The sequence below is a fragment of the Cupriavidus sp. 21MJTG02-4 genome (assembly GCF_057798975.1).
Genome location: NZ_JBYOJP010000031.1, coordinates 1 through 42,810 on the forward strand (window position 1 = coordinate 1; position 42,810 = coordinate 42,810).

Genomic DNA, 42,810 nt, shown 5'->3' on the forward strand with positions numbered 1-42,810 from the left:
CGTTCCAGTCCCAGCCCTTGAGCACGGCCAGCACCTGGCAGGCAAAGGCTTCGTTCAGCTCCACCAGGTCCATCTGGTCGAGCGTCAGGTTCAGGCGCTTGAGCAGCTTCTTCACCGCGGGCACCGGGCCGATGCCCATGTGGGACGGCTCGCAGCCTGCCGCGGCCCAGCCGACCAGCGACGCCATCGGGGTCAGGCCCAGTTCGGCCAGCTTGTCCTCGGCCACGATCAGGCAGGCGGCCGAGGCATCGTTCTGCTGGCTGGCGTTGCCGGCGGTGACGGTGCCGTTCGGCATCAGCGCGCGCAGCTTGCCCAGGCTTTCCATCGTGGTGCCGGGACGGTAGCCTTCGTCGCGCGCGAACATCACCGGATCGCCCTTGTGCTGCGGCACCTGCACTGGAACGATTTCGGCATCGAAGCGGCCGGATTCCCATGCGGCCGCAGCGCGTTCGTGGCTGCGCACGGAGAAGGCGTCGGCCTGCTCGCGGGTAATACCGTAGTCGCGGGCCAGGTTCTCGGCGGTCTCGATCATCCCGGAGATCTTGCCGAAGCGCTCGACCGGCTGCGAGCGCTCGCGGCCGCGGTCGAGGCGGTCGTAGAACTTCACGTTGCCCGAGCGCGAGCCCCAGCGCATGTCGGTAGTGTAGTACTCGATATTGCTCATGCTCTCGACGCCGCCCGCGATCACCACGTCGGCGGCGCCGCTTTGCACCATCATCGAGGCCGTGACGATGGCCTGCAGGCCGCCGCCGCAACGGCGGTCCAGCTGCATGCCCGGCACCTCTACCGGCAGGCCGGCCTGCAGCGCGGCCCAGCGGCCCACGCACGGCACTTCGCTGCTGGCGTAGGACTGGGCAAACACTACGTCGTCGATACGCGTGGGGTCGATGCCGCTGCGTTCCACGATGGCACGCACGGTGGTGGCGGCCAGTTCCTCGACGGACACGGGGCGCAGGCTGCCGCCGAAGGTCCCGACGGGGGTACGGAGGGGGGTAACGATAGCGGCTCGGCGCATGGAGTCTCCTTGGAATGTCTCTTGGGTAGGCGAAGAAGGGGGAGTAGGTCAGGCTGTGCCAGAAAGACCTGAGAGGCCGACGAAAACGGCACCGCACTGGCGCAGCAGGGTGTGGGCCTGGCGTTCCAGGTCCGCGCGGTGTTCAGGGGCGGCGATGTCCAACATGCGACGCACGCGCTGCGACAGGGTCTGGCCGCGCAGGTCAGCCACGCCGTGCTCGGTGACGATCAGGCCGGCATCGGAGCGGGGCGTGCTCACCGGGCCGGACAGCTGCGCCACGATGCGGCTTGCGCCCTTGGCGGTCGCGGGGAGGGCCACGATGGGCAAGCCGCCGCGGCTGCGTGCCGCGCCGCGCAGGAAGTCCACGGCACCGCCGACGGCACCAACATAGACGCCCGCGGCGACCTCGGCGTTCACCTGGCCGGTCAGATCGACCTCGATGGCAGAGTTGATGGCGGTCAGCTTGTCGATGCTGGCGAGCACCTCGGGGTGATGGGTATAGCTGGTCTCGCGCAGTTGCAGCTGAGGATTCCGGTGCGCCCAGCGCCGTACGCGCTCGCTGCCCATCAGGATGCCGCCGATGCCAACGCCCGTATCGATGGTCTTGCGCGCATTGGTCAACACGCCCGTTTCGGCCAGCGCCGCAATGCCGTCGCCGACTGCGCCGCTGTGCAGGCCCAGGTCACGGCGGTCGTGCAGCGCCGCGACCACGGCCTCGGGCAGGTTGCCGATGCCCATCTGCAGGGTCGCGCCATCCTCGACCCAGCCGGCGATGTGGCCGGCGATCGCCAGGTCAGCGGGGCCGGGGGCGCTGCGCTCCAGGCTGATCGGCGCATGCGCGGCATCGACCAGCAGGTCGATCTCGTCCACGGTCAGATGGCGGCTGCCATAGGTCCACGGCACCTCCGGGTTGACCTCGGCGATGATCACGCGGGCCCGGTCCAGCGCGGCGGGAATGTACTCATGCACCAGGCCCATGCTGTAGCGGCCTTCCGCGTCGGGCGGCGATACCTGCACCAGCACCACGTCCGCGCGCAGCGCGCCCTGCCGGATCAGGCCGGGCAGGTGCGAGTAGTGGCTGGGCACGATGTCGAGCACGCCGGCCCTGGCCAGCGCGCGGTGCGGGCCGCTGGCGGCGTAGCCGAAGAAATCGATCACGTCGGCCTGGGCCGGCTGCAGCGTGTCGGACTGGCCAATGCCGACAAAGACGCTGAGCCGGCCGCGCTGCGCCAGCGCGTGGCGGTGCTCGACCAGCGCGCGCGTCAGGGTCAGCGGCTCGGCGGTGGCCTGGCCCCACCAGATATGGTCGCCGGGGCGCAGCAGCGCCTGTAGCCCGGCGGCGAGGGAGTTCGGGTCCACGGTAGTGGGATTCATTTGCGGATTGGGCGAGCGCCGGTTCAGGCGATCTCGGCCCAGCCGTGGCTGAGCACGACCTTGTCGCGCTCGGCCACGCGGGCGCGCACCTGGTAGTGATTGGGGCTCTCCGGCGTGCGCCAGATCTCGGTGACCAGGGTCTCGCCGGGAAACACCGGCGCGGTGAAGCGGATATCGAGCGCGTGCAGGCGGGTGGGATCGCCCTCCGCGCACTGGCGCACCAGCGCATGCGCCACCAGGCCGTAGCTGGCGAGGCCGTGCAGGATCGGGCGCTCGAAGCCAGCGGCCCTGGCCACCGCCGGGTCGGCGTGCAGCGGGTTGAAGTCGCCCATCAGGCGATACAGGAGCGCGGTCTCGGGGCGGATCGCCTGCGTGTCGGTGAAGTCCGGCGCGCGGTCTTCCGGCGTCGGGCGCAGCGCCGGCAGCGGCTCGTCGCTGGGCTGGCCGCCGCCGAGCTGGCTGTCGCCACCGTCGCCGCGCAGGAAGCTGACCTGCTGCACCGTCGCCAGTAATTCGCCCCCGGCCGTTTCCAGGCGGCGTTCGGTGACCATGATGGCGCCTTTGCCTTCACCCTTGTCGGTCAGGTGCGTGATGCGGTTATGGCCGACGATATCTGCGTTGGCCGGCAGCGGGCGGTGTAGGCGCATGCGCTGTTCGCCATGCAGCAGCTTGACCCAGTCGATGCCGGTGTCGGCCTCGCGCGCCCAGAAGCCGGGATAGCCCAGCACTACCGCCTGCGACGGCAGCGTGCGCAGCCCGCCGGGGGCGCCTTCGAACACAAAGGGCAGGGCTGCCTCGTCCAGCGGATCGCTGCCCAGTCCAAGGCTGAGTGCATACAGCATGGTGTCGCGCTCGGTGTAGGTCTGGCGGACGGAGGCGAATGGACGCTGCTTGAGATGGTGGTAGCTGACTGCCATGTCCTTGTTCCTATGTGATCGTCAGGAAATTGCGCAAAGCATGTCGTCAAAGCAGGTTTTGCGCTATTTGACAATTCCAATGGTGGACTTTGGCGATTGCGAAAACGCGGGCTTAAGCGCGCTTGAAGGCGCGCTTTGGCAAAGGCTGATTGTCCGAATGGCGGATAGCCGCGACTATTGCTGCATCACGCTGGGATGGCCCGTGGTGTTCCCGGCAAGAGCAACCACGTTGACCGCCAAAGACTCGCCATGATCGAACAGACCCAATCCAATAACTTCCAGGAAATCCGCGATGCCGTCCGCGCACTTTGCGCAGAGTTTCCCGACGAGTACTTCCGCAAGGTAGACGAGCAGCGCGCCTATCCGGAGGCGTTCGTCAACGCGCTCACCGATGCCGGCTGGCTGGCAGCGCTGATTCCGCAAGAGTACGGCGGCTCCGGCCTGGGCCTGACCGAAGCGTCGGTCATCATGGAAGAGATCAACCGCTGCGGCGGCAACTCCGGCGCCTGCCACGGCCAGATGTACAACATGGGAACGCTGCTGCGGCACGGTTCGAAGGCGCAGAAGGAAAAGTACCTGCCGAAGATCGCCTCGGGCGAATGGCGCCTGCAGTCGATGGGCGTGACCGAGCCCACCACGGGCACCGACACCACCAAGATCAAGACTTCCGCGGTCAAGAAAGACGGCCGCTACGTGGTCAACGGCCAGAAGGTGTGGATCAGCCGCGTCCAGCACAGCGACTTCATGATCCTGCTGGCGCGCACCACGCCGCTGGCCGATGTGACGAAGAAGAGCGAAGGCATGTCGATCTTCATGGTGGACCTGCACGAGGCCCAGAAGAAGGGCCTGACCGTGCGGCCCATCCCCAACATGGTCAACCACGAGACCAACGAACTGTTCTTCGAGGATCTGGAGATTCCGGAGGAAAACCTGATCGGTGAAGAGGGAAAGGGCTTCAAGTACATCCTCGATGGCCTGAACGCCGAGCGCACGCTGATCGCGGCCGAGTGCATCGGCGACGGCTACTGGTTCATGGATCGCGTGACCAAGTACGTGAAGGAACGTGAGGTCTTCGGCCGCCCCATCGGCCAGAACCAGGGCGTGCAGTTCCCGATCGCCGAGTCATTTATCGAGATCGAGGCCGCGAACCTCATGCGCTGGAAAGCCTGCGAACTGTTCGACGCGCACAAGCCCATGGGCACTCAGGCCAACATGGCCAAGTACCTGGCCGCCAAGGCCAGTTGGGAGGCCGGCAACGCCTGCCTGCAGTACCACGGCGGCTTCGGCTTTGCCTGCGAATACGACGTCGAGCGCAAGTTCCGCGAGACGCGCCTGTACCAGGTGGCGCCAATCTCGACCAACCTGATCTACTCCTTCGTCGCGGAGCACGTGCTGGGGCTGCCGCGGTCGTTCTGAGAAGCGGTCCTCGCGCCGTGCGCGGCGGATGCTTCCGCACCGGCCCGCGCCGCACGGCGGTGGCCATGATCATGGCCACCGTCCGTCCGGTATCCGTGCGGGCCCTCCCCATCACCGGAACAGCATCATGCCGATCATCCGGCGGCCGATCTCCCAATACCTGCTTCAAGGGTGATCGGCGCCGCGGGGGCGCTTCGACACATTGACGGACTGGTGAAGCGAGAAACCGGCAACGAGTTCGTGGCCCGGACTGATCAAAATGCGCTGGCCGACGCGGAGCGCGCCGAGTTGACGAGGCCTTTTCTTTCGACGCTGACCAGCGTGAGGTTGGCGCATCGAGCACGCATCGTGCTGCTTGCCGCTGAGGGGATGCAGAGCAAAGACATTCCCGTGCAATTTGGCGTGGGCCGGGTGCTGGTCTCGCGCTGGCGCGAGCGCTATACCCAATCGCGGCCTGCGGCATTGAGCGTGACCTTCCGCGTGGTGCGCCGCCGGTCAACGTGGACATCGCTCGCCTGGTAGCGCTGACCGCCCGGAGCCAGCCTCAAGCGGCCACGTATTGGAGCACGCGCAAGATGGCCGCCGAGTTGGATGTTAGCGCGGCCAGCGTCTCGCGGCACTGGTGCGCCCACGGCCTGAAGCCCCAAGCCGTGCGTGAATTCAAGGTCTCGCGCGATCCGAAGTTCGCCCAGAAGCTTGAAGACATCGTGGGCCTGTACATGTCGCCACCCGAGCACTCACTTGTGCTGCAGATGAGAAGAGCTCGGTGCAGGCGCTCGGATAGCGCCACAGCGCGACCGCCAGTCGGCGGGCCAGCGCGACAATGCCGGTGCGTCGCGAGCGCTATCCGGAGCGGCAAATCGTTGACTAAACCGGGTGAGGCGAATCGGGGTTTACTCTCATTGAAATGCCTCGTCACCGACGCCAAACTTCATGAATGAACAGTCATTCAGTTTGGGGCGCGTGAAGTGTGACTTAGTCTGTACCCACGTGCAAGCGCCCGGGGGGTGCGCAGATTCGGGCAGCAATGAAACCGCTGAAGCAGCGTCAGACAGCCGGCTACGAAATACCTCTCAACGCATTCGCTTAACGAGCCAGAAGGAAACGCCATCCATGCCATACGTCCAACTCGAAGCCACGCCAACACAGCCCCCACTGTGCATACGGTACGAAGCGACGGGAGAACCCAGCGCGCCGCATACGCTTGTGTGCATTCACGAACTCGGGGGGGCGCTCGACACCTACCGAGAACTTGCGCAGCGCTTGGCGCCCACGTGCAGGGTGATCGCTTTCGATCAGCGAGGTGCCGGACTGTCCGAGCATCCGATCGCTGCCTTCACGCTCGGAGACTTGGTGGCGGATATCGAACGTCTGGTGCGGAAACTGGAGATAACAACGCCGTTTCACCTGATGGGGCTGGCGATGGGGGCCGTCACGGCCGTCACCTATGCCACATTACACAGCGACCGCTTGAGATCGCTCATCCTGTGCGACGGAACCGGTGAGATCGTGCCTGCTGCGTCGCGCTATATCGAGGACCGTGCGAATATGGTACGGCAGATGGGCATGCGGGCAGTTGTCGATGAGTCGTTCATGAACTCATTCAAAGGCATCCCGGACGCGAACACTGATCCGAGATGGCAGGCATACCGCTGCCGCTTCCTGTCCAATTCGCCGATGTCCTACGCGATGCACTCTGACGCCCTGGCCGGAGCGCATCTTGACGACGCAAGCCTACAGTCGATTGCATGCCCGACGCTTGTGATGACGGGCGTTGACGACTTCATCTGGCCGCCGAAGATCGGACGCCGGCTGGCGGAGAGAATCCCGGGGGCAACTTTTCGGATTCTGGAGGGCGCAGCGCATTTCCCGCCGGTTCAGGCGCCCGACGCTGTTGTTCAGGAGGTCGAGGCGCTTTTGGCCAGCATCGACCGCGGCTCAGAATCAGGGACTAGCGCGGTACGGGATCAGTTAGCGTAACGCCTCCCTCCACGTGCCATGGACATCAAGAGCATTCTCGAGGATCCACAGCTAGTCGCAATGCGACGTGGACAACTCGCGCGGGCTGCGATCAAGCTGTTCTCGCCTTAGATCGCGCAAGCGATGAAGTTGCGGGTTTAAGTCCAACTGAAAAATGAATGAATATTCATTCACTAATATCATGACACCTCTTCGTTTCGGGTTTCCAGAAGGCGGCATCGTTGACCCATCGGCCGATACCCTGCCGCTGCAAGACCGCGTTGCCGCCAAGTTGCTCGCACGGCAGGCGCAGGTGGTGCCTGACCGTCCTTTCGTATTCTTCAAGGGACAGTGGCTGACCTACGGCGAGGCAGATGCGCGTGCGAATCAAGTTGCCAACGCCCTCGCGGCGCAGGGCATACGGAAGGGCATGCGGGTAGGGGTTCTACTGCGCAACAGACTCGAGTTTCTCGACTTGTGGTTCGGCGTATCGCGGTTGGGTGCGATCCAGGTGCCGCTCAATCCGGAGTACCGAGCACCACAGTTGGAACACGTACTCCAACGTGCGCCCATTGAGATGGTGATTGCCGAGCACGATCTCATTCCGGAACTTCAGGTCGCTCTGTCAATGATTGACCGTCGGCCGAAGCTGATGACACTCGGCGCACACCCGGCATCTCGGGTAGGGCTGAGCTACGAAAGCGAAGTCGGATCGGCCTCGGCGCAGCCGCCTGTTGGAACGGTTGAGATCTCAGGAGCTGACGCGGGCGCCGTGATGAACACATCAGGCACGACCGGCCCTTCGAAGGGCGTGCTCCTATCGCATGCGCAGCAGTATGTGCTCGCCCGGACGATCGCCGCCGATATGGATCTGGGACCAGGCGACGTCTTCTACAACTTCTTTCCGCTTTTCCATAACACCGCACAGGCCATGATTACCATCCCGGTGCTTATGGTCGGGGCGCGGATGGTGCTGACGGAGCGCTTCTCGGCATCGCGCTTCTGGCCCGAGGTCGTCGAGTACGGGTGTACGGCTTTCTATTACATCGGCGAGATCATGCACATTCTGCTGAAGTCGACGACGCAGCGGGATGCAACAGGTTCCCGGCTTCGCATTGGCTGGGGAATCGGGGCACAGCCCAATGATTTTCTCGAGTTTCAAAAGCGCTTCCAGATTCCGCTGCGTACGGGCTACGGCTCCACAGAGGCGAATGTTCCTTGCGTACTGCCTCATGGCTCGAAGAAGGCAGACAGCGCGGGACGTGCTGTGCCGGGATTCGAGATCCGTATCGCCAACGAGTTGGGAGAGGCGGTGCCGGCGGGCGTTCAGGGCGAGATCCTCGTCCGTGCCAATGAGCCATTCGCCCTGATGCTTGGCTACGACGGGGATCCGCCTGCGACTATGGCCGCCTGGCAGCATCTGTGGCTGCATACCGGCGACGCCGCGACGATGAACGAGGACGGCGACATCGACTTCAAAGGACGTGTCAAGGATGCTATTCGCGTCAGAGGTGAAAACATCTCCGCTTTCGAGGTAGAGCAGGCCATCTGCGAGTTGCCGGAAGTGGCCGAGGTTGCCGCGATTGCCGTACCGGGCGAACTCGGCGGGGATGATCTGAAGATCGTCGTCGTCAAGAGGGAAGGTGCGGAACTCACTCCGGAGGACTTGATCGCGCATGCACAGTCGTGCCTGCCTCGCTACTCGATTCCGCGCTACGTGGAGTTTGTCAATGCATTGCCGAAGACGGCGACCAACAAGGTGCAGAAGCACGTACTCAGGTCGACGCCCTTCACGCCATCCACATGGGACCGCACCCGCGGCTAACAACCAATGACCAATTCGACAAGAAATGCCATGTTCAATCTAAAGGGAAAGACCGCAGTCGTCACTGGAGCGAGCCGCGGTATCGGTCGCAACGTTGCCTTGCGCCTCGCGGAGGCGGGTGCGGACATGATTCTATGGGGCCGTGACATCGAGGGCCTGCGTGAGACTGCCGCAGAGATCGAGGGCTTGGGGGCCAATGCTGCAACCCACGCGTTCGATGTCACTGACCGCGAAGCGGTCGAGTGTGCAACTGAGACGGCCATCAGGACCATGGGGAAGATTGACACCGTTGTCGTCAACGCTGGCCTGAACGAGCTAAAGCCGTTCCTTGAGCAGGAGCCGAGCGACTGGAATCGCATGATCGGCACCAACTTGTACGGTGCCATCCACACACTGCAAGCGGTTGGCCGGCACATGACGGAGCGAAAGTCCGGCAGCGTCATCACGATGGCCTCGATCTACAGTTTTGTGGGCGCACCGAGCAACAGCATCTATTGCCTCACCAAGGGCGGACTGCTGCAGCTTTCCAAGGCCCTGGCCGTGGAGTGGTCCCGCTTCAACGTGCGCGTCAACGCTATCTGCCCAGGATGGATCGAGACAGCGCTCACGGAACCGTACATGCGTGATGAAAGATCCGTCAATGCCGGACTGCGGCAGATCCCACTGCGCCGGTTCGGGCGTCCGTCGGATATTGGCCCGATGGCGGTTTATCTCGCGTCGGAAGAGTCGCAGTGGGTGACAGGCCAGAGCTTCGTCATCGACGGGGGGCAGATCGCCCGCTAGTTCTCTACGAAAACGACAATTGGCAGGAGACACCATGAACGACGAAAGAAAACAGGAAACCGACGCTCTCAAAGCAAGCGCTTCTCGCAGCACGCTGAGGCGTCGCGAGTTCATGCTCGGGGCCGCCTCAGCTGCCGCCTCGCTGGCGATGCCTTCGATCGTCAAGGCGCAGCCAAAGACCATCCCCATCGGTGTGGTCGTCGGTCTAACCGGCCGAGCCGGTCCGTGGGGAATCCCCGTGAGCGACGCCGTGCGGTTGGCGGTCGAGCAGATCAACGCATCCGGCGGCATCAAGAGCAAGGGCGGCGCCAAGATCGAGCTGATCGTGGCGGACCATCAGAGCAATCCACAGATGGCCGGCACGCAGACCGAACGCGTGATCCAGGTGAACAATGTGCTGGCGGTCATTGGCAACGCCACCTCCGGGGCGACCGTGGTCGGTAGCGCCGCGGCGGAGAAGAACAAGACGGCGATGCTGTCCACCGACCTGGCGGACGCGCTGACTGAACGGGGTCTAAAGTATTTCTTCCGCATCGGACCTCGTGCAAGCCTGTTGGCGGCCACGGCGGTGGAGTTCGTGCAGGCCACGGCCAAGTCGACCGGTGTCGTGCCAAAGCGAGTCGCGACGATTGCGGACGACACGACATTCTCGCAGTCTGCGATCAATGGCGTTCACGCGAAGCTGCCGGGTACCGGTTGGGCGGTCCAGGAAAAGATCTCTTTCCCAGCGGGGCAGGTGAGCGACTTTGCGCCCATCCTGCAGCGACTGCGGCTGGCCGGTGTGGACCTCATCTTCCATGCCACGTTCGCTCCGGACGGCATTCAATTGATGCGCACGATGAAGGCGCTCAACTATGACCTGATCGCATCGGTTCACGTAGCCGGTGCGCCCTATACGCCAGAGTACACCGCGAACCTGAAACAGGACTCGAACTTCGTGACCGACGCAGTTGGGTTCGTCCCTGAGCTCGTCGCCAAAAACGCCTTGCTTGACAAGTATGCACAAGCGTACAAGGCGAAGTTCAACCGAGATATCGACGACCAAGCTTCCCTGGCAGTCACCGCAGTAGGTGTGTTGTACGACGCGCTCGAACGGTGCTCAGACCTGAGCCGCGAGGCGCTGGTTTCTGCACTGCGCTCCACCGACCTCAACCAGGGCGCGAATCCATACGTGGTGCGCGATGGCGTGAAGTTCGACGCGAAAGGCGACAACGTCAAGGCTCGGGGTCTTGTTATGCAACTGCAAAACCAGCAGCAACGCATTGTGTATCCCGCGGAAATGGGGACATCCAAGGTGCTTTGGCCCATGCCAAAGTGGTCGGGGCGTCCGAGCTTACGTCGGGAGGACGCGCGATGATCTTCGATCTGCTGCTTGTCGGCGTGGCCAGCGGGGTGCTGGTCGGACTGGTGCTCGCATTGGTATCGACTGGCTTCAACCTAAGTCTGGGCGTCTCCCGTGTCGTGAACTTCCAGCACGGCGGCATGGTGTTGTGGTCGATGTACGGGGCCTATTTCCTGTGGGCCTGGAGCGGTAGCTCATTGAATCCATACATCACCGCACTTGTCCTGGTGCCGCTCGCGTTCGCCTTCGGCTATGCGCTGCACCGCTTGTTGGTCATCCGGTCCCTGTCAACCCTTGAGGACAGCCAGATTCTGTTCTCGATCGGCTTGCTGATCGCGATGCAGTACCTGGCTCAGTTCATGTTCTCGACTGACGCGCTTTCGTTGCCGGCCGACCAACTGCAAGGTTCGCTTATCGCCGGGCCCGTGATTCTGCAGTACTCGCAGTTGGCCGCAGGGGGCGCGGCCCTGGTCGTGATGATGGCGTTGCACTGGATGCTGGCCCATACCGATCTGGGACGATACCTCCATGCCTGTGCGCAGAACCCTACAGGTGCACGGGTCAGCGGGCTCAATGTCGAGCATCTCTCAGGCATGGCGATGGGCATCGCAGCGGCGTGCGCTGCGATCTCCGGGATCGCCCTGGTAACGCTGGCGCCGGTGTTTCCTGAACGCGCGTTCGAGTACGCGATCCTCTCGGTCGTCGTCTCGGTGCTCGGCGGGATGGGCAGCATGACTGGCAGCATTCTCGGCGGCTTGTTGGTCGGCGTGATTCTCTCGGTCTGTCAGGCGTTCGGTTACGGCGCCATAGCGCAGGCCATTGTGTACGGCCTTGTGTTCGTTGTGTTCCTCGTCCGACCGACGGGACTCGTCGGCTCGAAGGCATAGGAGATTGCTGATGCTTCCTATCACCTCTGTGGCTCAAGTGAGTCCCATGCAAGTTCGAAAGCTCAGATGGCTGGTGCCCATCCTGCTGATTGCTGTTCTGGTTGCGGTGGCTCCTTCTCTGAACCCGTATCACCTGCGGGCGCTGACGATGGGCCTGCTGTTCGGCTATCTCGCCGCGAGCTGGAATATCGTCGGTGGTTACGCTGGCCAGATGTCCCTGGGACATGCCATGTTCTTCGGTCTCGGCTCGTACTCGGTGGCGGTCCTGGCTAAGACCGATGCGCCACTGTTACTGGCATTGCCGGTGGCTCTGGCGCTGGCAGGACTACTCGCATGGGTCGTCGCGGCGATCTGCTTTCGGTATTCCCTGCGAGGCATCTACTTCGCGGTAGGCAGCTTGCTGCTGGCCGAGATCGCACGAATCGTCGTGGTGAACAGCGACGCGCTCGGACGGTCGCAGGGACTGGAGATACCGCTGCGCCCCGGTGTCCTCAATCTCGGGTTCGAGTCGAACCTGCCGTTCTTCTACCTCTATCTCGCCATGGTGCTGGCCATGGTCGTCGGCTGCCGATTGCTTGAGCGATCTCGCTTCGGCTACTCGATGATCGCATTGCGCGAGCAGGAGGAGGCTGCGAAAGCGCTGGCGATCGATGCCAATCAGGTGAAGCGGCGTGCTTTCGTGATCAGCGCGATGCTCACAACGGTCGGCGGCGTAGCCTATGCGTGTATGGTTCGCTTCGTCGAACCCGCCTACGACCTGTCTCTCGCTATCACGCTGGTGATGGTAATGGGAGCGGTGCTTGGAGGCAGAGGCACGGTGCTAGGACCATTGGTTGGCGGATTGGTCGTCGTCCTCGTGCAGGAGATCCTGACCACCATAGGAAGCGCAGTCGGAACCACCTCGGTCTCCGCATTGGCTCAGTTGATCTATGGGCTGTTCTTCGTTGTGATCTTACTGGCGTTCCCGCGCGGCATCGTAGGTGAGATCTTGAGTCGCAGGGCCGTCCGGCGGGCGGTTGCAGGGGCGGCCATCGTGGAGTCGACGCAATGACCATTCATGTCGAAAACGTCGGGATGCGATTCGGTGGGCTCACCGCCCTCGAGGGCGTGTCATTTAAAGCACCCCGCGATCGCATCGTGTGCATCATCGGCCCGAACGGCGCTGGCAAGACCACCTTGTTCTCGGTCTTGTCCGGCTTTCTCGTTCCGACTACTGGTGCGGTCAGGCTCGATAGCCGGGTACTCAGCGGCCTTGCGCCCTACGATGTGGCCCGCTTGGGCATTGCCCGCACGTTCCAGATCGTGCGCCCTTTCCTGGACCTAACCGTTCGGGACAACGTCATGGTAGGCGCCTTCGCTAAGGTTTCCCGTCACGGGGAAGCGACGGAGATTGCCGAGCGCGTGCTCGAAAAGGTAGGGCTTTACCACAAGCGCGACTTCCGGGCGTCCTACCTCACGCTGCCGGATCTCAAGCGACTCGAGGTAGCCAAAGCGCTCGCTATGGCACCAAGCTATCTACTTCTCGACGAGGTGATGGCCGGCCTGAATTTGAGAGAGCAGCATGACGTGGCGACCATGCTGGAAGGCGTGCATGACGCCGGCGTTGGCATCTTGCTGGTCGAGCATTCCCTCGCAATCGTACAGCGAATGGCCGATCACGTCGTGTGCCTGGATGGCGGTCGCAAGATCGCCGAAGGAAGTGCCAAGGAAGTCATGCAAAACGAAACAGTACGGGTGGCGTACATGGGAGTTGGCCAATGACTCGCTTGCTCGAAGTGAATAACTTACGCGCCGGCTATGGCCTGTTTACGGTGCTACGGGACATGTCCTTTCATGTGGATGAAGGGGAAATCGTGGCGCTCGTGGGCTCTAACGGCGCCGGCAAGACGACGTGCTTGCGCTGCATCGCCGGATTGATTCCGTCGAAGTCCGGCGCGATCTCTTTTGCCGGCCTGCCTCATCCTGGTGCCCGTCCTCATGCACTGGTTGAAGCGGGGCTGGTGTCGGTACCGGAAGGCCGTCAGCTCTTTCCCGCGATGACTGTCGAAGACACGCTGCTGGTTGGCGGCGCGACGCCGCGAGCGCGTGACAAGCGCACCGAGTCATTGAAGCGAGTGTATTCGCTCTTCCCGAAGCTGAAGGAGCGGGAGCACCAGCTGTGCGGCACGTTGTCCGGCGGTGAACAGCAGATGGTGGCAATCGGCCGAGGCCTCATGGCCCTGCCCAAGCTGTTAGTACTGGACGAACCGTCGCTGGGTCTGGCCCCGACGATCGTCAAGCAACTGTTCCAGACAATCGAGAAGATTCGCGACCACGGTGTGACCGTATTGCTGGTGGAGCAGAACGTCCGCACGGTGCTGCGGATCGCGGACCGTGCCTATGTTATCGAGAACGGCGGGATTGAACTGTCCGGAAAGGCGCAGGATCTTGCGAGCGACCAGCGGGTTGTGGACGCCTACTTCGGTGTCGGGTCGAAGGAAAGCATCTGAAATGCGAGAGCCGGATTGGCCGGCACGGAGACAATGGAGAGAATCAACTATGACGCTTGAATCAGACAAGTTGCTGTTTACCACGCCTGAGCACGAACTGCTGCGACGTCAGGTTCGGAGGTTCGTTCAGAGCGAGGTCGTTCCCGAGGCGACTGCTTGGGAGGAACGCGGCGAGACGCCGCGCTCGGTCATTCGCCGCATGGGCCAGCTCGGCATGCTGGGCATGCGTTTTCCCGAGGCCTATGACGGTGCCGGCGCCGACACGATCGCGTCGGTCGTGTTTGCCGAAGAGTTGGGCCGCAGCACGTTCGGCGGCTTTGCGATCACGATCCTTACACAAACCGACACTGCTTCGCCGGTAATCGCTGCCGTCGGAACGGAGGAACAGAAGAGGCGGTACTTGCCAGCCATCGTTAGCGGTGAATGCCTCGTCGCCATTGCCATGACGGAACCCGATGCCGGCTCCGACATCGCGACGCTGCGCACCCGAGCCGTCCGGGACGGCGACCACTGGGTGCTCGATGGAGCCAAGACGTTCATCACGAATGGCGTCAATGCGGATCTTTACGTCGTGGCAGCCCGGACGGATCCGGGCGCCAGGCCGTCGCATGGTGTGTCCCTGTTCCTGGTGGAGAAGGGGACCCCGGGGTTCCAGGTCGCGAGGCGGCTGGACAAGATGGGCTGGCGCAGTTCCGACACCGCGGAACTTGTTCTTGAAGGGTGCCGGGTACCGGCCGCGGCATTGCTCGGCGAGCAGAACCATGGCTTCAAGGCGCTGATGCGCAACGTCCAGAACGAGCGTCTGGTGCTGGGGGCGCAGGCGCTCGGCGAGGCGCAGGCGGCGCTCGAATTGACCATCGACTATGTTCGGCAGCGCAAGGCCTTCGGCGCCACCCTGTGGGACAAGCAGGCCCTCCGCCAGCGCCTGGCGCAGCTGTCCGCGCGCGTTGAATCGGCCCGCCACTTCGTGTACAGCGTGGCGGCAATGGATGCCGCAGGTGTTGATTGCGTGAAGCAGGTTTCCATGGTCAAGGCGTTGTGCGGCGAATTGGTGAACGACGTGGTGGACGACTGCCTCCAGTTCCATGGTGGCACCGGGTATATGAAGGGAACGGTCATTGAGCGCATGTATCGGGACGCCCGGGTGCATGCGATTGGTGGCGGCGCCACCGAAGTGATGCTCGAGGAAGTCGCCAAGCGGCTCTAACAGTTTAAGTTCATGAAAGGAGTAGAGGAAATGTCAGGGAATTTTTCGCAGCGCGTCGTGCTGGTAGCCGGCGCTTCAGGTGGTATCGGTTTGGAAGTCTCAAGGTTGCTTCTGGAACGGGGCGCGAAGGTCGCGTTGCACTACCGTACCAGCCCACGCGGGCTAAGCGAGCTGGCGGACCGCTTCGGGCCCGACCGGGTCCTGCTCGTTCGTGGTGACCTGACTAAGGGCGCCGACGTCGAAGCCATCGTCGCCCAGACCGTCGAATGCTTTGGAAAGCTGGACGTATTCCTGAGCACGGTCGGCACGGCGCTCAGGATCAAGCCGTTCCTCGAAACACCTGAGGAGTTGATGGACATGACCATCGACATCGAGCTGCGCAGCGTCATGACGAGCATCCGTGCCGTGCTGCCGCACCTGATCAACAACGGGGGAGGGCAGATCGTCCTGGTCGGCTCCGATTCAGGGAAGGTGGGCACGAGTGGCGAGGCCGTTTCCGCGGCCTGCCGAGGCGGCATCATCGCGTTCGCCAAATCGATCGCCCGGGAGTATGCCCGGCACAAGGTGCTCGTCAATGTCGTATGCCCGGGGCCCACGGAAACCGAGCTGTGGAACGACCTGGTGCGCAACGACGAGTTCGGCGGCAAGATCGGCAACGCGATGGTCCGCGCGACGGCGCTGCGTCGTCTCGCCCGGCCAGAAGAAGTCGCCGCCACCGCCGTGTTCTTGGCTTCGACCGAAGCGTCGTTCATCACCGGCCAGGCGGTCAGCGTAAGCGGCGGCCTGACGATGTGCTGACGGAGCATGACCGCCATGCCCGCTGCCACCATCCCAGGCTACGACGCGGCATTGTCTCGTTCGGGACAACGGCAGCCGGCACCGCCCGCCCGGGTGCGTCTCGCGGTGATCGTCCCGAGCGTCAACACCGTCGTGGAGCCCTGGCTCGGGCGTGTGTTGCCCGACTCAACGGCACTCCACGCGACACGGATGCTATTGGCCGACAACGTGACGCCCGAATCGCTGAAGCGCATGGATCGCGAGGAGGGCATGGCCGCTGCGCGTCGCATCGCGAGCTGCCGTCCTCACGCAGTGGCCTACTGCTGTACGGCATCGAGCATCGTGCAAGGGCCGACCTACGACAAGAAGCTGCAGATGGAGCTCGAGGGCATCACCGGCTGCCCCAGCTTCACCGCGGTCGGTGCGATCACCGAAGCGCTACACCAACTCGGCGTGCGGCGGTTGTCCATCGCGTCCCCCTACACCGAGGCAATCGATCTGGCAGAGCAACGCTTCTTTGCGGAGCTGGGATTTCGGGTAGATGGCGCCGCGCATCTCGGCATCGGCGACGGCTTTTCACTGGCGTGCCCGACCCCCGAGGAGATCTACGAGCTGGGACGCAGGGCATGGCGTCCAAGCTCTGACGCCTTGCTGATCAGCTGTCTCAACATGAACTCGCAGGACGTCGTCAGTCTGCTTGAGAAGGAGCTGGGCCGGCCAGTCATTACCTCGACGACGGCCACATTGTGGAAGCTTATGCGGGCAAGCGGATTGGAGGGCAGCGTCGAAGGCTACGGAGCGTTGCTGGCATGCGGCGCCGCGCGGTGAGCGTCGACGTCATTGAATTCACAGGAGATTCATCTTGAAAGTTGGAATCGTGGGTGTGGGACTTATCCCTTGGAAGGTGCGCTACGCGGACAAGACTTACTACGAGCTGGCGCTCGACGTCACGAAGGCCGCCCTGCAGGATGCAGGCATCACGTCACGCGACGTGGACCACGTCGTGTGGGGTCTGTCGGACCTGATGGTGGCTTGGGTCAGGCAGTGCTGTCCGAGCACCACCATGCAGGACTATATCGGTATGGCCGGAAAATCCTCCGTCCATGTGAGCGCCGGCGCGGTCACCGGGGCAATGGCCGTGCGCCAGGGCATGATCGAAATCCTCTCTGGCATGTCGGAGGTCACTCTCGTGGTGGGCTCGGGCAAAGGCATGGATCTTTGGGACCCGGTGCAGCAGAAGCGCTCCTCGGCATTCCTCAAAGCCATCATGCTGGATCTGGATACCAACTGGGAAGTTCCGGTTGAACCGCTAGCGGCGGCAAATTTCGGCTTTGCGGTGCAGGCGCACATGGACCGCTTCGGTTCACCGACCGAAGAGCAGATGGCAAAGGTGTCGATCAAGAATCATCGCAATGCCTTGTCCAATCCACTCGCGCAGAGCGGCATCGCACTCACAATGGAGGACGTGATGCAGTCGCGGCGCGTCGCGGGGCCCTTGAAGCTGTACGACTGCTGCCTGTACAGCGAGGGCGCGGCCGCCCTGATACTGGCATCCGAGGATCGGGCCCGCGAAATCTGTCGAAACCCCATCTGGATCGATGGAGTAGGGGCGGCCAACGAGCGCAGCTACATGCCCGACTTCGATAACCTCGGAAGGATCATGTGCCAGCAGAAGTCAGCCGAACGCGCCTATGCAATGGCCGGTATCAAGGATCCCCTGAAGGAACTCGACTTCATCGAGACACATGATCTTCTGACGGGGGTCGAGCTGATGAGCTACGCAGAGCTTGGCTTGTGCAAGCCTGGCGAAGGAGGCCGCCTGATCGACGAAGGCTTCACGGAGATGGCGGGTCCGATGCCCGTCAATCCCTCAGGCGGCATGATCGGCTGTGGGCACGTTGCGGGATGCTCCGGAATCTCGCGCATTGGGGAAGTCACCCGGCAGTTGCGAGGTCAGGCAGGGGGCACACAGGTGCCGATCAACAAAGGACGGGCCATATTCTCCGCGATCGGGGGGCCTGGCATTTCTCAAAGTTGCACCATCGTTCTGGGGGCATCATGAGCAACGGGGAACACTTCGAAGTCGAGCTGACCGATGTCTATCACTACCGCCTCAGCTACGGCGGTCAGTCCCCCTTCTTCCGCGGTCTCGAACAGGGGCAGTTGATCGCGAGCCGATGCGTGCAGTGCGGATTTGTCTGGCTGCCATTGCGTCCGATCTGCTCGAAGTGTTATGAGGAGGCGACCCCGCTCGAATTGAGCGGGGGAGGAGAGATCCTGACGAGCATCGTGCTGCCTGAAGCCCCGGCCCATTTGAAAGCGCTCGATGCGCAGGTGGCGTCCGCGCTCGTGAAGCCGGATGGCTCTGACACCTGCATGAAGGCATTCGTCGTTTCGAAGTCTGGGCACTTCGCGCGCGGGACTAGGGTCTCCGCCCGCTTCCTCGCGGAAATCCGGACGATTGCCGATTTCTATTTCATACCCGAGAAAGATGCCTGATTTCGCAGGAGGGAGCTTGGGGCCGCCGTTCCGGCCCGCACCTCGCTACTGCTATGTCAGGGATTGGCTCCCTTCGCATCACATCATCAGATTACCCAAGAGGCTTACATGGAATTCAACGACATCCTCTATTCGAAGCACACTGGCATTGCCCGCATCACGATCAATCGCGAGAAAGTGATGAATGCCTTCCGTGCTGAAACCGTTGAGGAGATGATCCTTGCACTTAGAGACGCAGACAGTGATCCGGAGGTCGGCGTGGTCGTGCTCGCCGGCGCCGGCGAGCGAGCGTTCTGCACCGGGGGAGACCAGAGTTCTCATGAGGGAAAATATACTGGCCGCGGTCTCGTTGGACTCCCCATCGAGGAGTTGCATGCGGCGATCCGTGACTGCCGTGTGCCTGTGATCGCGCGGGTGCAGGGATACGCCATCGGAGGCGGTAACGTCCTGTGCACGCTCTGCGATATCACTATTGCGTCCGAGAAGGCGATCTTTGGACAGGTGGGGCCAAAAGTTGGCTCGGTGGATCCCGGTTGGGGAACGGCATACCTTGCGCGGATCGTGGGCGAGAAGAAGGCGCGCGAACTTTGGTACTTCTGCCGCCGCTACACGGCTGCGCAAGCGGAAGAAATGGGCCTGGTAAACATAGTCGTGCGCCATGAGGAGTTGGACGCCACAGTGGACGCTTGGTGCGCGGAACTGCTCGAGAAGAGCCCAACGGCCGTGGCCATCGCGAAGCGCTCGTTCAATGCTGACAGCGACAACATCCGCGGCATCAGCAACGCAGGCATTGAGGCGCTTGCGTTGTTCTACCAGACCGAGGAGTCGAAGGAAGGCGCGCGCGCGTTCCGCGAGAAGCGAAAGCCCGATTTTCGGGGCGCGCGCGACCGAAGCCGGTGAATTCGTCTGACGTCGTCCATAGCAAGTCCGCAGCATCAGTCTTCTAGTGGGCTTGCATCGGCATCTTGGGGCATCACCGCGATTGCCGAGTTGCGAAGTCAATACCACGAATCGTCACGGACCTGCGTATCCCGTTTCGGCTGCAAGGTGTTTTTCTCGCGACGGGAAGCACCCGTTCGTCCAAGGCCCGGTCGCCAGCGGTGCCGAGGGCAGGCTGGCGCTACGTGTCGGCGCCAGAGGGCGGTAGTGCGCTCGCTTCGGTCAAGGCTTCCGGGCCGCGGAACAGGGCGACCAGAAAGCCGACGAAGACACGTACGTTGGAAGGCCCCCGGCTGCAGGGGCTATACCGCGTATAGCTCAGCGCCACCCGCCGTGGGGCTCACGGTGATCGCCGAACACCCTCACACCAGCGCACCCGGCGCAACGGGTAAGCGTACGATCCATTCGGGTACCACGATCAGTCTGGGCCCGGACATGGTCGCGGAAAGCGGCACCAGACCTTTGCTCGAACGGACAGTCCCTTGGACTTCGATCTCCGAGGGCTGGCCATCCCCACACGGTCTCGTAAGAATGCGCAGTGAACAGCATGCGATTGTGCCGACGCTACTCCCATGGGCTCCCGGGACGCCATGCCGCTGGAAGTAGGCAGGGGAGGGCGCCGCATACGATTCACTGGCTGGGACACGACATTCTTTGCGAATTTTGGGAAGGACCTTGCTGACCCGGTGCATTGCGGGCCAGATGCCGCGCTTCTATTGTCATGCATCAAGTTCTGCTTATCACGCAGGCAATTAGAGGAGACAGCGATGCATATTGCGGCCAATGGAGGTCTTGGGGCGAAGCTGGCTTTCGCTGCCTTTTCCCTAACGCTTCTCGGAGCCACCCACCCGGTGGTGGCACAGGAGTGGCCCAAGCAACCGGTCCGCCTCGTTGTCCCCTACCCGGCTGGTTCGGGCGCCGGGGATATCGTGGCCAGGAAGCTTGCGGAGAAGCTTGCGGCGAAGTGGAAGCAGCCGGTTATCGTCGACAATCAGCCCGGCGCAGCGGAAATCATCGGCGCGACGCGCGTAGCGCAATCGAGGCCAGACGGCTACACCCTCTTGCTCGCTACCGAGGGCGCCCTGCAAACCAATCCGTTCCTGTTCTCCAAGCTTCCATACGATCCCACGAAGGATTTCACGCCGATTACGCGTATTGCCGAGGGCGGCTTCTTGTATGTCGTCAGAAAAGACAGCGCCTTTCAGACTATGCGGCAGCTAGTGGCTGCAGCGAAGGCGCAACCAGGCAAGATCTCCTACGGATCCGGTGGCGCCGGTGCGCCCGCACATCTCGCGGTGCAGTGGTTCGCGACCATGGCAGGCAATCTGCAGTTCTTGCACGTTCCCTACAAGGGAGCCGCGGCGAGGCTGCAGGACTTGCTGGCCGGCAACGTGGATTTCACCGTCGCGCCGGTATCGGCGGTTTCCGCGTTCGTCAAGGATGGCCGCATGCGCGCCTTAGCCACTTCCGGAGCCACGCGGTTGCGTGCTCTGCCAGACGTACCCACGCTCGCAGAACTAGGCTACAAGGACCCCGTCGTTACCTTCATGTTTGCTCTGGTCGGTCCCGCCAAGATGCCGCCCGATGTTGCCAACATGATTGCGCACGACGTCGCTGCATTGCTGAAGGACCCGGACTTCGTCGCGCGTAATATGGATCCGTTCGGGTTCGTGGGGATCGGGGATACCCCCTCGGAGTTCGCGCGGTTTCTGGCGGCGGACCGAGACAAGCAGAGGGCGCGGGTCGCAGCGGCCAATGTGCAACTTGATTGAAGCGAAATGGTCCGCTGGCTAGCGGACTGAGGAGACTTTCACCATGTCCGACGATTCCATACGTGCGGCTATCAAGGCGCACTTGGGCGTCAATCCGGAATGGCTGGCCACGCGGAAGGAGGAGATCGTTGAGCCCGAGCTGAAAATCGTCGATCCGCACCACCATGTCTGGGACATGCCGGGGAACCGCTACCTCTTCGACGAGGTGCTGGCGGATTTCCAGTCCGGCCACCGGATCGTCGCCAGCGTCCACGTGCAGTGCCATTCGATGTACCGTGCGGATGGGCCCGAGGAGATGCGGCCGGTTGGCGAGACCGAGTTCATCAGCGGCGTTGCCGCGCAGAGCGCCAGTGGAGCCTATGGCCCGACGAATGTGTGCGCCGGAATCATCGGAACAACCGACCTCATGCTGGGGAGCCAGGTGGAGCCAGTGCTCGAGGCGCACCTCCGCGCCGGAGGAGGCAGGTTCCGGGGGATCCGGCCGACCGCGGCCTGGCACGAAAGTCCCGAGGTAAGGGCCCTCGACATCAAGCCGCACCTCCTGATGCAGAAGCAAGCACGCGAGGCAATCGCCTGCATTGACAAACTGAGCCTATCCCTGGACCTGTGGGTCTTCTTCACTCAGCTTGACGAAGCATTGGATGTCTGCCGCTCGTTCCCCGGCCTGAAAGTGGTTATCAACCACGCGGGCGGTCCGGTGGGTATCGGACCTTATGCCGGCCAGCGGGACGCCGTCTTCGGCGTCTGGCGCAAGAAGATCGAGGCGCTGGGGCAGTGCCCAAATGCAGTCATCAAACTGGGAGGCCTTGCGATGCGCTACGGCGGGTTCCACTTCAACAAGCTGCCCACGCCACCGTCATCCGACCTCCTGGTCGAGAAATGGAAGCCCTACGTGGAGGCTTGCATCGACAGCTTCGGTCCCACCCGCTGCATGTTCGAAAGCAACTTCCCCGTCGACCGCGGAATGTGCAATTACCACGTCCTGTGGAACGCCTTCAAGAAGATGACGCAGCATTACTCTCCCGAAGAAAGGGAGAGCCTATTCAGCCAGACGGCGGCACACACCTACAGGTTGGCCATCTAGAACCGAACGGAGGAATTTCGTGTCCAGAACAGCTGTTGTGACTGGAGGAGCGTCGGGCATCGGCCGACGCACGGTGGAACGCCTGCTCGCCGAAGACTGGACGGTCTGGTCAATCGACGTTTCGGAAGAAGCTCTCGCCGAGCACGCCCGGACTCTCGCTGCGGGTAGCCGGTTTCGCTATCAGAAGTGCGATGTTTCCAGACCGGACAGCGTGAAAACCGCGTTCGAGAGCATCCGCCAGGCGAGCGACAAGCTCGACGCCCTGATCTGTTCTGCCGGTGTCATCCGCATCGGATCGCTGGAGGAACAGGCGCTCGAGGAAGTGGACCTCATGATCGGGGTGAACATGAAAGGGCCGTGGCTTTGCGTGCGCGAGGCGCTCCCCCTTCTGCGCAAGGACGCGAGCGTCGCCGCACCATCGCGCGTTGTGATCGTTGGGTCGGTTGGGGGCATCCGGCCGAAAGCGGGGTCCGGTTTCTATTCTGCGACCAAGGCTGCGGTTCATGTCCTCACAGGGATCCTTGCTGTGGAACTGGGTCCCACCGGCGTTATCGTGAACGCGGTCGCTCCGGGAACGGTGGCCACTCCCATGGTGGAAGGGTTGGCGAACCGGAGTGTCACGTCAAGCTACAAACCTTCAGGCGACTCGCCTCTGGGCCGCGTCGCCCAGCCCGACGATGTGGCCGACGTAGTGCTGTTCTACTTGAGCGATGCAGCCAAGTACGTGAACGGCACCGTGTTGCCCGTCGACGGTGGCACCAGGGCTGCTTTCGTCAAGAAGTAGGTTTTTCCAAAGCAATCTACGATGCAATCCACCAGAGAAAGCCAATGAGCCCGAAGAGAAGACAGTTGATTGCGGCATGCGGCCTGATGCCGCGGGCCACAAGCAGCCCTGCGTTTGCACAGACCAAGCTGAAATCCAGCTCATCCGGCGCCAGGCAGTTTGGCTGCGCGCCATCACATCACATCACCCTGGAGGAGCGATCATGACCGTAGCGGGCGAGCTCGCGCAATTTCTTACTCGTACGCGCTACGAGGAGATCCCCGTCAAAGCCATCGACTACGCCGCCATGCTGATTTCCAGCACCGTGGCAAGTGCAGCTATGGGGTCCACACTGGAGTCCTCCCGGATCGTGCGCAGCATGCTGGTCCAGCGCGGCGGTGCGGGGGAGGCTTGCGCGTGGTTTGGTGGCGCCCCGCGGCTGCCGGTGGCGTCGGCAGCTCGTATCAACGCCCTCATGAGCGATGCGGCCGCCTCCGACGACAGCGATCTGCGCAACATCACCCATCCAGGCACCACGCTCGCAGCGGCTGCAATCGCCGTGGCCGAGAAGACGGGCGCCAACGGAAGGGATGTGCTGACCGCCATTGCTCTCGGCTATGAGGCCGCCGGGCGCATCAACACCGGTGTGGTGCCCGGCCTCATTTGGGAGAAGGGCTTCCACGGTTGCATGATCACCATCTTCGGCGGGGCGGTGGCGGCAGGGCTGCTGCTCAAGCTCGATGCAGAGCAGATGACGCACGCGCTGGCGCTGGCGGCGACTTCCAACGCCGGCCTGCTGGCGGCGGCCAATACCAGCACGGCGCGCGAGCATCACGCAGGGCTGGCGGCGATGCTGGGCGTCGAGGCCGCCCAGCTGGCCGGCCTCGGATACAAGGCGGAGGAAGCTGTCCTGGAGCATCCGAGGGGCTTCTTCTTCGCGTATGGGCAGGACGCCCACGTCTCGGGCCGAGTGGCCGAAGTCACGCACGGGCTGGGAGACGATTGGAAGATTCTTACCGACATGGCAATCAAACTGGTCCCGGGCGGCCATCCCTACCATGCCATCGGGGAAGCCGCTGCGAACGCGGCACGCATGGCAGATGTGCCGGCCAGCGAAATCGCGGCCATCATCTGTTCGCGGCCAAATGCTCGCCAAATCAAAGGCCCACGCCACCCCACCGACCTAATCGGCGTGGCGCACAGCCCTTACTATTTCGCTGCTGCGGGCGCAGCCGACCGAGAATTCACCTGGGCGCACGCCTCGCCGGAAAGGATCATGGACCCGGCGATCCGCGGGCTGCTCGACTTGGTGGAGGTGGGTGAGCCGCCGACGGAAAACGTCGAGCGCTACAAGCAAGGTGCCACGGTGACCTTGAAAACGCGTGACGGCCGCAACTTTACGAGCACGGTCTATGCCCCGCGCGGTTCTGCAGTCAATGGAATCGAATGGGCCGATGTGGAAGGGAAGTTCAAGACCTTGTGTCCTCTCGCCGGCATCTCGCCGTCAAACATCGAGAGCTGCACCCAGGTGCTACGCCATTTCCGCGACGTCAAGCACGTGCGGGAACTGGTTGAACTGATTGGCTGAACGCATTGGCACCCGGCACCATTGCTTGGACTTAGGTGCCGGTCCGTGCCGATCATGTTCGGCATGCATTGGAGTGTGCTTGCCGGGTGCCCGTTTCAGAATGAAGCCTCCCCGCGCTGCGGCTTGGGCCACCAGAGGGGTAGCAAGCAAGTTTGAGGAAAACATTCTCGAATGTCGGCGCGACGCTCGAAGAGGACGCGCAGGCGTCCGAGTGAGTGAAGCCAGGAATAGGTTCGCTATACAGCCCGGCGGGCTTTACCAAGTCCGCTGCCGTGGGGCTGGCCACACTGAGCGAGCGAAGCCGGGATGCCGGCGGCAGGAGGCGGGCGACGATGACTGCCATAGTCACGGGCGGCTGAGTTGCGCAGGGGCGGCCTCGACATCCACGGACAGAGAGCAGCGCTTCGATCGGGGGTAGGAATTGGATGATGTCATTGCGTTCGCGCCAGTCGCGGTGTCTGCGAATCGGCGTGCTGCTGGCATCGATGGCTGCGTGGCGTTTGATCTCCGGTCGGGCCGGGAAGGTATCGGCCCACCAGTGGCACCAACGCTTGAGCGTGATACCCAACTGACTTCCGGCAGTCCTCTCCTTCATTGCTGGACACAATAAAGGCGACATCTTCTCTCGGGGGCGTGCCTGCACGGTCCCTGAGGGGAGCTCTCCGGCTTTCCCCATCGTTCTTGATCAAATCTCAAAGATTCGGCTTCAAGAATATTGCGCATGCTCAGAATGCTTCGCCAGACGGATACAAGCAGATGCTGAATGCCTCCAGCCCGCCGCTGCGAATGACGCTACGCCAGCTGCGGTACTTTGTCGAGATCGCGAGTCGCCGCAGCTTCTCGCGTGCAGCCGAGCGCCTCGCCGTCGCCCAACCGGCCCTGAGCCAGAACATCGCGGCCCTGGAAGCCGAGTTCGGCGTCAAGCTGTTAGAGCGCCACGCCAAGGGGGTCGATCTCTCGCCCGCCGGACATCGTCTATACGAGCGCGCGATGGAACTCCTCAGTGGCCTCGACGCCTTAAAGGATCAAGTCGCGGGACGCGATGCGCGTCCTTCAGGGCGCGTGCGCCTGTGCCTCGCACCATCCATGACCAGTGTGCTGATCGCGCCGATACTGCGCAAGATCTCGACGCAGTACCCCGATATCGAGCTGAGCGTCACCTATGGCCCTTCTTTCGAAGCGCAGATGAAGGTCCATTCTGGCCGCGCAGACCTGGCACTGATGCCGGGTGCGGTGGAACTCGAGGGGATAGAGTCGCTTCCGTTGTTCGAGGAGTGCTTCATGCTCTTCGGTGCCTACGACGCAATGACCGACGAACCGGAGCAGATCACCTTTGCCGAGGTTGCCCGCTATCCACTGGTTGCACCCGGCCGGGCACATGACCTGCGCAAGGTCATAGAACGTACGGCCAGCGCCGCGAAGCTGGAACTCGATGTGCGCTACGAGATGAACAGCGCGGCGCTGATCATCGCCGTGGTTAAGGAGGGACTGGCATACGCGATCATGCCCGACAGCGGCTGTGTGGACGCCGCAGCGGCCAAGGCAGTGGCCGGGCGTCCCATCGTGGCGCCCGAGTTGAGCCGCGTCCACGCCCTAGTCTGGCAGGGGGGGCGCTCGTTGACGCCGGCGGTCGCGGCGGTACGCGATGCGATCGTCGACGTGGTCGGCGTTCTGGTCGGGAATGGTCGCCTACGCTGCCGCCTGATCGACGCGGGCCATTAGTAATTCTGATAGCCATCTAGTCCAAGACAGTATTGGATTGCCCCAAGGGTTTGCGTCACAGTCTCTATGTCGAGGCGTCTCAGCGTCATGAGCGGGGAGATAGCCGATTTCCGCCTTTGGCGTTTCGGCTGCTTCTCCCCTGAGGGTGACCCATTTTTAGAAGGATTGGTTATGAAACTGGAATTCCACAACCCGGCCGGAAAAACGGAAATCACGTTTTGCCATGCTGCCCGGCTATCTTCCTTGTCGAACAAGCGCATCGGCTTCTTATCGAACGGGGATTGGCAGTCGTTTCGGTCATTTCCTCTGTTGAAGGCACATCTCGAGGCAGACATTCCTGGTATTGAGGTTCTTCCGCTCGACGCATTTCCTGAGGGAACGGACTTCATTGCCCAGGACGCCACGATAGAAGCGATCAAGAACAGCGGAGTGGATGCCGTCATCGTCGGCAACGCAGCGTGTGGCGCCTGCTCTACCGCCTGCGGCGTCGCCGCTGGTCGGCTGGAGGCGAGCGGCATTCCGACGGTGACCATCATACGCGAGGAATTTGTGAATGTTGTCCGGAATGCCGTGTCGGGGCTGGGACTTCCCGCCGATCTTTCGATGGTGACTTTCCCGCTCGAGCTCTTCACGCCGGATTCCGACCTGACACCCATCTCGGCTCGCCGTCACGAAATCTACGCGGGGCTGACCTCGTGGACCCGGCAGGCGCTCGATGACGCAGAGGGCGGGATGGTTGCGGTTGACGGTCGCGACTATGAGGACGCGGTCGCCAAGGCCAACCATCTGTTTCTCATCAACCGCTGGGGCGACGGATTGCCACTTTGGCCGGCGACGCGCGGGCGTGTCGACTGGATCCTACGCGGAACCGATCTGCCGCGGGATCACCTGCTCGGCAAGTTCCCACCGCGCGGCGGGCTTGCCACTGTGGAGGCGTGCGCCGTTGCATTGGCCATGGCGGGTGGCAGACCGGAGTATCTGTCTGTGCTCATTTCTGCAGTCGAAGCAATCCTTGATTCCAGATCGAACGGTGAGCAGATGCAGGCAACTTCTACTGGGACCTTCCCGGTAGTCATCGTCAACGGGCCAATCGCAAAGCAGATTCGTCTGAATTCCGGATTCGGCTGCCTGGGGCCGGACTCCCAGCACCCCGCTGGCGCGGCCATCGGGCGCGCTTTGCGCCAGCTGCAACAGAATCTTGGGGGTGCCCAACCCGGATCGGGCGCTATGGCGCCATGGGGGGCCATGCGATACACCAACGCGGTGTTTGCGGAGGATGAGGATGGCCTGCCGGAAGGATGGCTTCCCCATGGCACAGAGCGTCATGGGTTCACTCCCGGTACCAACTCGATCTCCTTCTTCTGGGCTAGCGGCGCGACCAACATCGTGCGGCGCGGTGCAAAGGAGGAGACGCTTGAGGAGGATGTGGTGCAGGGGCTGCACCGCATGGCGGGATTTCTCGCAGCGCCCAGCGTTCACTACGCAATCGGCTATGGAGACGGCACCCCGGGCGCCGTCCTGTTGACTAAGGTGGTTGCCGGCTATCTGGCAAAGGCCGGGTGGACCAAGGAGAAAACCCGCCAGTTTCTCTGGGAGCACTCGAAGATTCCTCAAGAGGTCCTTCGTCGCAACGGCAGCATTCCGTGGTTCGAAATTAGCGGGGATCGCCTGGGTCGCGAAAGCGTAGCGCTTGATCCCTGGCCGATCGCGGCCAAGCCCGAGAACATCATTCTGACCGTTGCGGGCGGGGGCCATCCAACGCATGCGTTCTGGCTTCAGGCGATCGCACGACATGTCATCGGTCGAGAAATCGTGGTGCCGCGCGCACTGGACGATTTGCTGTATGAGGCCAACAAGGAGCTGGGATGCGGCGCTGATGCCTGCATGATCTAGCCGCAGCCGGGGTTCGTCCACGACTCCGGTGGCACGACTTCAACCGGTCCCATCGCATTACTCCCGATATCAACGTTAACCCAATTGGTCATTCATGTCTTCGAATCCCACATTTCACGCGACCGTGTTGATCCTAGGATCCGGTCCCGCCGGGTACAGCGCTGCCATTTATGCTGCCCGCGCCAATTTGCAGCCCATGGTCGTGGCAGGCCTTGCGCAAGGCGGCCAACTGATGACCACGACTGACGTGGACAACTGGCCGGCCGATGTCGACGGTGTCATGGGGCCCGAGCTGATGCAGCGGTTTCAACGGCACGCTGAGCGCTTCAACACGCGTATCGTGGCCGACCACATTAACGAGGTCGATCTGTGGTCTCAACCGTTCAAGCTAAAGGGAGATGTCGGGCACTACACGTGCGACGCGCTCATTGTAGCGACCGGCGCAAGTGCTAAGTACCTTGGTCTGCCGTCGGAGGAGAGGTTCCTGGGGCGCGGCGTAAGCGGCTGCGCGACGTGCGACGGCTTCTTCTACCGGGGGCAGACCGTGTGTGTGGTCGGCGGGGGAAACACGGCGGTAGAGGAAGCGTTGTATCTGTCGAATATCGCCTCACGGGTCCACCTGATCCACCGCCGCGACAGCTTCCGTGCGGAGCCAATTCTGGTCGACAAGCTGATGGAGAAGGTCGAAAAAGGCAACATCGAACTGCATCTGTGGTACTCGCTAGAAGAGGTGCTGGGCGACGAGTCCGGTGTGACTGGCGTTCGATTGAAGGGCGCCAAAGACGGCGCCACCAAGGAAATCGCGTTGCAGGGCTGCTTCATCGCCATCGGGCACAGCCCCAATACCGACATCTTCAAGGGGCAACTCGAGATGCGCGACGGCTACATACTGACTGGCGGCGGGCGCGACCCCTTCGCGACCATGACCAGCGTTCCGGGAGTGTTTGCGGCCGGGGATGTTCAGGACCGTGTCTACCGTCAAGCGATCACGAGTGCAGGAACCGGTTGCATGGCGGCGCTCGACGCGCAGCGATACCTCGGTCAGTAGATTTCCTGAGTTAGTGGCAAGCGCGGCGCAGGAAGCGTGAGCAAGAGCGGATACGCTCAGGCATGTCGCTACCTCCGAAGAAATTGCCGGCGCAGCTGCTCTCCTGATTTCCCTCGACGCCGGACACATTACCGGCCGGTCGTTCAATGTCGATGCCGGGGAGTGTTTCTACTGATGAGGCCGAACGCTGGTTGGTTTGGAGGCTTTCGCGGAATTGGGCGATAACCATTGAGGACTTCCATAAGTTCCCGCAGAAAGCGCGCAGGCTGATGCAGGGCTGAAGCTCAAGGTCTCGAATGAGACCAGGTGCATTTACTTGAAAGGAGACTGTCTATGATCCGCGTCTTTCTCTTGGCATGCCTGCTGTTGCTATGCCGGTCGCCCGCATGGGCGCAGGAATGTTCCGGCCCGATGCGGTTGCTAGTGGGGTTGGCCGCGGGGGGAGGGTTTGATGCCGTAGCGCGCATTTTGGCGCAGCGGGTCACCGAGCGTTTCGGGCATCCGATCGTGGTGTTGAATAAGGCGGGCGCCAGCGGCAACATTGCTGCTGCATACGTGGCCAAGGCACCGCATGACGGCTGCACCATTATCATTCGCGGCAACGAGCATAACGTAAACCCGTTGATCTACACGCGGGCAGGCTACGAGCCCAAGGACTTCGTGTCGATCGTGCGCGTACTCAGAGGCCCAGGCCTCCTCGTTGCGAGCGCCAGCCAGCCGTTCAAGACGCTGCGCGAGATGGTCGAATATGCCAAGGCGAACCCCGGTAAGCTCTCCTATGGAAGCTCCGGAGTTGGCGCTCCCAACCACGTGTTCGTCGAGATGTTTCTCCGGAGCGCTAGTATCAACCTGGTTCACGTCCCTTATAAGGGTGCCGCCCCTGCCATGGCCGATACCGTCGGCGGCGTGGTGCAGTTGTCACTAAGCTCTGTAGTAGCAGCGCAGCCCTTTATCAGCTCCGGTAAGGTGATTCCTCTGGCGATTACTGGGCCGAAGCGCTGGCCAACTTTGCCCACGGTGCCGACTCTGAGTGAGGCGGGCTACCCGGACGCTACGATGGAGTACTGGATGGGCTTGTTTGCCCCGGCAGGCACGCCGATGCCGGTGATCGAAAAATTGAATCAGGAGTTCCGTGCCGTGCTCAATGACGAATCAGTTAAGGAATGGATGCTGGCGCAGGGTTATGATCCAGTCGGCGGCAGCGTGCAGGACTTCGACAAGTTCCTGGAGAAGGACAGGCGCGTTAGCGGTACGCTAATGCGAGAACTGAAGGTGAGGGTGGACTGAGGCAGGTGCATGACATACGGCGGACTGCGATTGATTGACCTGTATTGCCGCACCGGTCATGAATATTGCCATCTCGCGGTCCACCAACCTGGCTTGGTTTCCATTGTCAATACGGCTCATCAAAGCGATGAATGCCAGAAGAAGGGTCATCGCGTTGCTGCCCGAATTGCTGCAGTGACGGTCGGCCAAGGAGGCAGAATCGACACATCGACAGGATCGTAGCAACCTTACGCAAAGGAAGCATCTACTTCACGGCAGCCGGTCGCAATCAGGCCGCAGGAAACATAGAAGTCGGTTGGGATCTGCGCTCCGCGGCAGGGCCTCACAGGCGCCAACATCACAGACAGCCGTTCGCAACTGACACTGCGCATCGCGCGAGTGTGCCCAGTCGCGTGCGTATCCGACCTACCGCAGGTGGAACCTTCTCCGGGGCTACGGGCAGTGGTCGGGCTGATGCTGCTTATCACGCTCTAGCCAGCCGCGACATCCATGCCCTGTGGGTGCTGACGGAACTGCGGCCGTCGCGCCAGGCGATCCGCCAATGAACCGGCATCCTCGTTCGCGCCAGCTTGACGTCATCCCTTGGAGTTCCATTACCGCGGCGAGCTGAACGCACATTCGCCATGCCTTGCAGCTCCGCCTGAGACGAGAGCCCGGAGGTTGGATCGTGTGATCAGCATCGTACTTGTGCGGTAGTTGCCGTTTTCCGGCAAGGACCTTCTCAGGCGGGTGCGATTGTTGTCCGGGGGGCTGTCCTTATAAACTCAAGCAAGAGTAAAAGATTGCAAGTCAAACAAGTCAGTTGGAGACACCGATATGGCTATTCATGTGCGTCCCTCAGACAAGCGGCAGAGGCGGGTGGTGGTTTCGTCCACTCTCATCGGTGCGACCATCGAGTGGTATGACTTCTTCATCTTCGGCGTCATTTCCGCGCTCTTCCTGAACAAGCTGTTTTTTCCAACCTTCGATCCAACGACCGGAACGATTCTCGGATTCATGACCTTTGCCACTGCCTGGCTGGCGCGTCCGATCGGAGGCATCGTCGCTGGGCATCTCGGCGACAGAATCGGTCGGAAGACAACCCTGCTATGGAGCTTCATTATCATGGGGGCAGCTACCATGATGATTGGGCTTCTCCCCACATACGAAACTGCCGGTGCCACCGGGGCGGTCTTATTGGTGATCTTGCGCGTCGTACAAGGGCTGTCCGTGGGTGCCGAGTATGGTGGTGCCGTAGTAACCGTTGTCGAACATGCGGAAGAATCGAAACGCGGCCTCTATGGAAGCTTGCCTCAGGTTGGCTCTATGTTAGGCCTTCTTCTCGGCAACGGGACGTTCTTTCTCATAACCCGTCTAGATCAGAGTGCGCTGATGGGGTGGGGATGGCGTGTTCCCTTCCTGCTCAGCGCAGTCATGCTGGGAGTAGGAATATACATTCGCGGGCGAATGGCGGAATCGCCAGATTTCGTCAAAGCAGTGGAGGAGGGCACGACCGAGAGACAGCCACTTCTGACGGTCATTCGAGACTATCCCAGGCAACTGATCTCAGTCATGCTTGCCCAAGCGGCTCCCAACACGTTCTTCTGGATGTGCGCAGTCTTCATGGTGTCCTATTCGGTGAAGACACTTGGAATCAGTCAGGCGGAAATGCTGGGAGCGGTCTGCGTGGGTGCGGCTGTCGAAATTTGTACACTTCCTCTCTTTGGTATGCTGGCGGATCGTATTGGACGGCGGAAGGTGTTCGTTGGTGGGTTGGTTTTTCTAGTCTTTTCCGCTTTTCCCTTCTTCGTGGCCGTTCAGTCGAAGTCCTATGTTTGGATTGTGATGGGGTATGCTGTCCTACTCGGCGTTGGTCACTCGGCAACGTTCGCATCGCAAGCCTCTCTTTTTGCGGAGATGTTTCCAACCTCTGTTCGGTACACGGGCTTGTCCGCAGCGTACCAGGCATCGGGTGCAATCTTTGCTGGTCCGTTGCCGATCGTTGCCACGCTCCTCATCGCTTCCCAGGGCGGTGCGCTTTGGCTCTTCATTGGCTACATGATGCTTATTGCAGTCATCAGTTTGGTTGCCATAATGGCAGGTGCACCGCACTACACGCTGCTACCAGCAGGCCGCGTTCGGGAGCAAAGCCGACCGCGCAGCGCTCAGGCATCGGTCTAATAGAGGAACTTGCTTCTGCCGCGCTGATCATCCGCTCGATCGCTGGATGTCGTGCCATCCAGCCCTGTCTTGCGACAGGAACCGGTAAGCCGGCGCGTTCTACGTCTCACAAGCGTTCGGGTTTTGTCGGATTAGGTGAGAGTATGCGACCGAAGTTGGCAACGGCTGTATTGCTTAGCCGACCAGTGAGAAAAATTGCTGCGTCAACGGACGCATTGCTCCCAACGGAGCAGTGCGTCTGATTCTTGGCGAGCATGTGCTTTTACAATTTCCGTCGTCAACCGGCCGCCTTCAATTTGCTGTCACAGCGCAAAGTCTGCTGGACACATGTTGCGGAAGAACCCAGTAAAAGAAACGTGTGAAGTTCCATTTTGTGTCGGCAGATTCCAGAAAGATCTGGGCCTCAGGCTTTGGGGCGTGCGACGGTTCGCTCTTCGGACTTCATTTTGCAAGATTGCAAGTGAAAGCGGGCTCAGTGCAAAAATTAGCTTCGGCGACCATCTGCAGGCGCCTTGGACCGGAACGGATGATCACCGTCACCGAGACTGCACCATGAGTCCGTTCCAAGAGATGGACTATTCCGTTTGCCAGTTCTCCCCCCGAAATCGCACCCGCTCGATAAACAATGCGAACGCAGCCGAATTCTGTCTACGGCTGGGATAGTAAAGATGGAACCCGGGGAAGGGTTCACTCCAATCTTCCAGCACGCGTAGCAGGGAGCCGTCGTTGACATATGCCGCAGCGCTGCTTTCAAGCACGAAGGCAACGCCGTGTCCGTTAAGAGCTGCGGCAATCAACAACTCAGAATCGTTGAATATGAGCTGGCCATGAGGACGCGCCTTCACCTTTTGCCCGTTCTTGCTGAACTCCCAAGCGTAGACCAAGCTCGACTCCGATCGCCGATAAGCGATGCAAGCATGCGATGCCAAATCGTGCGGGGTCTTCGGGATGCCACGTTCTTCTAAGTAACTTGGTGAAGCCACTGCCGCCATGCGGAGCATAGGGCCGATCGGAAGCGCGATCATGTCCTTTACGAGTTCTTCCCCAATTCTGACCCCGGCGTCGCAACGTTCGCCAACGATGTCAGTCAGACGGCCCGACAAGATCAGTTCAATATTGATGTCAGGGAACTCCGTCACGATCGCACTGATCGTTGGCCATAACACTGTCCGCGCCGCTCGTTCCGGTGTGAGGATTCTGATCGTGCCCCCGATTGTCTCGCGCATAGAGGTCACAGCGGCAAGCTTCTCGGACACCTCATCGAGGGCGGGGCGCAGTGTTTCAATCAGTCTTTCTCCCGCTTCAGTTGGCGCGACGCTTCGCGTGGTTCGATTCAGTAGGCGAATGCCCAACCTCCCTTCAAGGCGCCGCATTGCCTGGCTGAGGGCCGATTGTGATATGCCCAGTCTCGTTGCCGCCCGCGTGAAGCTGCCTTCCTCGGCTATCACAAGCAGATTCATCAAGTCCCCGAGGTCTTCCCGCTTCATGCTGCATCCTAGGTCAGAGGTTTCATAACTTATTATAATAGGCTCATACCATATCGCCCCCCTAATCGATGAATGTGTCACGCGGTACATTGAGGCCTTAAGGAGCTGCGGTACGAATACCGCGTTCCAAAAGGCTCGATGGAGGCACATCATGCAAAGGCGGAATTTTGGGTCAAGCGGTCTCGAAGTTTCGGCAATGGCTTCGGCTATATGGGGTAGACCTTCGTCCCGTTATCAACAGAGACGGCGGCATCCAGCTCATTTGCACTGCAGTCGATCGAGGCGTCACCTTCTTCGACTCAGTCAGAGCCTCATGGCGAAGACAACGAGGAACTGAACGGTGAGGCCCTGCTCCTTACCGCGCGGCCACCAGGCAAGCCTACTGAGTGACGTCTGGGATAAACAGGAACTCTCCGACCGTGACCGACTGATCGGCAGGAATGTCCGCATGCCGAGCAGCCGTGCCATTTTTCGAAGGCATGCAGAAATTGGCAACGAGATAGTGCGCGTCCTCCCTCGCTTGATCTTCCAGCTGCTTTGATTTAACACTCACCGATTAACACAACACCACGGAAAAAAAATGAATCGCAGAACACTTTTAACCGCTGCCGCGAATGCTCCTTTAGTGGCCGCCACGCTGAAAGCGGAGCAAGCCAGAGCAGCAGGGGGGCGAGACTTCGTGCTCGTTCATGGCGCATTCCACGGCGGTTGGTGTTGGGGGCCGGTAGCTGAGATTCTGCGTTCACACGGGAACCGGGTTTTTACCCCCACATTCTCAGGAGTGGGCGAGCGCGCGCACCTCATCAGCCCGGCGATCGATCTGAACACATTCATCCGCGACATCACGGCGGTGATCGAATGGGAGGAACTCAACAACATAGTTCTGGTTGGCCACAGCTTCGGTGGCTTTGTGATCAGCGGAGTGGCGGACAGAATGCCAGAACGCATCAGTTCCCTGGTGTATCTGGACGCGCCAATGGGAGCCAACGGCGTGTCAATCCTCGGGGATGCGCCGCCGGCTCTTCGCCAGGCCCGCTTGAGTGCATTGATCGACGTGAACGGCACGAAGGCGATTGCGCCTCCGTCCTCCACCGCCTTCGGTCTTTCCGACCCGGCCCAAGTCGCTTCGGTCGACCGCCGCCTGACGCCGATGCCATTTGAACCTTATGACACACCGTTGGTCCTGAAGGGGCCGCCAGGTGGAAATCTTCCCAAGCGGTTTATCCGTTGCACACACCCCGCACTCCCGAACATCGAAGCGTCAGCACTCTACGCCAAGGAGCATGGATGGAAGTACGCCGAGTTGCCCACCGGCCATGATGCAATGGTCTCGCTTCCAATCGCAGTGGCGGAGATGTTGCTCGCTTCATAACTATGGCAGTTTTGTGGCTGATGCCGTCGCGGTGAGCTGTAGCCGTTGCATACCGCTCACTGGCCAATGTGCATGCCGCGGTCTATCAAATGGCGAGCCAGGCTCCGGGGGGGCTTGCTCGCTTTGTCGATAAAAAGGGGGGGCACGTCGCCGCCAATCAGGGGCTCCGGGGTGCTAACGAAATAGTCGCGGAACGCTGTGATACCCGGAACGACCGACCTGCATAGTCCCGAGGACAACTTCAACAAGGCTAAGATCAACTTCCCCGTGCGGAGCGCACCGCGATCGAAGGTGCGGCGTCCAGGGATGAAGGTCGGGGTACGCGTTATCCGAAAAAGGCAGCGCTGTTGACTCAGCCCCTGAGCGCCGAGTCAACAGCGTTGCCCGGCCGGATCGGAGACCAGACGCCCGTGCCAGCTCAGGCGGTCACGGATCATCAGCGACGGCACAGAATCAAGGACGCCGATCTGATTGGCAGGTATCGGTTGATGTATGTTGCCTAAAAGAAGAAAGGATATGAAGTATTTGAAGTTTAAAGCCTGTATCATCGCTGGGCTTACGCTTGTCGCAAATACATGTTTTGCAGACGGAACGAAAGTTATCAACGTTTCCGGCAAGATGATCTATCCGGAAAGCATAACTTGGTCAGAAAGGCTGAGCAGCTTTTTTTGTTAGTTCCGTGTTTCGTGGGGCCGTGGGAACGGTTACCATGGATGGAAGATATACCGCATTCATCAACGATGACCGACTCGTTTCTACATTTGGTATTCGTGTTGACGATGCGCACAATAGGCTTTGGGTCGTAGTTGGCGATGTTGGAGCTAGCGAACATTCCTCGCCAGCTACCACCAACAAGCTTTCCGCGGTTGCTGCTTACAATCCTCAGACAGGAGAGCGTCTAGGTTTCTATGATCTCACAACGTTGAAAGGAGGCGCCCATCTAGCCAATGACGTGGCTTTCGATGGCGATGGAAATGCATATATTACGGATAGCTACGCCGCTGTGATATATCGCATCAGCAATACAGGAAGTGTATCGATATTTTCCGAAAACCATTTATTCAGAACAGGCGAAGGCTTTGGTATAAATGGTATCGTATGCCATCCAGATGGATATCTTCTGGTCGGGACGCACAATACCGGCGAGATTTTTAAAATCAGCATTGACGATCCCAGTAAGGTCGAGCAAGTAAAGTTTACGGAACCCCTGATGGGTGCAGACGGAATTACGCTTGTGGATGGTAATCACCTTGCCGTCACAGTAAATTCAGGCGTGGGAAGAGTAATTAGCCTTGCTTCGGAAGACGGTTGGATATCTGCGAAAGTTGTCAAGACGGAGCAGAGCGTCAGTACGTTTCCGACTTCAGCTACGGTGTCGGGAAAGGACGTCTGGGTATTGAACTCGCGCCTCGATACGCTATTTGACAAAAAGGCGGAAAAAGCGAGTGAGTTTTTCATTCAGAGATTCTGAATGAAATAACGGCGGTTATCAATTAGGTCAGAGCATCCAGCAAGGTTTTTGCCTGTAGCCAATCCGCGGTGTCGAAGCCTTCCGTAAAGGCACTATGGATCGCCGCCAACATTTGTCGCGCGGAGTCCCTCTTACCCTGTTGTCGCCATAGCTGGGCCAAGCTCAGTGCGGCTCGCAGCTCGAGGGATTTTGCCCCTTGTTGGCGAGCGGTTGTGATCGCTTTGTGAAAGCACGCTTCAGCTTCTTCGTGTCCGGTCAACGCTTGGGGGGCCTCACTTGATTGTTGGAGTAGCAGTTCCCCTTTGAGCCGATACAAGGTCGCTTCGTCGAACCGTTCTCCGGTGTATTCCGCAAGACCTAGCGCCTCGGACAGCGCGCGTATTCCCGCCGGAGCTTGCCCAGTTCTTCCACAGGCTTCGGCGAGCAGGGACAGTAGGCTGGGCATTCCCAGTGCCGCGCCTGTTGCCTCATAGGCAGTAAGGCCACCGCGTATTTTGGCGATCCCCTCTCCATTGATTCCCTGCTCGACCATCGCCCAACCTTGCAGGATCGTTCCCCATGCCAGATAGAACGGGAACCCCTGTTCACTCGAAAGGGCAATGGTGGCCTCAGCGTATCTCTGGGTTAGTTGAGCTTCACGCCGACATTGATGTAATGCAGCCATAAAGGCCAGGCTTTGAGCAATGCTAATGGGATCTAATATCCTCCTGGCCAGCGCCAGGGCCTCCTGGCTGCGCGCGCAGGCCTGGTCTGGTAAGCCGATACACCAAAGAATCCAGCTTAAGGAGTTCAGCGCATGGACCGCCGGGTTCCGCGCATAACCCAGAACTGCGCCGGATGGATCATCGCGGTCTTGTAGCACCAGCACATGCTCCATGTTGGTACGGGCCACACCGAATTCGCCCCTGCGGAAGACGGTAGACCCAAGTACACGATGGGCCTCTGCGAGCTGTTTCGGATCTTGTGTGTTGCGGGCGATGCCAAGCAGCCGCTTCGCCAGGGCTAGGGTGGTCCGGTACTGCGCACGCAGATTGTAGAACGACCAAAGTCCTAACTGCGCCGCGAAGAACTGTGGGGTTTCCTCACCTTGTTCGCACAATGCCAGCGCGCGCGTGTAGATCGCCTCAACTTGGGGTGCCCCCGGACCTTGAGTGGCCATCCAAGCCGGGCCCAGGGAAAGGAGCAGTGTAAGTTCCTCGTGGGTGCGCTCGGGAGTGTTGGGCAGCCGCTTGAGCAGTTCAACGGCGGTGCTCAGGTGACGGATCGCCTCGACCTGGGCAGTGCGCTGGAGCGCCTGCTGGCCGGCACAGTGTAGGTACTTGACGGCCTTGGGGATGTTGCCGCTGAGGCTGTAATGGTGCGCGAGTTCGCTGCAGTAGTCCTTTAACCGACTCTGGAACAGGGCCTCGATGGCCTCGCCAGTGCGCTCGTGCAGCGCGCTGCGCCGCTCGGTAAGCAATGAGTTGCCAGCGACTTCCTGCGTAAGCGCGTGCTTGAAAGCGTACTCCACTTCGGGAAACGCGGGGCGCTCGTAGATGAAATCGCCTGCCTGCAGGTTGGCCAGAAGAGGGCGAAGCTTGTCATCAGCCAACGCAGTGACGTGCTGGATGAGGCTCAAAGGAAACTCCCTGCCAATCACGGCCAGGCTTTGCAACAGTTCCTTCTCGACGAGAGGGAGCCGATCGATGCGGGCGGCGAGCACGCCCTGGACGGTCGTGGGGATATGCAGTGAGGTTGGCGCCTTTTCGATGCGGTAGCACCCAGGCCGGCCAACGAGGGCGTGCTCCTCTACCATGGTCTGGACCACTTCCTCCATGAAGAATGGATTGCCTTCGGTCTTGTCCAGGATGAGCCGCCTCAGGGGCGCGAGAGCGCGATCATCGCCGAGCAGCGCCGTGAGCAGTCCCTGCGCTTCGGTCGGTCCCAGGGGCTCCAGATGCAGTTGGACGTAATGGCTTCTGGGGCCCCAGTTATGGGAGTACTCTGGACGGTAATTGACAAGCAGGACGATCTTCGCACCCGGCACATAGTCGATGAGGATATTGAGGAAGGCCTCGGTTTCGCTGTCCAGCCATTGCAGGTCTTCGAACAGGAGTTCGAGAGGCTGATTGAGGCTTTCGCGGACCAGCAGACGCGCAATCGCTTCGAACGTGCGCTGGCGCCGGATAGCAGCGTCCATGGTCGGCAGACCTGAGCCGGGCTCGAACGAGCCGAGCAGGTAGAGCAAGTAGGGCAAATAGTCTTCCAGCGCTCGCTCCAAGGTGAGTAGCCTGCCGGTAACCTTCTCGCGGCAGCTTCGGTCGTTGTCCTCCGTGGTGATTTGAAAATAATTCCTCAGCAACTCGATTAGCGGAAAATAGGCGAAGGCCTTGCCGTGGGAAACCGAGAAGGTCTCGAGCACCAGGCAGCCTTGCTGTGATCGTGCCTTGAATTCGTGGAATAGCCGGGATTTTCCCACCCCGGCCTCGCCCACCACACCGACGACCTGCCCATGCCCCGCCTTGGCCAGATCTAGGGCGTTGTCCAATTGTTCCAGTTCGGCCTGGCGTCCCACAAAGCGCGCCAGGCCGCGGTGCGCCGCCACTTGCAAGCGCGTGCGCAATGCCCCGAGGCCTAGCACCTCATACACAGCAAGCGGGTCCCGGACGCCTCTTACGTGGGTCATTCCCAAGGCCTTGAACTCGAAATACCCCTCGGTGAGCCTATGGGTAGATTCGCTGACGAGGATAGACGCCGGCGTGGCAATACCTTCCATGCGCGAGGCGATGTGGATCGTGTGTCCCACGGGATCGTAGTCCGTATGCAGGTCGTCCTTGCGGATCGAGCGCACCAACACCTCGCCAGTGTGAATGCCGACGCGGATCTGAAGCGGTATGCCCTGGTCCAGACGCACTCGGTCACTGTGACGACGCATCGCTTCCTGCATGCGTAACGCAGCAAATAATGCCCGTACAGCATGGTCCTCGTGGGCAATGGGGGCGCCAAACAGAGCGAGGATGCCGTCGCCCAGGAACTTGGCGACGTAGCCTTCATAGTGATGCACGGCCTCCATCATCAGCGTCACGACGGGGTCGATCAAGTGACGCGCCTCCTCGGGATCCAGGTCCTGGATCAATGCCGTCGAGCCAGCCATATCGGCGAACAAAGCCGTGATGGTCTTGCGTTCGCCGTCCGTGCCTCCCCGGGCTTCCATGGCTGCCCGCTCCGCAAGGATACGCTCGGCCAGATGGGGTGGCGTGTAGTGAACAGGGGCCGAAGCGGCGGACTTAGGTGCTGGAAGCGACGCTGACGGGGCGCCGTTCAGGGACGAGCCACATGCGCTGCAGAACTTTGCGGCAGCGCTGGACTCCTCGCCGCAACGCGGGCAGATCCGTGCGAGCCTGGCCCCGCACTGCTCGCAGAAGCTGGCCTGCGCGAGGTTCTCGAACCCGCAGTTTGTGCAGCGCATGTTGCCTCCACCATCCCATCGCTTTCCTCAAAATCCATTAGATGCCGCATACGCTTCCGTAGCAAGATGGCAGGGCATCCAGCATGAGCGCTAGGCCCCTCCCATCGACGGGCATGAACTGCGCGGCTGCATGCTGCGTGACCTCTTCGCAGCGCAACTTGGCGCGGGTGGGCGGGGGGATCCGCGCTGAAATCGGCTATTTCTCGCGTTGCGAACGCGGATCTTGTCGGTTCACAGTGGGAGCAGAACGGCACCGCGAACGACGGTGGCGGGGGAGGGGATGCCTTATGGAATGTGAGAGTATCCCGGGCCGGCACAGCCCAGGCCGGTCGCGTCCACCGGCCTGGGCTGTGCCGTGGGCGCGGCGATAGCGTGCCAGCCCCGCCACCGGTTCGTCAGTGGCCGGCACCAAGCGCATCACTGGCGCCACGGTGGTATGGGTCACATGCGAAAGACATGCCTGGCACTCAGCCACGCAGGACCGGCAGCGGATCGGTAACAGGAAGACGCGGCTAGCTTCTATGTCGTTCAGCCGAGCTTAACTATCTATAGATAGCCGTGGCTGTCTCTCGCCTACCACTTACCTGGCTCCGGAACCTCGCACGGTCCGTTCACGTCGATGCTTGTAAACTCCGCCGGCCCGACGACCTCGAGGTATTCCATATCGGCCGAGTAATCGAAGAGGAAATGACGCATGCCGGGCCGTTGGTGCACACAATCCCCGGCAGCCACCAACGTCTCCGTGTCCTCATACATGAACTTCGCCCAACCTTTCAGCATGTATACGATGTGAAAATCTGCTCCATGCACGTGCCAACCCGTGCCGACCTCGGGAGCGCGGTTGGCACGTACAAGGTGAGCGATGACCTTTCCGCTTGTGGCATCTGCGATGCCCAAATCACGATAGGTGAAGAAGTCGCGCAATCCGCCTTCAATGAATTCGTTCTCTTGAGCCTTTACGTGCGAGAACTTGTTGCCTTTCGAGTCCATCATTGTAATTTCCTTCCTAACGAGAAACACCTCGCGCCGCTATATTGTCGGACCTACGGCGCAACTCTCTTTAAAGCGAGGCGGCCGTCGTCGCCATCCTTAGCAGCCTACTTCGATGCCGCGCCAGAGGCACGCACCAGCTTTCCCCACTTTTCAGAATCCGCCCGCAGCATTGAGGTCAGTTGGTCCCCAGATAAATCCAGCGGCTCAAAGGAAGCCAAAGCCAGCGCGTCGGAAACATACTTGGTCTTGGTAGCCTTGCGGAGGATATCTCGCATCGTTGCGGCAATTGCCGGTGGCGTGTTCGCTGGGAAGTACGTGGCATGCCAGCCCGTTAGCTCGTAGTTCGCCACACCTTGCTCACGAAGCGTAGGGACATTAGGAAGGGCATACATACGCGTGAGCCCGGTGGTGCCAAGCGGACGAAGTCGGCCACTCTTGTATTGAGGCGCACCGGTTGCTGCGTCGTTCATGAGGAAGTCCACCTGTCCCGAGGCCAACGCGGTGGTGGCCTCTGCCATGCTCTTGTATGGCACTGCGAGGAGCTTAATGCCGGCCAGGCTCTCCAACATCTCCATTGCCAGCCGTGTCGAAGTGGTGGCGCTGCCGTAAGTGTATTTCCCCGGGGCGCTGCGGGCTGCATTAATTACGTCCCGGACTGACTTGAACGTCGTAGATGGCCCTGCATTCAGAACGAGCGAAAACTTGGCGACACCGACAAGGGGGACGAAGTCTGCAACGGGGTCATAGGGAAGCTGCGGCAACATGTACATGTTCAGAACCTGGCTCGAACTGTTCCCCAGCAGGATTGTGTACCCGTCGGCGGGTGACTTCTTCGCCGCCAGCACACCTATGACCGCTTCCGCTCCCGGCTTATTCTCGACCACCGCGGTGGCTCCGGACACCTCAGTTATTCCGCGGGCTAACGCTCGCGCAAGGATATCGCCCGAGCTCCCGGCACCAAAAGGAACAAGAATTCTGATGGGTCGCGATGGGTACGTCTCCGCCCGAGTCGAACTGCAAACCGCAAAGAGAAGTACCGCGAAAATTCGAAATAATCTCATTTAGTGTCTCCAAACTACCTTTCTTGTTAGGGGAATCATCGTGGAAACCGAGGATTCGCCGAACACATTTATGGTGTCGCCTAGTTGCACACTCAAGACTTCGCTGCCTTGATGGCGTTCTGAAGGCGATTGGGATCGACGGCGATTTGTACGCCGGCCCTCTCAAGTTGCAGCTTCAGGAATGCGCGGGAATCCTGCTCCCCGAGACCTCGAGCCAGGGCTTCGGTCATCT

General features: G+C 61.0%; 36 protein-coding genes and 2 pseudogenes. 30 read left to right on the top strand and 8 right to left on the bottom strand.

Translation table 11 applies throughout. From position 1 onward, the window contains the following. The 3 genes from AC3FKH_RS33100 to AC3FKH_RS33110 form a co-directional block, all read right to left on the bottom strand. On the bottom strand, positions 1-1,015 hold a 1,015-nt coding region (locus AC3FKH_RS33100), incomplete at its 3' end, for an acetyl-CoA C-acetyltransferase (protein WP_488679820.1). Positions 1,016-1,063: 48 nt separating this feature from the next. After that, positions 1,064-2,389, bottom strand: a complete 1,326-nt coding sequence (locus tag AC3FKH_RS33105) for an acetyl-CoA hydrolase/transferase family protein (protein WP_488679822.1) — start codon at positions 2,387-2,389, stop codon at positions 1,064-1,066. Positions 2,390-2,412: 23 nt separating this feature from the next. Next, entirely contained in the window at positions 2,413-3,306 is an 894-nt protein-coding gene (locus AC3FKH_RS33110) for a MaoC/PaaZ C-terminal domain-containing protein (RefSeq protein ID WP_488679824.1), read from the bottom strand. Here AC3FKH_RS33110 and AC3FKH_RS33115 point away from each other — a divergent pair. The 26 genes and pseudogenes from AC3FKH_RS33115 (at position 3,305) to trxB (ending at position 29,299) form a co-directional block, all read left to right on the top strand. Continuing rightward, positions 3,305-3,559 carry a hypothetical protein gene (locus AC3FKH_RS33115; protein WP_488679826.1) on the top strand — a complete coding sequence of 85 codons (255 nt, stop codon included), beginning with the start codon at positions 3,305-3,307 and terminating at the stop codon, positions 3,557-3,559. The two genes, AC3FKH_RS33110 and AC3FKH_RS33115, sit on opposite strands and share 2 nt — an antisense overlap. Beyond that, a complete protein-coding gene (locus AC3FKH_RS33120; protein WP_488679828.1) occupies positions 3,556-4,722 on the top strand; it encodes an acyl-CoA dehydrogenase family protein in 1,167 nt (388 codons plus the stop codon). The genes AC3FKH_RS33115 and AC3FKH_RS33120 overlap by 4 nt, the downstream gene beginning before the upstream one ends. A gap of 213 nt (positions 4,723-4,935) precedes the next feature. Continuing rightward, positions 4,936-5,244: a helix-turn-helix domain-containing protein gene (locus AC3FKH_RS33125; RefSeq protein WP_488679829.1), complete on the top strand. Its 309-nt coding sequence runs from the start codon at positions 4,936-4,938 to the stop codon at positions 5,242-5,244. Between the two features lie 11 nt (positions 5,245-5,255). Then, positions 5,256-5,477: pseudogene (locus tag AC3FKH_RS33130) on the top strand (IS630 family transposase); the annotation flags it as partial. Positions 5,478-5,835: 358 nt separating this feature from the next. After that, the gene (locus tag AC3FKH_RS33135) at positions 5,836-6,702 is read left to right on the top strand and encodes an alpha/beta fold hydrolase (protein ID WP_488679831.1); all 867 of its coding nucleotides are present in this window, start codon (positions 5,836-5,838) and stop codon (positions 6,700-6,702) included. Between the two features lie 154 nt (positions 6,703-6,856). After that, complete coding sequence (locus AC3FKH_RS33140) at positions 6,857-8,506, top strand: AMP-binding protein (RefSeq protein ID WP_488679832.1); 1,650 nt, start codon at positions 6,857-6,859, stop codon at positions 8,504-8,506. Between the two features lie 6 nt (positions 8,507-8,512). After that, positions 8,513-9,289 carry an SDR family NAD(P)-dependent oxidoreductase gene (locus tag AC3FKH_RS33145; protein ID WP_488679834.1) on the top strand — a complete coding sequence of 259 codons (777 nt, stop codon included), beginning with the start codon at positions 8,513-8,515 and terminating at the stop codon, positions 9,287-9,289. A 34-nt stretch (positions 9,290-9,323) separates the two neighbouring features. Then, positions 9,324-10,646, top strand: a complete 1,323-nt coding sequence (locus tag AC3FKH_RS33150) for an ABC transporter substrate-binding protein (protein WP_488679836.1) — start codon at positions 9,324-9,326, stop codon at positions 10,644-10,646. Beyond that, positions 10,643-11,518, top strand: a complete 876-nt coding sequence (locus tag AC3FKH_RS33155; protein ID WP_488679838.1) for a branched-chain amino acid ABC transporter permease — start codon at positions 10,643-10,645, stop codon at positions 11,516-11,518. Before AC3FKH_RS33150 ends, AC3FKH_RS33155 begins: the two co-directional genes overlap by 4 nt. A gap of 10 nt (positions 11,519-11,528) precedes the next feature. Further along, the gene (locus AC3FKH_RS33160; protein ID WP_488679840.1) at positions 11,529-12,569 is read left to right on the top strand and encodes a branched-chain amino acid ABC transporter permease; all 1,041 of its coding nucleotides are present in this window, start codon (positions 11,529-11,531) and stop codon (positions 12,567-12,569) included. A 23-nt stretch (positions 12,570-12,592) separates the two neighbouring features. Next, a pseudogene (locus tag AC3FKH_RS33165) lies at positions 12,593-13,042 on the top strand (ATP-binding cassette domain-containing protein); the annotation flags it as partial. Between the two features lie 123 nt (positions 13,043-13,165). Further along, positions 13,166-13,279, top strand: a complete 114-nt coding sequence (locus AC3FKH_RS33170; RefSeq protein WP_488679870.1) for an ABC transporter ATP-binding protein C-terminal domain-containing protein — start codon at positions 13,166-13,168, stop codon at positions 13,277-13,279. Then, positions 13,276-14,007, top strand: a complete 732-nt coding sequence (locus AC3FKH_RS33175) for an ABC transporter ATP-binding protein (RefSeq protein WP_488679841.1) — start codon at positions 13,276-13,278, stop codon at positions 14,005-14,007. Before AC3FKH_RS33170 ends, AC3FKH_RS33175 begins: the two co-directional genes overlap by 4 nt. 49 nt (positions 14,008-14,056) lie before the next feature. Then, a complete protein-coding gene (locus AC3FKH_RS33180) occupies positions 14,057-15,214 on the top strand; it encodes an acyl-CoA dehydrogenase family protein (RefSeq protein ID WP_488679842.1) in 1,158 nt (385 codons plus the stop codon). Positions 15,215-15,244: 30 nt separating this feature from the next. Continuing rightward, positions 15,245-16,012, top strand: a complete 768-nt coding sequence (locus AC3FKH_RS33185; RefSeq protein ID WP_488679843.1) for an SDR family NAD(P)-dependent oxidoreductase — start codon at positions 15,245-15,247, stop codon at positions 16,010-16,012. A gap of 6 nt (positions 16,013-16,018) precedes the next feature. Then, a complete protein-coding gene (locus AC3FKH_RS33190; protein WP_488679844.1) occupies positions 16,019-16,819 on the top strand; it encodes a maleate cis-trans isomerase family protein in 801 nt (266 codons plus the stop codon). A 34-nt stretch (positions 16,820-16,853) separates the two neighbouring features. Continuing rightward, entirely contained in the window at positions 16,854-18,053 is a 1,200-nt protein-coding gene (locus AC3FKH_RS33195; protein ID WP_488679846.1) for a thiolase family protein, read from the top strand. Beyond that, a complete protein-coding gene (locus AC3FKH_RS33200) occupies positions 18,050-18,490 on the top strand; it encodes a Zn-ribbon domain-containing OB-fold protein (RefSeq protein ID WP_488679848.1) in 441 nt (146 codons plus the stop codon). Before AC3FKH_RS33195 ends, AC3FKH_RS33200 begins: the two co-directional genes overlap by 4 nt. A 108-nt stretch (positions 18,491-18,598) precedes the next feature. After that, on the top strand, positions 18,599-19,390 hold the full coding sequence (locus AC3FKH_RS33205; RefSeq protein ID WP_488679849.1) for an enoyl-CoA hydratase-related protein: 792 nt from the start codon (positions 18,599-18,601) through the stop codon (positions 19,388-19,390). An 806-nt stretch (positions 19,391-20,196) separates the two neighbouring features. Then, positions 20,197-21,201: a Bug family tripartite tricarboxylate transporter substrate binding protein gene (locus AC3FKH_RS33210; protein ID WP_488679850.1), complete on the top strand. Its 1,005-nt coding sequence runs from the start codon at positions 20,197-20,199 to the stop codon at positions 21,199-21,201. Between the two features lie 43 nt (positions 21,202-21,244). After that, positions 21,245-22,285, top strand: a complete 1,041-nt coding sequence (locus AC3FKH_RS33215) for an amidohydrolase family protein (protein ID WP_488679851.1) — start codon at positions 21,245-21,247, stop codon at positions 22,283-22,285. A 37-nt stretch (positions 22,286-22,322) separates the two neighbouring features. After that, positions 22,323-23,069, top strand: coding sequence for an SDR family NAD(P)-dependent oxidoreductase (locus AC3FKH_RS33220; RefSeq protein WP_488679872.1), 747 nt, complete (start codon positions 22,323-22,325; stop codon positions 23,067-23,069). Positions 23,070-23,271: 202 nt separating this feature from the next. Beyond that, complete coding sequence (locus AC3FKH_RS33225) at positions 23,272-24,636, top strand: MmgE/PrpD family protein (protein WP_488679852.1); 1,365 nt, start codon at positions 23,272-23,274, stop codon at positions 24,634-24,636. 756 nt (positions 24,637-25,392) lie between these two features. After that, positions 25,393-26,358, top strand: a complete 966-nt coding sequence (locus AC3FKH_RS33230; protein ID WP_488679853.1) for a LysR family transcriptional regulator — start codon at positions 25,393-25,395, stop codon at positions 26,356-26,358. Between the two features lie 171 nt (positions 26,359-26,529). Then, entirely contained in the window at positions 26,530-28,251 is a 1,722-nt protein-coding gene (locus tag AC3FKH_RS33235; protein ID WP_488679854.1) for a UGSC family (seleno)protein, read from the top strand. Positions 28,252-28,345: 94 nt separating this feature from the next. Further along, complete coding sequence (trxB, locus tag AC3FKH_RS33240) at positions 28,346-29,299, top strand: thioredoxin-disulfide reductase (RefSeq protein WP_488679856.1); 954 nt, start codon at positions 28,346-28,348, stop codon at positions 29,297-29,299. Positions 29,300-29,309: 10 nt separating this feature from the next. Here trxB and AC3FKH_RS33245 read toward each other — a convergent pair whose 3' ends face one another. Then, positions 29,310-29,528: a hypothetical protein gene (locus AC3FKH_RS33245; protein WP_488679857.1), complete on the bottom strand. Its 219-nt coding sequence runs from the start codon at positions 29,526-29,528 to the stop codon at positions 29,310-29,312. Between the two features lie 104 nt (positions 29,529-29,632). Here AC3FKH_RS33245 and AC3FKH_RS33250 point away from each other — a divergent pair, with 104 nt between their 5' ends. Beyond that, entirely contained in the window at positions 29,633-30,586 is a 954-nt protein-coding gene (locus AC3FKH_RS33250; RefSeq protein ID WP_488679858.1) for a Bug family tripartite tricarboxylate transporter substrate binding protein, read from the top strand. 816 nt (positions 30,587-31,402) lie between these two features. Continuing rightward, positions 31,403-32,746, top strand: a complete 1,344-nt coding sequence (locus tag AC3FKH_RS33255; protein ID WP_488679859.1) for an MFS transporter — start codon at positions 31,403-31,405, stop codon at positions 32,744-32,746. Positions 32,747-33,321: 575 nt separating this feature from the next. On the opposite strand, the gene AC3FKH_RS33260 is transcribed toward AC3FKH_RS33255, so the two are convergent. After that, positions 33,322-34,233: a LysR family transcriptional regulator gene (locus AC3FKH_RS33260; RefSeq protein ID WP_488679860.1), complete on the bottom strand. Its 912-nt coding sequence runs from the start codon at positions 34,231-34,233 to the stop codon at positions 33,322-33,324. 580 nt (positions 34,234-34,813) lie between these two features. On the opposite strand from AC3FKH_RS33260, the gene AC3FKH_RS33265 reads away from it, so the two are divergent. Together AC3FKH_RS33265 and AC3FKH_RS33270 are read left to right on the top strand one after the other, a co-directional pair. After that, entirely contained in the window at positions 34,814-35,605 is a 792-nt protein-coding gene (locus tag AC3FKH_RS33265; RefSeq protein WP_488679862.1) for an alpha/beta fold hydrolase, read from the top strand. A 709-nt stretch (positions 35,606-36,314) separates the two neighbouring features. Then, positions 36,315-37,076: a hypothetical protein gene (locus AC3FKH_RS33270; protein ID WP_488679864.1), complete on the top strand. Its 762-nt coding sequence runs from the start codon at positions 36,315-36,317 to the stop codon at positions 37,074-37,076. Positions 37,077-37,098: 22 nt separating this feature from the next. On the opposite strand, the gene AC3FKH_RS33275 is transcribed toward AC3FKH_RS33270, so the two are convergent. The 3 genes from AC3FKH_RS33275 to AC3FKH_RS33285 all read right to left on the bottom strand — a co-directional run bounded on the left by AC3FKH_RS33275 (position 37,099) and on the right by AC3FKH_RS33285 (position 42,578). After that, positions 37,099-40,524 carry an adenylate/guanylate cyclase domain-containing protein gene (locus AC3FKH_RS33275; RefSeq protein WP_488679866.1) on the bottom strand — a complete coding sequence of 1,142 codons (3,426 nt, stop codon included), beginning with the start codon at positions 40,522-40,524 and terminating at the stop codon, positions 37,099-37,101. Between the two features lie 573 nt (positions 40,525-41,097). Next, positions 41,098-41,514, bottom strand: coding sequence for a cupin domain-containing protein (locus tag AC3FKH_RS33280; RefSeq protein WP_488679873.1), 417 nt, complete (start codon positions 41,512-41,514; stop codon positions 41,098-41,100). Positions 41,515-41,621: 107 nt separating this feature from the next. Next, the gene (locus tag AC3FKH_RS33285) at positions 41,622-42,578 is read right to left on the bottom strand and encodes a Bug family tripartite tricarboxylate transporter substrate binding protein (protein ID WP_488679868.1); all 957 of its coding nucleotides are present in this window, start codon (positions 42,576-42,578) and stop codon (positions 41,622-41,624) included. Positions 42,579-42,810: the final 232 nt, after the last annotated feature.

Coding starts and splice junctions, on each gene's coding strand:
- AC3FKH_RS33250 (WP_488679858.1), top strand. CDS start 29,633: ATGATCCGCGTCTTTCTCTTGGCATGCCTGCTGTTGCTATGCCGGTCG.
- AC3FKH_RS33160 (WP_488679840.1), top strand. CDS start 11,529: ATGCTTCCTATCACCTCTGTGGCTCAAGTGAGTCCCATGCAAGTTCGA.
- AC3FKH_RS33135 (WP_488679831.1), top strand. CDS start 5,836: ATGCCATACGTCCAACTCGAAGCCACGCCAACACAGCCCCCACTGTGC.
- AC3FKH_RS33175 (WP_488679841.1), top strand. CDS start 13,276: ATGACTCGCTTGCTCGAAGTGAATAACTTACGCGCCGGCTATGGCCTG.
- AC3FKH_RS33145 (WP_488679834.1), top strand. CDS start 8,513: ATGACCAATTCGACAAGAAATGCCATGTTCAATCTAAAGGGAAAGACC.
- AC3FKH_RS33230 (WP_488679853.1), top strand. CDS start 25,393: ATGCTGAATGCCTCCAGCCCGCCGCTGCGAATGACGCTACGCCAGCTG.
- AC3FKH_RS33225 (WP_488679852.1), top strand. CDS start 23,272: ATGACCGTAGCGGGCGAGCTCGCGCAATTTCTTACTCGTACGCGCTAC.
- AC3FKH_RS33270 (WP_488679864.1), top strand. CDS start 36,315: ATGGATGGAAGATATACCGCATTCATCAACGATGACCGACTCGTTTCT.
- AC3FKH_RS33110 (WP_488679824.1), bottom strand. CDS start 3,306: ATGGCAGTCAGCTACCACCATCTCAAGCAGCGTCCATTCGCCTCCGTC.
- AC3FKH_RS33215 (WP_488679851.1), top strand. CDS start 21,245: ATGTCCGACGATTCCATACGTGCGGCTATCAAGGCGCACTTGGGCGTC.
- AC3FKH_RS33150 (WP_488679836.1), top strand. CDS start 9,324: ATGAACGACGAAAGAAAACAGGAAACCGACGCTCTCAAAGCAAGCGCT.
- AC3FKH_RS33285 (WP_488679868.1), bottom strand. CDS start 42,578: ATGAGATTATTTCGAATTTTCGCGGTACTTCTCTTTGCGGTTTGCAGT.
- AC3FKH_RS33120 (WP_488679828.1), top strand. CDS start 3,556: ATGATCGAACAGACCCAATCCAATAACTTCCAGGAAATCCGCGATGCC.
- AC3FKH_RS33200 (WP_488679848.1), top strand. CDS start 18,050: ATGAGCAACGGGGAACACTTCGAAGTCGAGCTGACCGATGTCTATCAC.
- AC3FKH_RS33155 (WP_488679838.1), top strand. CDS start 10,643: ATGATCTTCGATCTGCTGCTTGTCGGCGTGGCCAGCGGGGTGCTGGTC.
- AC3FKH_RS33280 (WP_488679873.1), bottom strand. CDS start 41,514: ATGGACTCGAAAGGCAACAAGTTCTCGCACGTAAAGGCTCAAGAGAAC.
- AC3FKH_RS33140 (WP_488679832.1), top strand. CDS start 6,857: ATGAATGAATATTCATTCACTAATATCATGACACCTCTTCGTTTCGGG.
- AC3FKH_RS33190 (WP_488679844.1), top strand. CDS start 16,019: ATGACCGCCATGCCCGCTGCCACCATCCCAGGCTACGACGCGGCATTG.
- AC3FKH_RS33205 (WP_488679849.1), top strand. CDS start 18,599: ATGGAATTCAACGACATCCTCTATTCGAAGCACACTGGCATTGCCCGC.
- AC3FKH_RS33170 (WP_488679870.1), top strand. CDS start 13,166: ATGGCCGATCACGTCGTGTGCCTGGATGGCGGTCGCAAGATCGCCGAA.
- AC3FKH_RS33180 (WP_488679842.1), top strand. CDS start 14,057: ATGACGCTTGAATCAGACAAGTTGCTGTTTACCACGCCTGAGCACGAA.
- AC3FKH_RS33105 (WP_488679822.1), bottom strand. CDS start 2,389: ATGAATCCCACTACCGTGGACCCGAACTCCCTCGCCGCCGGGCTACAG.
- AC3FKH_RS33210 (WP_488679850.1), top strand. CDS start 20,197: ATGCATATTGCGGCCAATGGAGGTCTTGGGGCGAAGCTGGCTTTCGCT.
- AC3FKH_RS33235 (WP_488679854.1), top strand. CDS start 26,530: ATGAAACTGGAATTCCACAACCCGGCCGGAAAAACGGAAATCACGTTT.
- AC3FKH_RS33260 (WP_488679860.1), bottom strand. CDS start 34,233: ATGAAGCGGGAAGACCTCGGGGACTTGATGAATCTGCTTGTGATAGCC.
- AC3FKH_RS33255 (WP_488679859.1), top strand. CDS start 31,403: ATGGCTATTCATGTGCGTCCCTCAGACAAGCGGCAGAGGCGGGTGGTG.
- AC3FKH_RS33185 (WP_488679843.1), top strand. CDS start 15,245: ATGTCAGGGAATTTTTCGCAGCGCGTCGTGCTGGTAGCCGGCGCTTCA.
- AC3FKH_RS33275 (WP_488679866.1), bottom strand. CDS start 40,524: ATGCGCTGCACAAACTGCGGGTTCGAGAACCTCGCGCAGGCCAGCTTC.
- trxB (WP_488679856.1), top strand. CDS start 28,346: ATGTCTTCGAATCCCACATTTCACGCGACCGTGTTGATCCTAGGATCC.
- AC3FKH_RS33245 (WP_488679857.1), bottom strand. CDS start 29,528: ATGGTTATCGCCCAATTCCGCGAAAGCCTCCAAACCAACCAGCGTTCG.
- AC3FKH_RS33265 (WP_488679862.1), top strand. CDS start 34,814: ATGAATCGCAGAACACTTTTAACCGCTGCCGCGAATGCTCCTTTAGTG.
- AC3FKH_RS33115 (WP_488679826.1), top strand. CDS start 3,305: ATGTCCTTGTTCCTATGTGATCGTCAGGAAATTGCGCAAAGCATGTCG.